This is a genomic window from Pseudomonas sp. RIT-PI-o, assembly GCF_001297215.1.
GTDB lineage: Bacteria > Pseudomonadota > Gammaproteobacteria > Pseudomonadales > Pseudomonadaceae > Aquipseudomonas > Aquipseudomonas moraviensis_A.
The window spans coordinates 1-55,717 of record NZ_LHPA01000037.1 but is presented as its reverse complement, the minus strand read 5'-3'; the positions used below and the strand labels follow the sequence as shown (position 1 = coordinate 55,717).

Annotated in this window: 54 protein-coding genes and 2 pseudogenes (1 of these 56 cut by a window edge); 27 read left to right on the top strand and 29 right to left on the bottom strand. The window is 60.2% G+C overall.

The genetic code is table 11. The features are described 5' to 3' along the window. The 3 genes and pseudogenes from AEQ63_RS29035 to AEQ63_RS21420 all read right to left on the bottom strand — a co-directional run. Positions 1-100, bottom strand: a pseudogene (locus tag AEQ63_RS29035) (uroporphyrinogen-III synthase) (its annotated part extends 647 nt beyond the left edge of the window); the annotation flags it as partial. Then, complete coding sequence (gene hemC / locus AEQ63_RS21425; RefSeq protein ID WP_042607106.1) at positions 97-1,038, bottom strand: hydroxymethylbilane synthase; 942 nt, start codon at positions 1,036-1,038, stop codon at positions 97-99. The gene hemC and the pseudogene AEQ63_RS29035, both read right to left, overlap by 4 nt. A 138-nt stretch (positions 1,039-1,176) precedes the next feature. Further along, positions 1,177-1,923, bottom strand: a complete 747-nt coding sequence (locus AEQ63_RS21420; RefSeq protein ID WP_042607107.1) for a LytR/AlgR family response regulator transcription factor — start codon at positions 1,921-1,923, stop codon at positions 1,177-1,179. Between the two features lie 469 nt (positions 1,924-2,392). Between AEQ63_RS21420 and argH the strand changes: the two are divergent. Next, positions 2,393-3,712: pseudogene (gene argH / locus AEQ63_RS27450) on the top strand (argininosuccinate lyase); the annotation flags it as partial. Between the two features lie 25 nt (positions 3,713-3,737). Here the strand turns inward: argH and AEQ63_RS21410 are convergent. Then, entirely contained in the window at positions 3,738-4,397 is a 660-nt protein-coding gene (locus tag AEQ63_RS21410; protein WP_064364661.1) for a glutathione S-transferase family protein, read from the bottom strand. A 123-nt stretch (positions 4,398-4,520) separates the two neighbouring features. Between AEQ63_RS21410 and AEQ63_RS21405 the strand changes: the two genes are divergently transcribed. From AEQ63_RS21405 to AEQ63_RS21395, 3 genes are all read left to right on the top strand, one after another. After that, positions 4,521-4,808 carry a hypothetical protein gene (locus AEQ63_RS21405; protein ID WP_064364660.1) on the top strand — a complete coding sequence of 96 codons (288 nt, stop codon included), beginning with the start codon at positions 4,521-4,523 and terminating at the stop codon, positions 4,806-4,808. A gap of 200 nt (positions 4,809-5,008) precedes the next feature. After that, the gene (locus AEQ63_RS21400; protein ID WP_003229392.1) at positions 5,009-5,254 is read left to right on the top strand and encodes a TIGR02647 family protein; all 246 of its coding nucleotides are present in this window, start codon (positions 5,009-5,011) and stop codon (positions 5,252-5,254) included. 181 nt (positions 5,255-5,435) lie between these two features. Then, positions 5,436-8,273, top strand: a complete 2,838-nt coding sequence (locus AEQ63_RS21395) for a class I adenylate cyclase (protein WP_064364659.1) — start codon at positions 5,436-5,438, stop codon at positions 8,271-8,273. A gap of 9 nt (positions 8,274-8,282) precedes the next feature. On the opposite strand, the gene rnk is transcribed toward AEQ63_RS21395, so the two are convergent. From rnk to cyaY, 3 genes are all read right to left on the bottom strand, one after another. Further along, positions 8,283-8,702: a nucleoside diphosphate kinase regulator gene (gene rnk / locus AEQ63_RS21390; RefSeq protein ID WP_042607112.1), complete on the bottom strand. Its 420-nt coding sequence runs from the start codon at positions 8,700-8,702 to the stop codon at positions 8,283-8,285. Positions 8,703-8,828: 126 nt separating this feature from the next. Further along, complete coding sequence (locus tag AEQ63_RS21385; RefSeq protein ID WP_064364658.1) at positions 8,829-9,053, bottom strand: DUF1289 domain-containing protein; 225 nt, start codon at positions 9,051-9,053, stop codon at positions 8,829-8,831. Positions 9,054-9,056: 3 nt separating this feature from the next. After that, positions 9,057-9,389 (bottom strand): iron donor protein CyaY, encoded by a 333-nt coding sequence (gene cyaY / locus AEQ63_RS21380; protein ID WP_041476930.1) that lies wholly within the window; start codon positions 9,387-9,389, stop codon positions 9,057-9,059. Positions 9,390-9,702: 313 nt separating this feature from the next. Between cyaY and lptM the strand changes: the two genes are divergently transcribed. Genes lptM through AEQ63_RS21355 form a run of 6 tightly spaced genes read left to right on the top strand, consistent with a single transcriptional unit; the run spans position 9,703 to position 14,309 of the window. After that, complete coding sequence (gene lptM, locus AEQ63_RS27445) at positions 9,703-9,873, top strand: LPS translocon maturation chaperone LptM (protein ID WP_016772589.1); 171 nt, start codon at positions 9,703-9,705, stop codon at positions 9,871-9,873. Positions 9,874-9,882: 9 nt separating this feature from the next. Beyond that, a complete protein-coding gene (gene lysA / locus AEQ63_RS21375; RefSeq protein ID WP_064364657.1) occupies positions 9,883-11,130 on the top strand; it encodes a diaminopimelate decarboxylase in 1,248 nt (415 codons plus the stop codon). Positions 11,131-11,133: 3 nt separating this feature from the next. Beyond that, positions 11,134-11,964: a diaminopimelate epimerase gene (dapF, locus tag AEQ63_RS21370; RefSeq protein ID WP_042607114.1), complete on the top strand. Its 831-nt coding sequence runs from the start codon at positions 11,134-11,136 to the stop codon at positions 11,962-11,964. Positions 11,965-11,977: 13 nt separating this feature from the next. Continuing rightward, a complete protein-coding gene (locus AEQ63_RS21365; RefSeq protein WP_042607115.1) occupies positions 11,978-12,703 on the top strand; it encodes a DUF484 family protein in 726 nt (241 codons plus the stop codon). Positions 12,704-12,705: 2 nt separating this feature from the next. Beyond that, on the top strand, positions 12,706-13,605 hold the full coding sequence (gene xerC / locus AEQ63_RS21360; RefSeq protein WP_039757393.1) for a tyrosine recombinase XerC: 900 nt from the start codon (positions 12,706-12,708) through the stop codon (positions 13,603-13,605). Further along, a complete protein-coding gene (locus AEQ63_RS21355) occupies positions 13,602-14,309 on the top strand; it encodes an HAD family hydrolase (protein ID WP_064364656.1) in 708 nt (235 codons plus the stop codon). Before xerC ends, AEQ63_RS21355 begins: the two co-directional genes overlap by 4 nt. A 185-nt stretch (positions 14,310-14,494) precedes the next feature. On the opposite strand, the gene sutA is transcribed toward AEQ63_RS21355, so the two are convergent. From sutA to glnK, 4 genes are all read right to left on the bottom strand, one after another. Further along, positions 14,495-14,821 (bottom strand): transcriptional regulator SutA, encoded by a 327-nt coding sequence (gene sutA / locus AEQ63_RS21350; RefSeq protein ID WP_016772583.1) that lies wholly within the window; start codon positions 14,819-14,821, stop codon positions 14,495-14,497. 101 nt (positions 14,822-14,922) lie between these two features. Continuing rightward, positions 14,923-15,348 carry a secondary thiamine-phosphate synthase enzyme YjbQ gene (locus tag AEQ63_RS21345; RefSeq protein ID WP_042607117.1) on the bottom strand — a complete coding sequence of 142 codons (426 nt, stop codon included), beginning with the start codon at positions 15,346-15,348 and terminating at the stop codon, positions 14,923-14,925. Positions 15,349-15,563: 215 nt separating this feature from the next. Beyond that, positions 15,564-16,901 (bottom strand): ammonium transporter, encoded by a 1,338-nt coding sequence (locus tag AEQ63_RS21340; RefSeq protein ID WP_041476939.1) that lies wholly within the window; start codon positions 16,899-16,901, stop codon positions 15,564-15,566. A 37-nt stretch (positions 16,902-16,938) separates the two neighbouring features. After that, positions 16,939-17,277: a P-II family nitrogen regulator gene (gene glnK, locus AEQ63_RS21335; protein WP_002555808.1), complete on the bottom strand. Its 339-nt coding sequence runs from the start codon at positions 17,275-17,277 to the stop codon at positions 16,939-16,941. 394 nt (positions 17,278-17,671) lie between these two features. Between glnK and AEQ63_RS21330 the strand changes: the two genes are divergently transcribed. Continuing rightward, on the top strand, positions 17,672-17,932 hold the full coding sequence (locus AEQ63_RS21330; protein ID WP_007920416.1) for an accessory factor UbiK family protein: 261 nt from the start codon (positions 17,672-17,674) through the stop codon (positions 17,930-17,932). Positions 17,933-18,184: 252 nt separating this feature from the next. Here the strand turns inward: AEQ63_RS21330 and AEQ63_RS21325 are convergent, their stop codons facing one another. After that, entirely contained in the window at positions 18,185-18,382 is a 198-nt protein-coding gene (locus tag AEQ63_RS21325; RefSeq protein WP_236705281.1) for a helix-turn-helix transcriptional regulator, read from the bottom strand. A 290-nt stretch (positions 18,383-18,672) separates the two neighbouring features. Between AEQ63_RS21325 and AEQ63_RS27435 the strand changes: the two genes are divergently transcribed. Further along, the gene (locus tag AEQ63_RS27435) at positions 18,673-19,170 is read left to right on the top strand and encodes a hypothetical protein (protein ID WP_236705280.1); all 498 of its coding nucleotides are present in this window, start codon (positions 18,673-18,675) and stop codon (positions 19,168-19,170) included. A 382-nt stretch (positions 19,171-19,552) separates the two neighbouring features. After that, the gene (locus AEQ63_RS21315; protein ID WP_064364654.1) at positions 19,553-21,046 is read left to right on the top strand and encodes a YifB family Mg chelatase-like AAA ATPase; all 1,494 of its coding nucleotides are present in this window, start codon (positions 19,553-19,555) and stop codon (positions 21,044-21,046) included. Here AEQ63_RS21315 and AEQ63_RS21310 read toward each other — a convergent pair. The 3 genes from AEQ63_RS21310 to AEQ63_RS21300 form a co-directional block, all read right to left on the bottom strand. Further along, on the bottom strand, positions 21,043-22,257 hold the full coding sequence (locus AEQ63_RS21310; protein WP_064364653.1) for an aldose 1-epimerase family protein: 1,215 nt from the start codon (positions 22,255-22,257) through the stop codon (positions 21,043-21,045). The genes AEQ63_RS21315 and AEQ63_RS21310 overlap by 4 nt on opposite strands. Positions 22,258-22,452: 195 nt before the next feature. After that, on the bottom strand, positions 22,453-24,429 hold the full coding sequence (locus AEQ63_RS21305) for a methyl-accepting chemotaxis protein (protein ID WP_042607122.1): 1,977 nt from the start codon (positions 24,427-24,429) through the stop codon (positions 22,453-22,455). A gap of 187 nt (positions 24,430-24,616) precedes the next feature. Continuing rightward, complete coding sequence (locus AEQ63_RS21300; protein ID WP_042607123.1) at positions 24,617-25,537, bottom strand: LysR substrate-binding domain-containing protein; 921 nt, start codon at positions 25,535-25,537, stop codon at positions 24,617-24,619. A gap of 159 nt (positions 25,538-25,696) precedes the next feature. On the opposite strand from AEQ63_RS21300, the gene AEQ63_RS21295 reads away from it, so the two are divergent. Further along, positions 25,697-27,091: a NorM family multidrug efflux MATE transporter gene (locus AEQ63_RS21295; protein WP_064364760.1), complete on the top strand. Its 1,395-nt coding sequence runs from the start codon at positions 25,697-25,699 to the stop codon at positions 27,089-27,091. Positions 27,092-27,199: 108 nt separating this feature from the next. Here AEQ63_RS21295 and AEQ63_RS21290 read toward each other — a convergent pair whose 3' ends face one another. Beyond that, on the bottom strand, positions 27,200-28,873 hold the full coding sequence (locus AEQ63_RS21290; RefSeq protein ID WP_042607124.1) for a putative bifunctional diguanylate cyclase/phosphodiesterase: 1,674 nt from the start codon (positions 28,871-28,873) through the stop codon (positions 27,200-27,202). Between the two features lie 272 nt (positions 28,874-29,145). Here AEQ63_RS21290 and rep point away from each other — a divergent pair, with 272 nt between their 5' ends. Both rep and AEQ63_RS21280 read left to right on the top strand, forming a co-directional pair. Then, positions 29,146-31,155, top strand: coding sequence for a DNA helicase Rep (gene rep, locus AEQ63_RS21285; RefSeq protein ID WP_016772574.1), 2,010 nt, complete (start codon positions 29,146-29,148; stop codon positions 31,153-31,155). Positions 31,156-31,212: 57 nt separating this feature from the next. After that, entirely contained in the window at positions 31,213-31,785 is a 573-nt protein-coding gene (locus tag AEQ63_RS21280; protein WP_042607125.1) for a xanthine phosphoribosyltransferase, read from the top strand. Between the two features lie 131 nt (positions 31,786-31,916). Here the strand turns inward: AEQ63_RS21280 and AEQ63_RS21275 are convergent, their stop codons facing one another. Next, positions 31,917-33,839, bottom strand: a complete 1,923-nt coding sequence (locus AEQ63_RS21275; RefSeq protein ID WP_064364652.1) for an acetyl-CoA hydrolase/transferase C-terminal domain-containing protein — start codon at positions 33,837-33,839, stop codon at positions 31,917-31,919. A gap of 299 nt (positions 33,840-34,138) precedes the next feature. Here AEQ63_RS21275 and AEQ63_RS28380 point away from each other — a divergent pair, with 299 nt between their 5' ends. Genes AEQ63_RS28380 through AEQ63_RS21265 form a run of 3 tightly spaced genes read left to right on the top strand, consistent with a single transcriptional unit; the run spans position 34,139 to position 36,614 of the window. Next, entirely contained in the window at positions 34,139-35,017 is an 879-nt protein-coding gene (locus AEQ63_RS28380; RefSeq protein WP_152972403.1) for an ABC transporter transmembrane domain-containing protein, read from the top strand. 3 nt (positions 35,018-35,020) lie between these two features. Then, on the top strand, positions 35,021-35,902 hold the full coding sequence (locus AEQ63_RS21270) for an ABC transporter ATP-binding protein (RefSeq protein ID WP_064364651.1): 882 nt from the start codon (positions 35,021-35,023) through the stop codon (positions 35,900-35,902). Then, positions 35,895-36,614, top strand: a complete 720-nt coding sequence (locus AEQ63_RS21265; RefSeq protein ID WP_082367948.1) for an AAA family ATPase — start codon at positions 35,895-35,897, stop codon at positions 36,612-36,614. Before AEQ63_RS21270 ends, AEQ63_RS21265 begins: the two co-directional genes overlap by 8 nt. A 53-nt stretch (positions 36,615-36,667) precedes the next feature. On the opposite strand, the gene AEQ63_RS21260 is transcribed toward AEQ63_RS21265, so the two are convergent. From AEQ63_RS21260 to dadA, 5 genes are all read right to left on the bottom strand, one after another. Continuing rightward, complete coding sequence (locus tag AEQ63_RS21260) at positions 36,668-37,081, bottom strand: c-type cytochrome (protein WP_042607130.1); 414 nt, start codon at positions 37,079-37,081, stop codon at positions 36,668-36,670. Between the two features lie 180 nt (positions 37,082-37,261). After that, positions 37,262-37,810 (bottom strand): cupin domain-containing protein, encoded by a 549-nt coding sequence (locus AEQ63_RS21255; RefSeq protein WP_016772566.1) that lies wholly within the window; start codon positions 37,808-37,810, stop codon positions 37,262-37,264. Between the two features lie 88 nt (positions 37,811-37,898). Further along, entirely contained in the window at positions 37,899-38,972 is a 1,074-nt protein-coding gene (gene alr / locus AEQ63_RS21250) for an alanine racemase (protein ID WP_042607131.1), read from the bottom strand. 93 nt (positions 38,973-39,065) lie between these two features. Continuing rightward, a complete protein-coding gene (locus AEQ63_RS21245; protein WP_042607132.1) occupies positions 39,066-39,419 on the bottom strand; it encodes a RidA family protein in 354 nt (117 codons plus the stop codon). Then, positions 39,391-40,695, bottom strand: a complete 1,305-nt coding sequence (gene dadA / locus AEQ63_RS21240; protein WP_042607133.1) for a D-amino acid dehydrogenase — start codon at positions 40,693-40,695, stop codon at positions 39,391-39,393. The genes AEQ63_RS21245 and dadA overlap by 29 nt, the downstream gene beginning before the upstream one ends. 153 nt (positions 40,696-40,848) lie before the next feature. Here dadA and AEQ63_RS21235 point away from each other — a divergent pair, with 153 nt between their 5' ends. Next, complete coding sequence (locus AEQ63_RS21235) at positions 40,849-41,337, top strand: Lrp/AsnC ligand binding domain-containing protein (RefSeq protein WP_010465173.1); 489 nt, start codon at positions 40,849-40,851, stop codon at positions 41,335-41,337. 118 nt (positions 41,338-41,455) lie between these two features. Here the strand turns inward: AEQ63_RS21235 and AEQ63_RS21230 are convergent, their stop codons facing one another. After that, entirely contained in the window at positions 41,456-41,809 is a 354-nt protein-coding gene (locus tag AEQ63_RS21230) for a YkgJ family cysteine cluster protein (protein ID WP_064364756.1), read from the bottom strand. 146 nt (positions 41,810-41,955) lie between these two features. Between AEQ63_RS21230 and AEQ63_RS21225 the strand changes: the two genes are divergently transcribed. Next, positions 41,956-43,266 carry an NAD(P)/FAD-dependent oxidoreductase gene (locus tag AEQ63_RS21225; RefSeq protein ID WP_064364650.1) on the top strand — a complete coding sequence of 437 codons (1,311 nt, stop codon included), beginning with the start codon at positions 41,956-41,958 and terminating at the stop codon, positions 43,264-43,266. A gap of 118 nt (positions 43,267-43,384) precedes the next feature. Here the strand turns inward: AEQ63_RS21225 and AEQ63_RS21220 are convergent, their stop codons facing one another. Next, complete coding sequence (locus AEQ63_RS21220) at positions 43,385-43,627, bottom strand: DUF1127 domain-containing protein (protein WP_064364649.1); 243 nt, start codon at positions 43,625-43,627, stop codon at positions 43,385-43,387. A gap of 175 nt (positions 43,628-43,802) precedes the next feature. On the opposite strand from AEQ63_RS21220, the gene AEQ63_RS21215 reads away from it, so the two are divergent. Both AEQ63_RS21215 and AEQ63_RS21210 read left to right on the top strand, forming a co-directional pair. Further along, entirely contained in the window at positions 43,803-45,224 is a 1,422-nt protein-coding gene (locus AEQ63_RS21215) for an aminotransferase-like domain-containing protein (protein ID WP_064364648.1), read from the top strand. A gap of 61 nt (positions 45,225-45,285) precedes the next feature. Beyond that, complete coding sequence (locus AEQ63_RS21210) at positions 45,286-46,854, top strand: phospholipase D family protein (RefSeq protein WP_064364647.1); 1,569 nt, start codon at positions 45,286-45,288, stop codon at positions 46,852-46,854. 119 nt (positions 46,855-46,973) lie between these two features. Here AEQ63_RS21210 and AEQ63_RS21205 read toward each other — a convergent pair whose 3' ends face one another. Continuing rightward, positions 46,974-48,119: an MFS transporter gene (locus AEQ63_RS21205; RefSeq protein WP_042607138.1), complete on the bottom strand. Its 1,146-nt coding sequence runs from the start codon at positions 48,117-48,119 to the stop codon at positions 46,974-46,976. A 184-nt stretch (positions 48,120-48,303) separates the two neighbouring features. Further along, positions 48,304-49,797 carry an aldehyde dehydrogenase gene (locus AEQ63_RS21200; RefSeq protein WP_064364646.1) on the bottom strand — a complete coding sequence of 498 codons (1,494 nt, stop codon included), beginning with the start codon at positions 49,795-49,797 and terminating at the stop codon, positions 48,304-48,306. Positions 49,798-50,033: 236 nt separating this feature from the next. Between AEQ63_RS21200 and AEQ63_RS21195 the strand changes: the two genes are divergently transcribed. Beyond that, positions 50,034-50,396, top strand: coding sequence for a cupin domain-containing protein (locus AEQ63_RS21195; RefSeq protein WP_042608123.1), 363 nt, complete (start codon positions 50,034-50,036; stop codon positions 50,394-50,396). Between the two features lie 177 nt (positions 50,397-50,573). Here the strand turns inward: AEQ63_RS21195 and rpmG are convergent, their stop codons facing one another. Both rpmG and rpmB read right to left on the bottom strand, forming a co-directional pair. Beyond that, positions 50,574-50,729, bottom strand: a complete 156-nt coding sequence (rpmG, locus tag AEQ63_RS21190; RefSeq protein ID WP_016772554.1) for a 50S ribosomal protein L33 — start codon at positions 50,727-50,729, stop codon at positions 50,574-50,576. A gap of 11 nt (positions 50,730-50,740) precedes the next feature. Beyond that, positions 50,741-50,974 (bottom strand): 50S ribosomal protein L28, encoded by a 234-nt coding sequence (gene rpmB / locus AEQ63_RS21185; protein ID WP_007920377.1) that lies wholly within the window; start codon positions 50,972-50,974, stop codon positions 50,741-50,743. A 446-nt stretch (positions 50,975-51,420) separates the two neighbouring features. On the opposite strand from rpmB, the gene AEQ63_RS21180 reads away from it, so the two are divergent. Next, positions 51,421-53,010 (top strand): ABC transporter substrate-binding protein, encoded by a 1,590-nt coding sequence (locus tag AEQ63_RS21180; protein WP_064364645.1) that lies wholly within the window; start codon positions 51,421-51,423, stop codon positions 53,008-53,010. A 77-nt stretch (positions 53,011-53,087) separates the two neighbouring features. On the opposite strand, the gene radC is transcribed toward AEQ63_RS21180, so the two are convergent. Further along, the gene (gene radC / locus AEQ63_RS21175; protein WP_042608121.1) at positions 53,088-53,762 is read right to left on the bottom strand and encodes a RadC family protein; all 675 of its coding nucleotides are present in this window, start codon (positions 53,760-53,762) and stop codon (positions 53,088-53,090) included. A gap of 133 nt (positions 53,763-53,895) precedes the next feature. Between radC and coaBC the strand changes: the two genes are divergently transcribed. Continuing rightward, complete coding sequence (coaBC, locus tag AEQ63_RS21170) at positions 53,896-55,104, top strand: bifunctional phosphopantothenoylcysteine decarboxylase/phosphopantothenate--cysteine ligase CoaBC (RefSeq protein WP_042608120.1); 1,209 nt, start codon at positions 53,896-53,898, stop codon at positions 55,102-55,104. Between the two features lie 5 nt (positions 55,105-55,109). Beyond that, complete coding sequence (gene dut / locus AEQ63_RS21165) at positions 55,110-55,565, top strand: dUTP diphosphatase (protein ID WP_042608119.1); 456 nt, start codon at positions 55,110-55,112, stop codon at positions 55,563-55,565. Positions 55,566-55,717: the final 152 nt, after the last annotated feature.

Here is a 55,717-nt window from a genome sequence, read left to right as displayed (position 1 = left end):
GCGGCAGGCAACTGCTGAAAATCCCGTGCCCGGCCAACTGTTCGGCGAGCGCCGCGCAGTCATCCGCAGGGCGCGTCAGCAACAGGCGCCAGGCCGTCACTCGTGACCCGCCTCGCCGTACACCGCTTTGAGAATGTCGTCAGCGCCCTGCTTGAGCAGGTCTTCAGCGACCTGCACGCCCAGGGTTTCGGCGTCAGCGCGTGGCGCGCGCGCTTCAGCACTGAGCAGCTTGCCGCCGCTTGGCTCACCAACCAGACCGCGCAACCACAACTGCTCGCCTTCGAGCACGGCGTAGCAGGCGATCGGCACCTGGCAGCCACCGTTGAGATGTTTGTTCAAGGCACGTTCGGCGTTCACCCGCGCAGCGGTATCGGCGTGATGCAAAGGCGCGAGCAAGGCGTGGATTTCATTATCGGCGCTGCGGCATTCGATGCCGACCGCGCCCTGGCCACCGGCCGGGAGACTGTCATCGACACTGATCGCCGAGGTGATGCGATCTTCGAAACCGAGGCGGATCAGGCCAGCCGCTGCGAGGATGATCGCGTCGTACTCGCCGGCGTCCAGCTTGGCCAGACGGGTGTTGACGTTGCCGCGCAGAAAACGGATCTGCAGATCCGGGCGACGCGCCAGCAATTGGGTCTGGCGACGCAGGCTCGATGTGCCGACAACGGCACCGGTCGGCAGCGCTTCAAGACTTGCGTAGGTGTTGGAGACGAATGCATCGCGCGGGTCTTCACGTTCGCAGATGCAGAACAGGCCCAGGCCTTGCGGGAAGTCCATCGGCACGTCTTTCATCGAATGCACGGCGATGTCGGCGTGGTTTTCCAGCAGCGCGGTTTCCAGTTCCTTGACGAACAGACCCTTGCCGCCGATCTTCGACAGTGGCGAGTCGAGCAGCTTGTCGCCGCGACTGACCATGGGCACCAGCGTCACCAGCAAGCCCGGGTGGGCCGCTTCAAGACGGGCTTTGACGTATTCGGCCTGCCAGAGGGCCAGCGCACTTTTACGGGTGGCGATGCGGATTTCGCGAGGGGACATGGAGCAATCCGTACTGAATAGATACGGCGGATAATAACAGCTCAGTCAATTCCACTTTGACCTGAATCAGAAAACGGCGTGGCCTCCCTGGCCTGCCATGCCGGGTAGAAGAAGTCGAAAGGCCCGGTGACGACCGGGTCAAAGCCCCTGCATCATCTTGCGCACGCCAGCGACATGCCGACGGCTGACAATCAGCGCATCGCCATTGAGGCCTTTGAGGAACAACTGGAAATGTCCCAGTGGTGTGCGCTGCAATCGCTCGATGCGATCGCGGGCGACCAGCGCATTGCGGTGGATACGCACGAAGCGTTCGCCGAATTCGTCTTCTAGGGCTTTGAGGGGTTCGTCGAGCAGCACCTCGCCGGCTTCGTGACGCAGGGTCACGTATTTGTGGTCGGCGATGAAGTAGACCACCTGATCCAGCGGAATCAGCTCGATGCCTTTGCGGGTGCGCGCGCTGATGTGGCTGCGTGGACCGCTGCCACTTTCGGCAGCGGGACGGGTCAGGGCCGAGAGTTGCGCCCGGTTGGGACGTTCAGCCCGCTTCAGGGCTTCATTCAAGTGTTCGGTTCGCACAGGTTTCACCACATAGCCCACGGCGCTGGCCTGCAGGGCTTCCACGGCAAATTCATCGGGACTGGTGCAAAACACCACGGCCGGCGGCGTCTCTCGTTCGCACAGTCGGGCAGCAACCTGCAGGCCGTCGAGGCCCGGCATGCGGATATCGAGCAGCACGATATCCGGCTTGTGGCTGTCGATCAGCGCTAACGCCTCCTCGCCATTCGTGGCACTGGGCTCCAGGACTGTGTAACCCTCGAGTTCGCTCACCATACGGCTTAGGCGCTCGCGAGCCAGGGGTTCGTCATCAACGATCAGGACATTCATATTGCGCTGGATTCCTGCGTGAGTCTCGCACAAGGATAGCGTAGACAGGTGTAGTGACCTGCGTCACCGCGATCCACGCTAAGACTAGCCCGAGCGCCAAAAAGTGCCGTACGTCGGCCAGCAATATTTGCCAGCGTCCGGGTCGTACCGCTCAGAGCCCACTGTTTCCTGCGTTTCTCACGGTGGTTGACTGATGGACAACTCACCCGCCCCCTCTTCTTATAGTCGGTGGCCAGACCTTTGCATGATCTGCGTATGTACCGACCCTTATGTCCACTGTAGACGTTCGTCGGAACGATATTGCTCAATCAAAAAATATCCTTTTGTAAATCCCTTACAGACAGCGCCTGCCACGCCTGACACCTGAGGAAAAAAACCTGTCGACCGGTGCCAGCGACAGGATTGGCAACCCTGTTATCATCCGCGCCAGCGTTTCACGCCATTTCTTCAAGCCGATACGAGCGAATTCATGAGCACTGACAAGACCAATCAGTCCTGGGGCGGCCGCTTCAGTGAACCCGTCGACGCCTTCGTCGCCCGCTTCACCGCCTCCGTCACTTTCGACCAGCGCCTGTATCGCCACGACATCATGGGCTCGATCGCCCACGCCACCATGCTGGCCAAGGTCGGCGTGCTGAGCGATGCCGAGCGCGACAGCATCATCGATGGCTTGAACACCATCCAGGGTGAAATCGAAGCCGGCCAGTTCGACTGGCGCGTCGACCTCGAAGACGTGCACATGAACATCGAAGCACGCCTGACCGACCGCATCGGCGTCACCGGTAAAAAGCTCCACACCGGGCGCAGCCGCAACGACCAGGTGGCCACCGATATCCGCCTGTGGCTGCGTGATGAAATCGACCTGATCCTCGCCGAGATCACCCGCCTGCAAAAAGGCCTGCTGGAGCAAGCCGAACGTGAAGCGGCGAGCATCATGCCCGGCTTCACCCACCTGCAAACTGCGCAGCCAGTGACCTTCGGGCACCACATGCTGGCCTGGTTCGAAATGCTCAGCCGCGACTACGAGCGCCTGGTCGACTGCCGCAAGCGCACCAACCGCATGCCACTGGGCAGCGCCGCGCTGGCCGGCACCACCTACCCGATCGATCGCGAATACACCGCGCAACTGCTCGGCTTCGACGCCGTCGGTGGCAACTCGCTGGATAACGTTTCCGATCGCGACTTCGCCATCGAATTCTGCTCGGCCGCGAGCATCGCGATGATGCACCTGTCGCGCTTCTCCGAAGAGCTGGTGCTGTGGACCAGCGCGCAGTTCCAGTTCATCGATCTGCCGGACCGCTTCTGCACCGGCAGCTCGATCATGCCGCAAAAGAAAAACCCCGACGTGCCAGAACTGGTGCGCGGCAAGACCGGCCGTGTGTTCGGCGCGCTGATGGGCCTGCTGACCCTGATGAAAGGCCAGCCGCTGGCGTACAACAAGGACAATCAGGAAGACAAGGAACCGCTGTTCGACGCCGCCGACACTCTGCGCGATTCGCTGCGCGCGTTTGCCGACATGATCCCGGCGATCAAGCCGAAACACGCGATCATGCGGGAAGCGGCGCTGCGCGGTTTCTCTACCGCGACCGATCTGGCGGACTACCTGGTGCGCCGTGGCCTGCCGTTCCGCGATTGCCACGAAATCGTTGGCCACGCGGTGAAATACGGCGTCGACACTGGCAAGGATCTGGCCGAGATGAGCCTGGAAGAACTGCGTCAGTTCAGCGACCAGATCGAGCAGGATGTGTTTGCCGTGCTGACCCTGGAAGGCTCGGTGAATGCTCGCGAAGGCTTCCTTCAGAGCGCTACAAAACTCACTTTCTGGCAGCCACCATCGCCAAAAACGCCGGCATCGCTGCATCCTTGTCGGCCGCAATCCTCTGCACATGCGGATTCTGCTCGAGCCGCTCCAGCAACGCTTTCGCCTGTGGCATCTCGGCCAGCAAATCGATTCCGAACAGTTTCTGCCCAACTGCACAGGCCAGCGGCACGCTGTAGAGGAAATACAAATCGGCAATGCTCAGGCTGTCACCCGCCACATAAGGGGCGAACTTGCCGTGACGCCCCAGCGCTGCGAAGCCCAGCAGCAATTCGGAGCGGGTCTTTTCCTTGATCGCCTCAGGCAAGGTCATGCCGAAAAACGCCTCGCCGTAACAGGCACGCCCCGGCAACTCGATGTACAACTCGATCTCCTTGGCAATCGCCAATACCTGCGCGCGTTCGAATGGATCGCTGGGCAGCAGCGGCGTGCCCTTCTGTGATTGTTCGAGGTATTCGAGGATGATCGCGGTTTCGTTGATGTAACCGGCGTCGACACCCAGCACCGGGACTTTGCCCCGTGGGCTGATGGCCAGTGATTGCGGAGTTTGTGTCGGGTAAAAAGTCACCTCTTCGAAGGGCAGACCTTTTTCCAGCAGCGCCAGTTTGACCATGTTGAAGTAGTTGCTGACAGCGAATCCGTAGAGCTTGAACATCACAGAGCCTCCAGGCCGTGCGGGGTGGGCAGTGCCTGTTTATAGATCGCGGCGGCGTTTCCCGCCAGCAGCATCACGCCGCTGAATGCGGGTAAACTGGCGCCTTTCCCTGAGGAGCCTGCCATGAGCGAGCCGACAGATATCGTCAACGATGACGACGAAGAAGCATTCACCGAAGCGACGCTGCTCGAAGCCATCGAGAACCAGATCGAAAGCGACAACCCGCCGGCGGCCAGGGCGACGTTGAACAAGCTGACTTTGGTCGGCATGGACCGTGAGGAGATCCTCAATCTGATGGCTCACGTGCTGGCTTTCGAGATTGACGCGATGCTTGATGAAGACCGCCCGTTCGACACCGAATGGTACGAAACGGCATTGCGCAAGCTGCCAGAGCTGCCACCGGAAAAATAATAAAATCAAAAGATCGCAGCCTTCGCCAGCTCCTGCACGGATCCCATGTAGGAGCTGGCGAAGGCTGCGATCTTTTTTATGCGGGCTACACTGGAATTCGCCTCAAGACAAAATCCCCTGATCTGCGCACTGGACATGCCGCACCAGCGGGTTCACCTTAGAGGCGCTGTCGTCCAATTCCTAGAAAGTCTGGAGTCCTTATGTCGCTTACCCCTGAGTTGGTTGCCGAACTGGAAGTCCTTGCACTCTTCAACCTGGACAGTTCCCAGGAAGGTCTGAAAATTCATCAGACCGCTGCCCCGAAACACATCGCTGCTGCCAAGCGCCTCTTCGAAAAAGAACTTACCGACCAGCCCGATGGCGGGTATCTGACCAGCCTCGGTCGCGATGCCGCGCAAAACGTGCAGACCGTACTGACGATTCTGAGAGAGCAGGAAACCGCCTGATTTTCCCTGACTTTGCCCACGGGAACTCCTGCCACGGGATTTCCGCGGGCCCGCCTGATCGCTGTCGATAAAAATCTGCCGTCAAAAAACAAATTCAGCTTAAACGTCCTGCTGCGCAGAGGCTAAACTGCGGCCATTCCGAGACCTCCACGTCCGAGCCTGCAAGCCGGTTTGAGCTGACATGACGCGCACCCACGAAATCCGCCCCGACCTGGACGAAGGCATCGACCGCAAGGTACTCAGCCAACTGCGCGCACGTTTTCTCAAACTCAACGAAGGGCGCCTCGGCCGTGCGCTTGAAGGCTTGTCGACGCGCCAGCAAAGCGTATTGACGCTGTTGCCGCTGTTCTTCCACGTCAATCATCCCTTGCTGCCCGGTTATGTCTCGGGGAGTACGCCGGCCGGATTGTCCAATTATGAGCCGGACGCCAACACGCTAGCTGAGGCGCAACGGCTGACCCGCTCGTTCTCCTACAAACCGCGTCACGGCAGCAATCCGCCGCGACCGATTCACGGTCTGTTCCTGATGGGCAGCCTCGGCACACTGGCCCAGGCCGATCAGAGCGATATGGACGTATGGGTCTGCCACGCACCTGATCTTAGCGACAGCGAACTCAGTGAACTGAGCAAGAAATGCCAGTTGCTCGAAACCTGGGCCGCGGGTCAGGGCGCCGAGGCACATTTCTTCCTGATCGACCCGGCGCGGTTCGTGAAAGGCGAACGAGACTCGCAGCTGAGTTCGGAAAACTGCGGCAGCACCCAGCACTATCTGCTGCTCGACGAGTTTTACCGCACCGCAATCTGGCTGGCCGGGCGCACGCCAATCTGGTGGCTGGTGCCGGTCTACGAAGAAACGGCCTACGACGCCTACACCCACACCCTACTGTCCAAACGCTTTATTCGCGCCGACGAGACGCTTGATCTGGGACCGATGGCGACCATTCCGCCCGGGGAATTCATCGGCGCCGGGTTGTGGCAGTTGTTCAAAGGCATCGAGTCGCCCTACAAGTCGGTGCTCAAACTGCTACTGACCGAGGTTTACGCCAGCGAACATCCGCAGGTGCAGTGCCTGAGCCTGCGCTTCAAGAAGGCCGTGTTCGCCAATCAGCTCGATCTCGATGAGCTGGACCCGTACATGGTCGTGTACCGGCGTATCGAGGAATACCTGATTGCCCGCAACGAGCCGGAACGGCTTGAGCTGGTGCGCCGTGCGCTGTACCTGAAGGTCAACCGCAAGCTTACCGGCAACAGCCGCAGCCAGGGCTGGCAACGCGCACTGCTCGAACGCCTGGCCGGCGAATGGCATTGGGATCAGCGACAACTGGCGCTGCTCGACAGTCGCAGTCAGTGGAAAGTGCGGCAGGTCAGCGCCGAGCGTCGCGCGTTGGTCAACGAACTCAATTACAGCTATCGCTTCCTGACCCAGTTCGCCCGCAGCGAACAGACCGTCAGCCTGATCAACAAGCGCGACCTCAATATCCTCGGCCGGCGCTTGTATGCGGCGTTCGAGCGCAAGGCCGACAAGGTCGAGTTCATCAATCCGGGCATCGCCCCGGACCTGGCCGAAGACACCCTGACCCTGGTGCAGTCACCGAACAAAAAGGAACCGGGGCAGACCCAATGGGGCCTGTACAACGGCAGCCTCACGGCGCTGGAGTGGGAGCACTTCGCGCCGATCAAGCGCAGTCGCGAACTGCTTGAACTGCTGACCTGGTGCCACCGCAACGGCGTGATCGACAGCAGCACGCGTCTGGCCCTGCATCCGGGCACCAGCGACTTGAGCGAGTTCGAGCTGTTCAACCTGCTTGGCAGCCTGCAGCAGTGCATCGCCCTGCCCTTGCCCACCGTGGCCGAAGAGCCCTTGCTGCGCGCCGCTGTGCCCAGCGAAGTGCTACTGCTGATCAACGTCGGCGTCGACCCGCTCAAGCATCACCGCGATCTGAACATCCTGATGACCACCGAGCGCACCGACTCGCTGAGCTATGCCGGCGTGCGCGAGAACCTCGTGCTGACCCTTGATCAGATCACGCTCAACAGCTGGAACGAAGTGCTGGTCAATCGTTTCGACGGCCCGCACGCGCTGCTCGATTGCCTGCGCGATTACCTCAATAATCTGCCGCGCGGCCTCGTGCAGCCGTCGCTGAAGGTGCGCTGCTTCTGCCACAACCGTGCGCAATTCATTGCGCGCCGCGTCGAGGAAATCGTCGACACCGCCCAGACCCTGTTGCTCAGCGACTTGAATCACCGCTACCTGATCCAGGTGCAGCAGCACTATCACGTGCTGGAGCTGGTGCCAGGTCAGGTCAACCATGTTGCCCTCGCCACCCTGCCGGCGCTGCTCGATTATCTGGGCGAGGAACAACCGCGCTACAGCCCGCTGCACCTGGACCCGATGGCACTCGAGGATCACGATCTCGCGCTGATTCTGCCGATGGGTCAGCCGGAGTGCATTCAGGTGTTCTACCGCATCAGCGAACAGCAGGCCGAGCTGTACGTGCTGGATGAATTCAATGCCTTGTGGCAACAGCAGTTGCCGTACCACGACGAGCAGAGTCTGCTGGTGCCGTTGCAGCGCTTTGTGCAATCGATCCAGTATCGCCGTGAAGCACGGCTGCCGATGGAAGGTGGCCCCGCGGGCAGTCCCGAAACCTTGTATTACCAGCTGTCAGGCCCGGGGCGATCGCGCAGAGTCGAAACCCGGCCGGCGCCGCAGACGCCAGCCAACAAACCGTTCTACGACGTGCAGGCGATCATTGGCAAAGCCGCGCACGGCGAAGTGCAGGTCACCCTGTATTGCAATCAGCGGGAATTCAGCGAGCTGGAGCATGGCGACCAGCTGTTCAGCGTGGTCGCCCGGGAGATCGTCGAGCAGCGCCGCGAGACCGAGCGCTATCGCTGCTACATCACCGACCTCGACCTGTCGGGTCTGCTCGGTGACGGGCACAGTTCAAGCAATCTGTATCTGCGCTACAAGGCGGACCTGGAGCGCTCTTTGAACGATGCGCTCGAACAGGTTTGAGGCAGGGATTTATTCGGGAAAAGCGCCGCCGTTGACCGGTTGCGATTCCACTTCCAGCAAGGTCAGCTTCAGCGACTTGCCACCCGGAGCCGGCCAATCGATGTGCTGGCCGACCTTCAGACCCAGCAGTGCACTGCCGACCGGGGCCAGAATGGAAATCTTGCCTTCGTCGGCGTTGGCGTCCCTGGGGTAGACCAGGGTCAGGTGGTAATCCTTGCCACTGCCTTCTTCGCGGCAATGCACACGGGAATTCATGGTCACGACATCGGCGGGCACTTCATCGTGGCCGACCACGGTATCGGCGCGGTCCAGCTCGGTTTGCAGCGCAATCACGCCCGGCGCAGCCTGGTCTTTGTCGCTCAGGCTGTCGATGAGGCGTTCCAGACGTTGCACGTCCAGACGGGTAAGGGTGATGGAAGGTGCGGTCATGATCCAGGCAGACTCCTTTCTTCTGCACAAAAAAAGCAAAACCCCGCCAAAAAAGACGGGGTTTTCACCGTGCCTCGGTGGTTTGAGGCGTCCGCGGACACTATCACAGCTCAAAAAATATACAAGTCACGCCCCGCTGGACTGCTTGCGCTGTGACGCCTGAGCGACGATCACCCGGCGCCGCTGATCATCCGCCGAGCGCCATTCGCGGATGTCTTCGACGTGGCGCGCGCAGCCGAGACAGACTTTCTGTTCGTCCAGTCGACAGACGCCTGTGCACGGCGAAGGCACCGCCGGACTGACGTTGCTGTAAAGCGGTTTCGGCGGGCGGACAGGCGCTGCATCAGTCACGAATCACAGACCTTCGAAATCGAATTCAGCGCCAGCCTGCTGCTTGACGAGGCGCTGAAGCATTTCGCCGAGCTGCTCTTCGCTCTTGTCACACATCCAGCGCTCGCTTTCTTCGTCGTAGTCGAAGTGGAAGCCCCCGGACACCGCCGCCAGCCACAGCTGTCGCAAGGGTTCCTGGCGGCTGAAAATCAGCTGGCTGCCGTTTTCGAATTTGACCGTCAGCACGCCGGCCGAGCTTTCCAGATCGATGTCCAGATCGCTTTCGTCAAATATGTCTTCCAGTTTTTCCTGGGTTTCATCGACCAGATCGTGGAAACGGGCTTCGGACAAACTCATTGCGGCAACCTCAAAAATGTCTGATCAGGCTCAAGCGCCGAAAGATACGGACGCTGCCGGCCGATTGCAAAGTTTAACGACCAAGCACCTGTCGCCCATTCAACACCGCCCCTGTGGGAGCGAGCCTGCTCGCGAAAGCGGTGTGTCAGGCAACGAACGTATCGAATGTTACAACCTCTTCGCGAGCAGGCTCGCGCCCACAGGGATGATGCGCTTCTCAGGAGCCCCGCCGGACGGGAACCCCCTCGCATAGGCAAGCTGCCGGGTGGCCGGTATACTCCGGCGCAATTAACGCATTTTCAAGGATTTCGCCATGAAGCGCCTGATCTCTTCCCTTGCTGCGCTCGTCGCGGTTGCCTGCCTGGTATCGGCCTGTGGTCAGAAAGGCCCGCTGTACCTGCCCGACGACGATCAGGACCCGGCCGAACAAGCCCAGTCTTCGCAAAAGCAGCCATCCAAGGCTCACAAGCACGACGTTTACTAAGGGATCGCCATGGACGCTTTTAACTACCGTGGCGGGGAGTTGTTCGCGGAAGGTGTGGCGCTGTCCGCCATCGCCGACCGCTTCGGCACGCCCACTTACGTTTACTCGCGCGCACACATCCAAGCGCAATATCTGGCCTACGCCGATGCGCTGGCTGGCATGCCGCATCTGGTCTGCTTCGCGGTCAAAGCCAACTCCAACCTCGGTGTCCTGAATGTCCTGGCCCGTCTCGGCGCCGGTTTCGACATCGTTTCCCGCGGCGAGCTGGAACGCGTACTGGCCGCTGGCGGCAGCGCCGACAAGATCGTCTTCTCCGGCGTCGGCAAGACCCGTGACGACATGCGTCGTGCCCTCGAAGTCGGGGTGCACTGCTTCAACGTCGAATCCACCGACGAGCTCGAGCGTCTTCAGCTGGTCGCAGCCGAGCTGGGTGTTCGCGCCCCGGTTTCGTTGCGGGTGAACCCGGACGTCGATGCCGGCACCCACCCGTACATTTCCACCGGTCTCAAAGAGAACAAGTTCGGCATCGCCATTGCCGACGCCGAAGACGTGTACGTGCGCGCCGCGCATCTGCCGAACCTGGAAGTGGTCGGTGTCGACTGCCACATCGGTTCGCAACTGACCACCCTGCCGCCGTTCATCGACGCCCTGGATCGCCTGCTGGATCTGGTCGATCGCTTGGGCGATTGCGGCATTCATCTGCGCCACATCGATCTCGGTGGCGGCCTGGGTGTGCGTTATCGCGATGAAGAGCCGCCGCTGGCTGCCGACTACATCAAGGCCGTGCGCGAGCGTCTGAACGGGCGTGATCTGGCGCTGGTGTTCGAGCCGGGCCGCTTCATCGTCGCCAATGGCGGCGTGCTGCTGACCCAGGTTGAGTACCTCAAGCATACCGAGCACAAGGATTTCGCCATCGTCGACGCGGCGATGAACGACCTGATCCGTCCGGCGCTGTACCAGGCGTGGATGGACGTCACGGCGGTGAAACCGCGCGACAGCGCTGCACGCAAGTACGACATCGTCGGCCCGATCTGCGAAACCGGCGACTTCCTCGCCAAGGACCGTGAACTGGCGCTGGAAGAAGGCGACTTGCTGGCGGTGCATTCGGCCGGTGCCTACGGTTTCGTCATGAGCTCCAACTACAACACCCGCGGCCGTGCCGCTGAAGTGCTGGTGGATGGTGATCAGGTTTTTGAAGTGCGTCGCCGCGAAACCGTGGCCGAGCTGTTTGCCGGCGAAAGCCTGCTGCCGGAGTAACCCATGCTGCTGCGTTTTACCAAAATGCACGGCCTGGGCAACGACTTCATGGTCCTCGACCTGGTCAGCCAGCACGCGCACATTCAGCCCAAACACGCCAAGCAATGGGGCGACCGCCACACCGGTATCGGTTTCGACCAGTTGCTGATCGTCGAAGCGCCGAGCAACCCGGACGTGGACTTTCGCTACCGGATCTTCAACTCCGACGGTTCGGAAGTGGAGCAATGCGGCAACGGTGCGCGCTGCTTCGCGCGCTTCGTGCTCGACAAGCGTCTGACCGCCAAGCGGCAGATCCGCGTCGAGACAAAGGGCGGGATCATCGAACTGGACGTACGTAACGACGGCCAGATCGGCGTGAACATGGGCGCGCCGCGCCTGGTGCCGGCGGACATTCCATTCCAGGCGCCAGCCCAGGCCAGCAGCTATCAGCTGGACGTCGATGGCACCACGGTCGAACTGGCCGCTGTGTCGATGGGCAATCCCCATGCGGTCATTCGCGTGGATGACATCAACAGCGCACCGGTGCATGAACTGGGGCCGAAGGTCGAACACCATCCGCGCTTCCCGGCGCGGGTCAATGTCGGTTTCCTTCAGGTCATCGACCGCCACCGCGCGCAACTGCGCGTGTGGGAGCGCGGCGCCGGGGAAACCCAGGCCTGTGGCACCGGCGCCTGTGCGGCGGCGGTGGCGGCTATCAGTCAGGGGTGGATGGATTCGCCGCTGTTGATCGACCTGCCCGGTGGGCGTCTGTCCATCGAGTGGGCCGGCCCGGGCGAACCGGTATTGATGACCGGTCCGGCAGTGCGTGTCTACGAAGGACAAGTGCGTCTTTGAGCGAGCAGAAATCATGACCGACAAGCCCCAGGTACCCGCCCGACCAGCCGACGAATCAGCGTCCGAGAGCCTTGAGGCAGCCGCGGTTGCCGCCTACCTTGAGGCTCACCCGGACTTCTTCGTCGAGCACGAAGAGCTGCTGCCGTCACTGCGCATTCCGCACCGACGTGGCGACACCGTGTCGCTGGTCGAGCGGCAGATGACAATCCTGCGCGACCGCAACATCGAAATGCGCCATCGCCTTTCACATCTGATGGACGTGGCTCGTGACAACGATCGCCTGTTCGAAAAAACCCGGCGCCTGATCCTCGCGCTGATGGACGCGTCGACTCTGGAAGACGTGGTGATCAGTGTAGAAGACAGCCTGCGTCAGGACTTCCAGGTGCCTTTTGTCAGCCTGATCCTGCTCGGCGACAACCCGGCCCCGGTCGGCCGCTGGGTAACCCACGCCGATGCGCAAACCGCGATCGGCGGCCTGCTCACCGAAGGCAAAAGCGTCAGCGGCAGCCTGCGTGAACATGAGCTGGATTTCCTCTTCGGCGAAGAACAGCGCCAGCAGATCGGCTCGACCGCCGTGGTTGCCGTCAGCCATCAGGGCATCCACGGCATCCTGGCCATCGCCAGCCGTGATCCGCAGCACTACAAGAGTTCGGTCGGCACCCTGTTCCTCAGCTACATCGCCGAGGTCATGGGCCGCGTGCTGCCACGGGTCAACAGCTCGCTGCGCTCGGTACGCTGAGCATGGAACGACAACTGGACGCTTACTGCGAACATCTGCGCAGTGAGCGACAGGTGTCGCCGCACACCCTGTCGGCTTATCGCCGCGACCTCGATAAAGTCCTCGGCTGGTGCATCAAGCAGAACATCGGCAGCTGGGCTGCGCTGGACATCCAGCGCCTGCGCAGCCTGATCGCCCGCTTGCATGCGCAAGGCCAGTCCTCGCGCAGCCTCGCCCGCCTGCTCTCGGCAGTGCGTGGGCTCTATCACTATCTGAATCGCGAAGGCTTGTGCGACCACGACCCGGCCACCGGTCTGGCCCCACCGAAAGGCGAACGGCGCCTGCCGAAAACCCTCGACACCGATCGCGCCCTGCAACTGCTGGAAGGTGCGGTCGAGGACGATTTTCTTGCCCGGCGCGATCAGGCGATTCTGGAGCTGTTCTATTCATCGGGCCTGCGCCTGTCCGAGCTGACCGGACTCAATCTCGATCAGCTCGACCTCGCCGACGGCATGGTTCAGGTGCTGGGCAAGGGCAGCAAGACCCGTCTGCTGCCTGTGGGTAAAAAGGCCCGTGAAGCCCTTGAACAATGGCTGCCGCTACGCGCCATGACCAATCCTGCCGACGATGCGGTTTTTGTCAGCCAGCAAGGCCGACGCCTTGGCCCGCGTGCAATTCAGGTGCGGGTCAAACTCGCTGGCGAGCGCGAACTGGGGCAGAACCTGCATCCGCACATGCTCAGGCACTCGTTCGCCAGCCATTTGCTGGAGTCTTCCCAGGACCTGCGCGCGGTGCAGGAATTGCTCGGTCACTCCGATATCAAGACCACGCAGATCTACACCCATTTGGACTTCCAGCACCTGGCGGCGGTCTACGACAGCGCCCATCCCCGGGCCAAACGCATGAAAGGCGATGATTCATGAGCATTCAGTTGATCACCTTCGACCTCGACGACACCCTGTGGGACACCGCTCCGGTGATTGCCAGCGCCGAAACCGTGTTGCGCGAATGGCTGAGCGAACATGCGTCGAATCTGGGCGCGGTACCGGTGGAACACTTGTGGTCGATTCGCGAGCGAGTACTGGCGGGCGAGCCGGGGCTCAAGCACCGCATCAGTGCGTTGCGCAGGCGCGTGTTGTTTCATGCTCTGGAAGAAGCCGGGTACGGCCACGGCGAGGCGTCGGATCTGGCCGACAAGGCTTTCGAAGTGTTTTTGCATGCGCGGCATCAGATCGAAGTGTTCCCGGAAGTCGAGCCGCTGCTGGAGTTGCTCGCCAATCGCTATGCCCTCGGCGTCGTCACCAATGGCAACGCCGATGTACGCCGGTTGGGGCTGGCGGACTACTTCAGGTTCGCCTTGTGCGCCGAAGACATCGGCATCGCCAAGCCGGATGCACGGCTGTTTCATGAAGCCCTGCAACGCGGGGGCGTGAGTGCCGAAGCAGCGGTGCATGTCGGCGATCATCCCGGCGATGACATCGCCGGGGCGCAGCAGGCGGGCTTGCGCGCGGTGTGGTTCAACCCGACGGGCAAGGTCTGGGAAGCGGAGCGCTTGCCGGATGCAGAGATCCGCAGCCTCACGGAATTGCCAGCGGTAATCGCCCGCTGGAATGCTCCCTCGAAATGACACAGATCCCCTGTAGGAGTGAGCCTGCTCGCGATAGCGGAGTGTCATTCAATTAGATGTATCTGATACACCGCTATCGCGAGCAGGCTCACTCCTACAGGGGATTCTGGTGGCTGCTCCATTCATGTCAGGCATGAAAAAGCCCGCAGCGACGGCGGGCTTTTTCAGCAAGCGAGCGACGCGCCTCAGATAGGGCGGCTGCCGTACTTGTTGTCCGGCTTCTTGGGCGGATCGGCGACCACGTTGGCCTCCACTTCCTGAACCTTGCCGCCGCGTGCAAGGAATTCTTCCATGGCCTTGGCCAGGGCGTCACGCTCCTTGTTCTTGGCTTCGATGCTCGGCAACTCGTCGACCGATACCGCAGCCTTGGCTTTGCCTTTGGCAGCCGGGGCCGGCGTGTCGTCACCACCATCGTCCTCGGCAACGTCTTCCGCTGCCGCTTCCAGGCCTTCCTCGGCCTCGTCTTCGTCGCCTACTTCGAGGTCGTCGTTTTCCAGATCATCGTCGCTCATGTTCTACCTCATGACTTGCCAAAAGCAGATTAGTTATAGACCAGCTTTGGCGACTGTCGAAGCCGCCGTTGAAAAATCTTCCACCGCTGCCGTGCAGCGGCTCATGCCTGCTCACCGTGCAAGGTGGCGAGGACTTTACGGGCACCGCCATGATCACGGTGCTCGCCCAGATAAATGCCCTGCCAGGTACCCAGTGCCAGCCGCCCTGCCGCAACCGGCAGACTGACCTGGCAACCCAGCACGCTGGCCTTGAAGTGCGCCGGGAGATCATCCGGGCCTTCGTCGTTGTGCTCGAAGCCGTCTGTTCCTTGTGGGATCAGGCGATTGAAAAATCGTTCGAAGTCGCGGCGGACTGCCGGATCGGCGTTCTCGTTGATGGTCAACGACGCCGACGTGTGCTGCAGCCACAAATGCAACAGACCGACCCGACAGGTCTTGAGTTCAGGCAAGCCTGCGAGCAACTCGTCGGTTACCAGATGAAAGCCCCGGGGCCTTGCCCGCAGGGTTATCAGAGTCTGTTGCCACATACAGTTCTCCGCTCGTTCGGGGCGCATTCTAGCGTGCTCTGAAAAAAAACAAAGGCCCTAATATTCCTGCAGCGATGTAAGCGATTGCCCGCAGAAAAAGCCTCGTCGTAAAGACGACCAAAGCCGTAAGAAAAATCCTTTCAGCCGCTCCTTGAATGACAAATCCCGGACAAAAAAATGCCCGGCGAACCGGGCAATTTTTTCAGTGCGCGTACTTACAGGTTGTAGCCGCGTTCGTTGTGTTGTGCCAGATCGAGGCCGACCGACTCTTCTTCCTCGGTGACACGCAGACCCATGACGGCATCCAGCACCTTGAGGATGATGAAGGTGACGATCGCGGTGTAGATCACGGTGAAGCCGACGCCCTTGATCTGAATCCAGACCTGCGCGCCAATGTCAGTCACGGTGCCGAAGCCGCCCAGTGCCGGTGCTGCGAAAACGCCGGTGAGGATCGCGCCGAGGATACCGCCGATACCATGCACGCCGAAGGCATCCAGGGAATCGTCATAGCCGAGTTTGCGCTTCAGGGTGGTGGCGCAGAAGAAGCACACCACGCCTGCGGCCAGACCGATCACCAGTGCCCCCATCGGGCCCACGGTGCCAGCCGCCGGTGTAATCGCAACCAGACCGGCGACCACACCCGAGGCGATGCCCAGTGCGCTTGGCTTGCCGTGGGTGACCCACTCGGCAAACATCCAGCCCAGTGCCGCAGCAGCGGTGGCAATCTGGGTAACCAGCATCGCCATGCCGGCGGTGCCGTTGGCAGCTGCAGCGGAGCCGGCGTTGAAGCCGAACCAGCCGACCCACAGCATCGCCGCGCCCATCAGCGTGTAACCGAGATTGTGCGGGGCCATCGGTGTGGTCGGGAAACCTTTGCGCTTGCCCAGTACCAGGCACGCTACCAGACCGGCGATACCGGCGTTGATGTGCACCACGGTGCCGCCAGCGAAGTCGAGTACGCCCCAGTCCCACATCAGGCCGCCGTTACCGGACCAGACCATGTGCGCGATCGGTGCATAAACCAGAGTGAACCAGATGCCCATGAAGATCAGCATCGCGGAGAACTTCATGCGCTCGGCGAACGCACCGACGATCAGCGCCGGGGTGATGATCGCGAAGGTCATCTGGAAGGTGATGAACACCGCCTCAGGGAACAGCGCCGCCGGGCCGGTGATGCTCGAAGGCGTGACACCGGCGAGGAACGCCTTGCCCATGCCGCCGAAGAACGAATTGAAGTTGACGACGCCCTGCTCCATGCCGGTGGTGTCGAAGGCAATGCTGTAGCCATAAATGACCCACAGGATGCTGATCAGACCGGTAATGGCGAAGCACTGCATCAGCACGGAAAGAATGTTTTTCGAGCGAACCATGCCGCCGTAGAACAGCGCCAGGCCGGGAATGGTCATGAACAGCACGAGGGCTGTGGAGGTGAGCATCCAGGCGGTGTCGCCGGAATTGAGGACTGGCGCTGCCACTTCGTCTGCCGCCATGGCGATGCCGGGCATTACGATGGACAACAGGGCGCCTAGCCCTGCGAATTTACGCAGAGTCATATTGTTTTCTCCTGGGGCGTTGGGTTTGTGGCGGCGCTTAGATCGCGTCGGTATCGGTTTCGCCGGTACGGATGCGGATCGCCTGTTCCAGATTGACCACGAAGATCTTGCCGTCACCGATCTTGCCGGTGTTGGCCGCCTTGGTTATCGCCTCGATAACCCGATCCAGATCCTTGTCGTCGATGGCCACGTCGATTTTCACCTTGGGCAGAAAATCGACCACATATTCCGCGCCGCGATACAGCTCGGTGTGACCCTTCTGCCGGCCGAAGCCTTTGACTTCAGTGACGGTAATGCCCTGCACGCCGATTTCGGACAGCGACTCGCGCACGTCGTCCAACTTGAACGGCTTGATGATGGCAGTGACTAGCTTCATGAAACTCTCTCCCGAATTGGTGGACTTGCCCCAGGAAAACAAACCCGTCTCAAGTCTAAGCGCAGTGCCTGGCTTTGTAACGCATCGTTGACGCCAGCTAACCGCATCAGACGAAACTCCCCGCTTCGTCTGCCGCACTGCATTCGTCACAGCGACTGCATCAGTGCATGGGTCGAGGGTGACTAAGCAGAAACCTTGCCAGCTCGGCAAAAGCCCAGCATTTCAACCGTTTGGCCTCGGTTACGCACACTCGCGCAGTAAAGCGTTTACCGATACGCACAACAACGGTGCGCCACCGTCCGTCCCCCTGCGCGAAAAGCGTGCATCCGAGCAACGGGATTGACTATAGACACTGCGTGATACACTGCCGGCCATTGTTTCCAGGACATTCCCCATGCTCGCGCCCAAAGACTTCCTCGACGCCCTGAGCGGCACCGCCTCCCGCCTGTTCAGCGGCGACACGCCACTTCCGAAAGCCGAAATCGAAAGCCAGTTCAAAATGCTGCTGCAAAGTGCCTTCAGCAAACTCGATCTGGTCAGCCGCGAAGAATTCGATAGTCAGATGGTTGTGCTGGCGCGTACTCGTGCCCGCCTCGAAAGCCTCGAAGCCAAGGTTGCCGAGATGGAAGCGAAGCTGACACCGCCCGCTGAATAATCCGCGCCACCTGTAGGAGCTGCCGAAGGCTGCGATCTTTTGATCTCCAGCCCTTCAACCATCCCGGCAACGTCCTACAACCTGCACCACCGCCGTCCGATTGCGCCGAAAAGCCCAGGTTTCAACTAGATCGAAAACGCCCAGCCGTGGATACGGTCACACGATGCGCCGCAGATGATGGTGGAGCGGGAACAGACCAAGCGCCCAATGACGGGGCCTTGGTGGAAAAGGGCTTCGCGGATGCTGCAATCGCTATAAGCCCGCATGCCTGAGCTGGGCCCTGCGCAAATCGTAAGTCGACTGAAGACTCATCCAGAACTCAGGCGTAGTGTTGAGATGAATGGCAAGGCTGATTGCCAGATCGGCGCAGATCCTGAGCTGGCATTTCACAAGCTTTTCGATCTCACTTTCGGGCCAGTTCGTGGGCATGGCCAGATCCATGACAGTCATGCCCAACGGCTCCATGAATTCCTTACTCAGAACCTCGCCCGATGAGTCGGGCGCATACCCCTGCGGTCCATTGTTCGCCTCCAGAGGCTGCGTTGAGTGACCAAACTGGAGCATCCGATTCAGGAAAACAAGACCATCAAAACCGTTTGGCCGGCGTCCTACAACTAATAGGGCATAACCCTACGAGAATCAGCGTCTGCGCCTGATTCCGTGAGTTCTTGGCTGTGATTAGGCTGGTGGCTTTCGCCTGCGCTGGTCGATCCTATTCGTCGAGTTCCAGGCGATACACATTGATCGCCAGACACTCTGGTTCTGGATCCCTCTTATCTCATTTGCTCAAGCTCAAAGAAAACACGCTGGTTCAGCATCCAGATGGTGGTTACATCTTTGGCACGATCCCCGATATGCCAAAATTCGGCTTGCCAGGCGGGAAGATTTATCTGCGGGTAGGTATTCACCGTCGAGCGAATAGTGGTTTTGGCGTAGTGCACATTTGGGAAGCCCATAGTGCCGATTTGCTCAAGCATGGTTGCAAGACTGCCGATGGGGTAGCCGCGATTGTTGCAAAAATGATCGTCCCGGGGGCACAAATCTATTGTGAGTTCAAAGAACAGCGATGTGGAAACAGGGTCGCGGTACTGAGGACATCTATGGGAACACTGATTCTTGAACCGCGACACGAGCGCGCCACAGGATTTGGTTACTTCGTGGTGACTTGGTACCCGCAAAAACGTGCACATGGCACGTTAGTGGGGCAGATACCACGAGCACCACCAAATCAGAAATAAAAAAAGGCGTCCGATGGACGCCTTTTAAGTATTTTTTGAGGAGTAGTCGCAGCGATTCTTTAGCTCCTGGCTTTACGGCCTTGGGTTCAGAATCCGACAGGCTAGCCCGTCGTCACTACTTCAGAGAAACCAGCTTTCTCTGCTGCCAAAAATGCGGGGGAGCTTTTGCTGGTGCCCAGTCCCGACGAATGCGCAGTTGCAGTCCTCGAACGGGATGATCCGTCAATGCCAGTCGAGAGTCAACGGTCCAATTCAGCCAAGCAATGACAGCCCATCGGGTCTTGATACGTCTTGTAAACCTCTATTTCAGCACTGAAACCCGGCTCAACTACCCTTCAAAAACCCGCAGGAAGCGGACCCCGATTCAGCTCAAGGAACGACCATGTCCCTCTCCATCGTCCACAGTCGCGCCCAGATTGGCGTGGATGCTCCCGCCGTCACTGTCGAAGTTCATCTGGCAAACGGTCTGCCCTCCCTGACCATGGTCGGACTGCCCGAGGCGGCGGTGAAGGAGAGCAAGGATCGAGTACGCAGTGCGATCATCAACTCCGGGCTGCAGTTTCCGGCGCGGCGGATCACTTTGAATCTGGCGCCGGCGGATCTGCCCAAGGATGGCGGGCGCTTCGATCTGGCGATTGCCTTGGGGATCTTGTCGGCCAGTGTGCAAGTGCCGTGTCTGACGCTGGACGATGTGGAATGTCTGGGTGAATTGGCATTGTCCGGTGCGGTGCGGCCGGTGCGTGGCGTGCTGCCGGCGGCGCTGGCGGCGCGCAAGGCCGGGCGGGCGCTGGTGGTGCCGCGAGCGAATGCCGAGGAGGCATGTCTGGCGTCGGGGTTGAAGGTGTATGCGGTTGATCATCTGCTGGAAGCGGTGGCGCATTTCAATGGGCATACGCCGGTCGAACCTTACGTTTCCGACGGATTGATGCATGCCGCCAAGCCCTATCCCGACCTTAACGAGGTGCAAGGGCAAACAGCCGCCAAACGCGCGCTGCTGATTGCCGCAGCGGGGGCGCACAATTTGTTGTTCAGCGGGCCTCCAGGAACCGGCAAGACGCTGCTGGCCAGTCGTCTGCCGGGGTTGCTGCCGCCGCTTTCCGAGTGCGAAGCGCTGGAAGTGGCAGCGATTCAATCGGTCGCCAGCGGTGTGCCTCTGACTCACTGGCCGCAGCGTCCCTTCCGGCAACCGCACCATTCGGCTTCCGGACCGGCACTGGTCGGTGGCAGTTCAAAACCGCAACCCGGTGAAATCACCCTGGCTCATCACGGCGTGCTGTTTCTCGATGAATTGCCGGAGTTTGATCGCAAGGTTCTCGAGGTGCTCCGCGAGCCCTTGGAGTCCGGGCATATCGTCATCGCCCGCGCCAAGGATCGCGTGCGTTTCCCGGCGCGCTTTCAGCTGGTGGCAGCGATGAATCCGTGTCCCTGTGGATATCTTGGCGAACCGAGCGGCAAATGCTCGTGCACACCGGACATGGTGCAGCGCTATCGCAACAAATTGTCGGGGCCGCTGCTGGATCGTATCGATCTGCACCTGACCGTGGCGCGTGAAGCGACAGCATTGAATCCGGCAGCCAAGCTCGGGGAGGACAGCGCCAGCGCTGCGGCGTTGGTGGCTGAAGCGCGGGAGCGCCAGCAAAAACGCCAAGGCTGCGCCAATGCGTTTCTCGATCTGCCGGGGTTGAAGCGTCACTGCAAGTTATCCACAGCCGATGAGAGATGGCTGGAAGGGGCCTGCGAGCGACTGATCCTGTCGCTGCGCTCGGCGCATCGCCTGCTCAAGGTCGCGCGCACACTGGCGGATCTTGAGCAGGCCGATGCGATTACCCGCGAGCATCTGGCGGAGGCACTGCAATACCGGCCGGCGACACCTTAATGCTCAGTCAGATCAACCAGCGGCGTCTGGCGCACTTCGGTGTCGCGCCCGGCCTGAATATCGGTCACACGCTTCAGGGCGTTATCCACCGCAGCTTTATCGGCCAGCAGGCTATAGCTGATCTGGAACTGTTTGTATTCTTTCGGCGCAATGGTCGGCACCAGATTCAGCGGCCGCTGATAGCGACGGTTATAGGAAAAACTCGTCCCAGGCTCCAGCCCGGTGACGTAGCCCTGCCCTTGGGTGTCGGTGTTTTTCCACAGCGAGAACACTGGCAACTGCTGGGTATTGAAGCCAACCGCAACGCCGAGGCTACCGGCCTTGTTGTGCAGCACGGTCAGGGTATCGCCCTTGGCGTCCGCATATGGCACAACGTTGTAGACCGTTTCGTCGTAGTCCCTGGTCGGTGCGCGGTACGTCTGCCAGTCGGGCAGATCACCCTTGGCCTTGTCGTTGAACGGCGATACCTGCTTCACCGGCGCAGCAAACTTCGCGCCCTGCTCAAGAAACGGCGTACTGAAATTGCTGTGATACAGCGCCTGATATTCCTTCGCATAGTCGCCGTTATTGGTCAGGGTATCGTTGAGGACGAAGCTTGCGCTGCCAGGTTCGGTGACCAGTTCGGTCGCTACCGAGAAATCGACTTTCTTGAATGCCTGCTCTTTCAGCTCGCCACGCAGCGTGATGGCATACGGCGGTTTTTCATCGATGTGCAGAGTGACGGTGCTGGCCGGGATATTGGCGGCGCGACCGTGCAGGGTCAGCAGTTCACCGTTGTCCATGCCGGGATGGCCAACCCACTCGTAACCGCAACGGGTGACCAGTTCATTGAAGCCTTCCAGCCAGCCCAGGCCACCGCGGCCGTTGAGCTCGATGAACGCCGGGTTGACCACGTCCTTGACCGGCGAATCCCAGCCCATGCGCACGTCGCCCACCGAGGCTTGCAACACGTTCATGCCACGGGTCGGCACCACCGAAAGCTTCATCGTGCCGTTATCGATATCGACGATGCTGACGCCCTCCTGACGACCGCCGTGCAGGGTGCGCAGGGTCACGGAAAACGGCTTGGTGGTTTTTACACCGAGCTGTTCACTGGTGATCGTCCAGTTTTTTGCCGGAGTGTTGGCGTCGAGCAGGACATAGTCCCAGGCCATGGCGTGGGAAGCGGCAGAGAATGCGCCGAGAGCGACGAGGAGTTTGAGCGGAGTCATGGCAGCAGCCTTTATTGGAGTTGTGCCATTTTTATAGCGCTGCGGAAACGTTTCAGCAAGTGCAAAGAAGCTGTTGGAGAAAAGCATTCGCGAGCAGGCTCGCTCCCACAGGGACATCGGGCTTTCACAACATTTGTGAGTCACACCGAAAACTGTGGGAGCGAGCCTGCTCGCGATGGCAATTTCAAAGACACATCAACGGAAGCGATCAACCTCGGATCGCAGATCCGCCGCCAGTTTCTCCAGCTCTTTAGCGGTGATGGCCAGGTTGGAAACCACCTCACGCTGCTCACTGTTGGCCATGGCAATGCTCTGCAGATTGCTGCTCAGCAACGTCGCGGTGCTGCTTTGCTCCTGAGTGGCGGTGGTGATAGCAGCAAACTGCTGGCCTGCCGAACGGCTCTGCTCATCGATCCGTGCCAGTGCCGAGGCGACATTGGCGTTACGCGACAGGCCTTCCTGCATCAGCACATTGCCCTGCTCCATGGTGCTGATCGCGTTGCCGGTCTCCTGCTGGATGCTGTGAATCATGCTGGAGATTTCGTCGGTGGCCTGACGGGTACGCGAGGCGAGGCTGCGCACTTCGTCCGCCACCACGGCAAACCCGCGGCCCTGTTCACCGGCACGGGCGGCTTCGATCGCAGCGTTGAGCGCCAACAGGTTGGTCTGCTCGGCGATCGAAGTGATCACGCCAACAATGCCGCCGATTTCCTGGGAGCGCTGGCCGAGGGTGTTGATCACCGTGGCGGTGCTGTTCAGCGCACCGGCAATCTGCTCCAGCGACGACGACGCTTCTTCCATCGAGCTGCGACCAATCTGTGTTTGCTGGGCGTTTTCCTGTGCCAGGCGCTGAGTCGCGCCCATGTTGTCAGCGATGTTCAGCGACGTCGCACTGAACTCTTCCACCGCGCCGGCCATGCTGGTGATTTCGCCCGACTGCTGCTCCATGCCTTCATAAGCACCACCGGACAAACCGGACAATGCCTGCGCGCGACTGTTGACCTCTTCCGAGGCGCGGCGGATGTGCTCGACCATGGTCGACAGCGCCTGGCTCATCTGGTTGAACGCGCGGGACAGCTGACCGATTTCGTCGTGGCTCGATACGTTCAGACGCACGCTCAGATCACCGGCACCCAAGGCCTCGGCCTGACGCACCAGATCGCCCAGTGGCGCAAGCTTGCTGCGCAACAGCCAGACCACGGAACCGACCGCGAGCAACATCGCCAGCAGGCTGCCGATCGCCAGTTGTGTACCGACGCTCCAGGTCACCGCGCGGATCTCGGCTTTCGGCATGCTCGCGACCACCGACCACGGGCCACCTTCAAACGGCACGGCGATGCTGTAGAAGTCTTCTCCCTTGTCGCTCCAGAACTCGCCCTTGCCCGGGGTTTTCACCAGGTTATTGATGGTCGGCACGGCTTGATCCAGCGCTTCTACGCCAGCAATCGGCACCAGCCATTTGTTCTGCTCGTCGAGCAGGGCCAGCGAGCCGGTCTGGCCGATGCGGAAGCGCTTGAGATTGGCGAACTGCGCGTTCTGCGCGTCGGTGTAGTCGAAGCCGACGTACAGCACGGCGATGATCTTGCCGCCCGCGTCGCGCACCGGGGTGTACTGCGACATGTAGTAGCGCTCGAACAACAGCGAGCGGCCGACATAACTCTGCCCCGCCATCAATTTTGCGTAGGCCGGGTTGGCATGATCGAGCACGGTGCCGATGGCACGGGTGCCGTCCTGCTTGCTGACGTTGGTGCTGACGCGAATGAAGTCTTCGCCGCTGCGCACGAATACCGTGGCCACGCCGGCGGTCATCTGCTTGAACTCGTCAACTTCCTTGAAGTTGTTGTTCAGCACCTCGTTGCCCAGGTGCAGGCCCGGGGTCTGCACGCCGGCCACGGTCACTGGCTGATCGGGGTGCACACTCAGGCCACTGCCGAAGCGTTTTTCGAACAGACCGCTCAAGCGCAGGGTGCTTTCGCGCAGCGTACCGTGGAAGGTACTCAGTTGATCGGCCAGCAGCCGGGCCTCACTGGCCAGATGCTCTTCACGGGTGGCGAGGTTGGCGGAATCCAGCGAACGCAAGGCGAACACCGTACTGCCGCTGATGACTATCGCCAGTATTACAGCGAGGGCAAGGCCCAACTGCGAGGCGATCCGAGCACGAGGTTGAGACATGAACAGCTCCTGGCCGAGCCACCGAATCCTCCTTGATCGCGGTAATTGCCCGGAAAATATTCTAATAATGGGGGTAGCGCGAAACCGGCACGACGGTTCCACATGCTCGTAGTCGGCGGTAAAACCGAATACTTGAGCGCATTGCGTGGGTATGGCGCAGTGGTGGCATTGTGCCGGCTCAAACGTCTCAGCTCAAGCGTGTCACTGCCGGGAGCTGCATGGCGCGGACTTCGCTCTGAAGAAAGTCACTGAGGCGGCGCAAACGTTCACCTCCCGGACGGGTTCTTGGCCACACCAGGTAATAATCAAGACCACTGGCGACCGCTGTCGGCCACGGCAGACTCAAGCGCCCTTGCGCGACGTCTTCGGCAACCATCAGCAAATCACCCATGGACACACCGTAGCCGCGCGCCGCCGCGATCATGCCCAGTTCGAGGGTGTCGAACACCTGACCGCCCTTGAGCGAGACCTGATCGGATAACCCCATGCGCTCCAGCCAACTGCGCCAGTCTCGGCGATCCGGGGTCGGATGCAACAGTTCGGCGCTGCCCAGGCGCGCCACGTCCCAGGGCTGATCATTGAGAAGGTTCGGCGCGCCAACCGGGATCAATTCCTCGGGAAACAGCAGGCTCGCCTCCCAGTCCGGCGGGAAATGCCCGTCGCTGAGCAACACGGCGCAATCGAACGGCTCATTGTTGAAATCCACCGAATCGATGTCCATCCACGCGCTCGTCAGTTGCACCTCATTGCCCGGCTGCAAGTGGCGGAAGCGGCTCAGCCGCGCCAGCAACCAACGCATGGTCAGGGTTGATGGTGCCTTCATGCGCAGGATGTCGTCCTCGGCGCGCAAGGTGTTGCAGGCGCGCTCGAGGGCGGCAAAGCCTTCGCGGATACCGGGCAACAGCAGCCGGGCCGATTCGGTCAGCTGCAAGTTGCGGCCGCTGCGATGAAACAGCCGGCAGGCGAAATGTTCTTCAAGGGTACGCATGTGCCGACTGACCGCGCTCTGGGTAATCGACAATTCTTCCGCCGCGCGGGTGAACGAGCTGTGTCGCGCTGCCGCTTCGAATGCACGCAGGGCATACAGGGGCGGAAGGCGTCGGGACATACACAAAGCTCCAGTAGCGGGATGCAGCCGGTTCGGCCGAGACGTTTCAGGATGAGTATTAATCATGCCACCCATCCTTTTTATCCCTTTGTGCAACGCCTGCCAAGCGCCGAGAATCGACGCTCTTCTGTTCCCTTTGATATTTGGGTGGTGATGACCATGCGGCATCCTGTGCGTACCGAACTCTGGGCCATTCTGCGGCTGGCGGGGCCGCTGATTGCTTCGCAGTTGGCGCACATGCTGATGGTGCTGACCGACACCCTGATGATGGCGCGCTTGAGTCCAGAAGCGCTGGCCGGTGGCGGCCTCGGTGCGGCCAGCTATTCGTTCGTGTCGATTTTCTGCATCGGCGTGATTGCAGCGGTCGGCACACTGGTGGCGATCCGTCAGGGCGCCGGCGACATCATCGGTGCCGCGCGCCTGACACAGGCCGGACTGTGGCTGGCCTGGCTGATGGCGCTCGGCGCCGGGCTGCTGTTGTGGAACCTCAAACCCGTGTTGCTGCTGTTTGGCCAGACCGAAACCAACGTCAACGCCGCCGGGCAATTCCTCATCGCCCTGCCCTTCGCCTTGCCCGGTTATCTGAGCTTCATGGCCCTGCGCGGCTTTACCAGTGCAATTGGTCGGGCGACACCAGTGATGGTGATCAGCCTCGCCGGCACGGTGGCCAACTTCCTGCTCAACTACGCGCTGATCACCGGCATGTTCGGCCTGCCGCACCTGGGTCTGACCGGCATCGGTCTGGTCACGGCGATTGTCGCCAACTGCATGGCACTGGCGCTGGCCTGGCACATTCGCCGGCATCCGGCCTATGACGCTTATCCGTTGCGCGTCGGTCTGTCGCGGCCGAACCGGCAATACCTGAAAGAACTCTGGCGCCTGGGCCTGCCGATTGGCGGCACCTATGCGGTGGAGGTCGGGTTGTTCGCTTTCGCTGCACTGTGCATGGGCACCATGGGCAGCACGCAAATGGGCGCGCACCAAATCGCTCTGCAGATCGTTTCTGTGGCGTTCATGGTTCCGGCCGGGATGTCCTATGCCATCACCATGCGCGTCGGCCAGCACTATGGCGCCGGGCAACTGGTTGATGCGCGGATGTCCGGCCGTGTCGGCATTGCCTTCGGCGCGGTAGTGATGCTCGGCTTTGCCCTGGTGTTCTGGCTGTGGCCGAACCAGTTGGTCGGCCTGTTCCTCGACCATAACGACCCGGCGTTTGCCGAGGTGATCCGTCTGGCGGTGAGCCTGCTGGCAGTAGCGGCGTGGTTCGAGTTGTTCGACGGCACGCAGACGATTGCCATGGGCTGTATCCGCGGGCTCAAGGATGCCAAGACCACCTTCCTGGTCGGCCTGGCTTGCTATTGGCTGATCGGTGCGCCGGCGGCGTGGTGGATGGCTTTCCACCTCAATTGGGGGCCGACCGGTGTCTGGTGGGGACTGGCGCTGGGGTTGGCGTGCGCGGCAGTGAGCCTGACGCTGGGGTTTGAATGGAAGATGCAGCGGATGATTCGGCGCGAGCCGCAAGCTCAAGGTTTTAACATCCCCCAGGCCGAATGAGGTCCTCTGTAGGAGTGAGCCTGCTCGCGATTGCGGTATATCAGTCAATGCAAATGTTGACTGTTGAAAAGCTATCGCGAGCAGGCTCACTCCTACAGGGGGTGGTGATCAGCCGACGATTTCCAGAGCCGGCTGCTGGCTCGATCCCGACGTCAGGTATTCCACCAGCTCCTCCAGCGGCAACGGCCGGCTGATCAGATAACCCTGCACCTGATCGCAACCGAACCCGCGCAACAAGTCCAACTGCTCCGGCGTCTCGACCCCTTCGGCAACCACTTCCAGGTGCAGGTTGTGCGCGAGGTTGATCATCGCGTGCACCAGTTTGCGGTTCTCTTCGCGCTGTTCCATGCCGCCGACAAAACTCTTGTCGATCTTCAGCAAAGTGATCGGCAGGCTGTTGAGGTGCACGAACGAAGAAAAACCGGTGCCGAAATCGTCCAGCGAGAAGCGCACGCCGAGGCGGCCGAGCGCGTCCATGGTCTGCTTGACCAGATCGCTGCGCCGCATCACCGCGGTTTCGGTCAGTTCGAATTCCAGCCACTGTGCTTCCACGCCACGCTCGGCAATCAGACGACTGAGCGTCGGCAGCAACTGGCTGTCCTGAAACTGCCGGAACGACAGGTTGATCGCCATGTGCAGCGGCGGCAGACCCTGCTCGCGCAAAGCCTGCATATCCCGCAGTGCCCGGGCAATCACCCAGTAACCCAGCGGCACGATCAATCCGCTTTGTTCGGCCAGTGGCACGAATTCGCTCGGCGGCAGCAGACCGCGTTCCCCATGGCGCCAGCGCACCAGCGCTTCGAGGCCGACGATCTGGCCATCCTCAAGATTCAGGCGTGGCTGGTAATGCAGCTCCAGCTCGTCGCGGCGCAGGGCTCGGCGCAGTTCGCTTTCGAGGTCAGCCATGCTCCGCGCATTGCGGTTGATGCGCTCGTTGAAGATATGAAAGGTGCAGCCCTGCGTGCTCTTGGCCTGCTGCATGGCGATGTGTGCGTGCCACATCAATGGATCGGCACCGCCGTTGGCGCGGGCGTGGGCGATGCCGAGGCTGGAGCCGATCAGCAGGCTCTCACCGTCGACCCAATAAGGTTCGGCCAACGCCTCGGTAATGCGCTCGGCCATCCACTCGGCGCGTTGCGGCGCGCGGCGGGTGTCGATCAGCAAAGCAAATTCATCACTGCCCAGCCGCGCCAGTTGATCACCGGCCTCCAACTGACTTTTCAGGCGCGCGACGACTTGCAGGATCAGACGATCGCCAGCCTGATGACCAAGAGCATCATTGGCATGGCGGAAGTTATCGAGATCGAGATGGCCAAGGGCGAGGCCGCGACCGTCGCCTTCGGCAAGACGTGCGGTGAGCAGCGTCTGGAAACCCTGGCGATTGGCGATGCCGGTCAGCGGATCCTGTTCGGCGAGGCGCTGCAGGGTATTTTCCAGCACGCCGCGCTCGCGAACATGGCGCAGACAACGCTGGAGCATGCCGGCGTCGAGGGCGTCGAAGACCAGCCAGTCGCTGACCCCGACCGGCGCGGTGGCCGGTTCATGCTCCAGCAGCAGAACGGTCGGCAGGCTGCAGCGCCCGGGCGCCGGCTGCAATGCCGGCAGGGTCAGCAGCACCGCGTGGCGGTTGTCCTCGAACAGGCGGCTGACCGAATCCCAGTTCGGCGCGCTGATCAGCACCGCCGCGCTCCCCATCGGAGCCAGACACTCACGCAACAACGCTGTCCACGCTGGCTCTTCGGCCAGTAGCAGCAAACGCAAGGGTTCGACAGGCGTAGACAAGCTGACTCCCTAGACTCTGCAATGATGTAGGCGGGGCATTATGCCGGTGTGCTGAACAATGACCAATGCGTTGTCCGATGACAACGGCAGTGAAAGGTTATTTTGTGTCACGAATGAGAACATTAGCCGCAAAATCCCCACGTATCCTGCGTGAAAGTAACAAAACCGGCAAATCTGAATCGCGTGTTGCGTCACAAGTCGGACAGAGCAGCACAAATCGCTGAGCCTGTTAAAATGCCGGCCCATTTCGTCAACGACTCCCGAATTTTCGTATGTCCCGACTCAATCCCCGGCAGCAAGAAGCCGTGAACTACGTCGGCGGCCCTCTATTGGTGCTCGCCGGTGCTGGCTCCGGCAAGACCAGCGTGATCACGCGCAAGATCGCGCACCTGATCCAGAACTGCGGCATCCGCGCCCAGTACATCGTCGCCATGACCTTTACCAACAAGGCCGCGCGCGAAATGAAAGAGCGGGTCGGCACCCTGTTGCGTGCCGGCGAAGGTCGCGGCCTGACCGTCTGCACCTTCCACAACCTGGGCCTGAACATCATCCGCAAGGAGCATGCGCGACTGGGCTACAAACCCGGTTTCTCGATCTTCGACGAGACCGACGTCAAAGCCCTGATGACCGACATCATGCAGAAGGAATACGCAGGCGACGACGGCGTCGACGAGATCAAGAACATGATCGGCGCCTGGAAAAACGACCTGATCCTGCCTGCCCAGGCCCTGGAAAACGCGCGCAATCCCAAAGAGCAGACCGCCGCCATCGTCTACACCCACTATCAGCGCACGCTCAAGGCGTTCAACGCGGTGGACTTCGACGACCTGATCCTGCTGCCGGTAAAGCTTTTCGAAGAACACGCCGACATTCTCGAAAAGTGGCAGAACAAGGTGCGTTACCTGCTCGTCGACGAATACCAGGACACCAACGCCAGTCAGTATCTGTTGGTGAAGATGCTCATCGGCAAGCGCAACCAGTTCACCGTGGTGGGCGACGATGACCAGTCGATCTATGCCTGGCGTGGCGCGCGCCCGGAAAACCTGATGCTGCTCAAGGACGACTATCCGTCCTTGAAAGTGGTCATGCTCGAACAGAACTACCGTTCAACCAGCCGCATCCTGCGCTGCGCCAACGTGCTGATCTCGAACAACCCGCACGAATTCGAAAAACAGCTGTGGAGCGAGATGGGCCACGGCGACGAGATCCGCGTGATCCGCTGCCGCAACGAGGACGCCGAAGCCGAGCGCGTGGCCATGGAAATCCTCAGCCTGCATCTGCGCACGGACCGCCCGTACAGCGATTTCGCGATTCTCTATCGCGGTAACTATCAGGCCAAGCTGATCGAATTGAAGCTGCAACACCACCAGGTGCCGTATCGCCTGAGCGGCGGCAACAGCTTCTTCGGCCGTCAGGAAGTGAAGGACCTGATGGCCTACTTCCGCCTGATCGTAAATCCGGATGACGACAACGCCTTCCTGCGCGTGATCAACGTGCCGCGCCGCGAGATCGGTTCGACCACCCTGGAAAAACTCGGCAACTACGCCACCGAACGCAAAATCTCGATGTACGCCGCCACCGACGAAATTGGCCTGGGTGAACATCTCGACAGCCGCTTCACCGATCGCCTGGCGCGCTTCAAGCGCTTCATGGACAAGGTCCGCGAGCAGTGCGCCGGCGAAGATCCGATTTCGGCGCTGCGCAGCATGGTCATGGACATCGACTACGAGAACTGGCTGCGCACCAACAGCTCCAGCGACAAGGCTGCGGACTACCGCATGGGCAACGTCTGGTTCCTGATCGAGGCGTTGAAAAACACCCTGGAGAAGGACGAAGACGGCGAAATGACCGTCGAGGACGCCATCGGCAAACTGGTGCTGCGCGACATGCTCGAGCGCCAGCAGGAAGAGGAGGACGGTGCCGAAGGTGTGCAGATGATGACGCTGCACGCATCCAAAGGGCTGGAATTTCCCTACGTGTTCATCATGGGCATGGAAGAGGAAATCCTCCCGCACCGCTCCAGCATCGAAGCCGACACCATCGAAGAAGAACGTCGCCTGGCCTATGTGGGCATCACCCGTGCCCGCCAGACCCTGGCGTTCACCTTTGCCGCCAAGCGCAAGCAGTACGGCGAAATCATCGACTGCGCGCCGAGCCGCTTCCTGGATGAACTGCCGCCGGACGATCTGGCCTGGGAAGGCAACGACGACACCCCGACTGAAGTCAAAGCCGTGCGCGGAAATAGCGCATTAGCCGATATACGCGCGATGTTAAAGCGCTAGAATCGACTACTTTTTAATCTACCTTCGGCGCCCATCGCGCCAACAGAGGAAGCTGTTGTGGAAGCACTGCACAAAAAAATCCGCGAAGAAGGCATCGTGCTTTCCGATCAGGTCCTGAAAGTCGACGCCTTTCTGAACCACCAGATCGACCCGGCACTGATGAAGCTGATCGGTGACGAATTCGCCGCGCTGTTCAAGGACTCGGGGATTACCAAGATCGTCACCATCGAAGCTTCGGGCATCGCCCCAGCGATCATGACCGGTCTGAACCTCGGCGTGCCGGTGATCTTCGCCCGCAAGCAACAGTCGCTGACCCTGACTGAAAACCTGCTGTCGGCGACCGTGTACTCGTTCACCAAAAAGACCGAAAGCACCGTGGCCATCTCCCCGCGCCACCTGACCAGCAGCGACCGCGTGCTGATCATCGACGACTTCCTCGCCAACGGTAAGGCCTCGCAAGCGCTGATCTCGATCATCAAACAGGCCGGCGCCACCGTTGCCGGTCTGGGCATCGTCATCGAGAAGTCGTTCCAGGGCGGCCGCGCCGAACTGGACTCGCAGGGCTACCGCGTCGAGTCGCTGGCCCGGGTGAAATCGCTGAAGGATGGCGTCGTTACCTTCATCGAGTAACCAGCAGCACCGAGTTACCCCTGTGGGAGCGAGCCTGCTCGCGAATGCATTGTGTCAGTCACCCTGTTGAGGGAATGACACACCGCTTTCGCGAGCAGGCTCGCTCCCACAGCGGCTTCTGGGGTGGGCAGTTATTGCGTGGTGGCTTTCAGACCAGTGAGGAGCAGGCGCTGGAAAAGGTCTTCCTTCAACCCCTCCGGATTCGTCAGCTGCATCCGCTCAAGATGCTCCGGGAACGTTGAGGCCTCCGGCGCATCCAGCGCTGCCTTGCCCAGTTCCAGAATCTCGCTCAGCTTGAACTTGCTCTTCAGCCAGTTCAGCGCGCGCAACAGATCCCGTTCGATCGCGGTGAAATCACAACCTAGCGGGTACTCCGGAAACAGGTTCGGGTGCCGCGCGGCAATCGCCTGCAAGCGTTGCGGTGTGTTGTCGGCAAACCGTGGATCAATACGGAAATCCTTCGGCAGCTTGCCGACGTTCTGCGCCTGTTCGATGAGCCCTGGCTGAAAACGTGAGTCGCTGATGTTGAGCAGCGCTTCGATCACTGCCGCGTCGGATTTGCCGCGCAGGTCGGCGATGCCGTACTCGGTGACGACGATGTCGCGCAGATGCCGCGGAATCGTGCAGTGGCCGTATTCCCAGACGATGTTGGAACTGACCTCGCCGGCGGACTCGCGCCAGCTGCGCAGAATCAGAATCGACCGCGCATCGTGCAACGCGTGTCCCTGCGCCACGAAGTTGTACTGCCCGCCGACCCCACTGAGCACCCGTCCGTCTTCCAATTGATCCGCGACACCCGCACCCAGCAACGTCATGTTGAACACGGTGTTGATGAAGCGCGCATCAAGGCGCTGCAGACGTTTGAGTTCTTCCTGCCCATACAGCTCGTTGATGTAGCTGATGCGGGTCATGTTGAATTCAAGCAACCTGCTTTGCGGCAACTCGCGCAGCCGTTCATAGAAGCTGCGCGGGCCGAGGAAGAAACCGCCGTGCACGCAGATGCCGTCAGGTTGTGCCGCTTCGTCGAGGGTGCCGGCGTTGGCCTGTTCCTGCGTCGGCACATCGGGATAGACCTTGCGCCGAACGATCCCGGCATCTGCCAGCACCAGCAGACCGTTGACGAACATCTCGCTGCAACCATAAAGGCCTTTGGCAAAGGGCGCGGTGCCGCCCTCGCGCTGGATCAATTGCGCCCATTGGCTGAGGTTGATGTCATCGAGCAACGCCTGATAGCCGGCGTTATCGGCCTGCCGAGCGAGTAACGCAGCAGTCAACGCATCACCCATCGAACCGATACCAATCTGCAGCGTTCCGCCGTCGCGCACCAACGTACTGGCGTGCAAGCCAATGAAATGATCCTGGAAGCCCACCGGCATATTCGGCGTGGAAAACAGCGTGCTGCTGTCCTTCTCGTCGATCAGCAGATCGAAAGTGTCGATGTCGACTTCAGCATCGCCGGGCATGTACGGCAGATCCGTATGCACCTGGCCGACCAGCACAATGGTCTCCCCCGCCTCGCGGCGCTTGGCGATCATCGGCAACAGGTCAAGGGTGATGTCCGGGTTGCAACTCAGGCTCAGCCGATCGGGATGTTCGCTGTTGCTGGCGAGCAACTGCGCCACCAGGTTCAGGCCTGCTGCGTTGATGTCGCGGGCGGCATGACTGTAATTGCTGCTGACGTAATCCTGCTGCGCCGGCGCGCTGTTGAGCAGGCTGCCGGGCTGCATGAAGAACTGCTGGATACGGATGTTGGCGGGCAGGCTGTCGCGCTGCAGATCGGCGAGGAAATCGAACTCCGGATAATCACCGAACACCCGCTCGACGAAGGGCTCGATAAAGCGCTTCTGCAAGCCATCGCCCAGATTCGGCCGACCGAGGCACAGGGCGGTGTAGATCGTCAGCTGCCGCTCGGGCAGGCCCTTGATGCGCCGGTACAGCGCGTTGACGAAGTGATTCGGCTTGCCCAGCCCCAGCGGCAGGCCCATGTGGATGTGCGCCGGCAAGCGCACCAGTACGTCGTCCACCGCCTGTTCGATCGAACACAACTGCACCATCTGAAGCCTCCCGCCCGTTCCGTTGATAGGGGTAGACCGAGATTGACGGGGAATTACTTCCGAGGGAAGGCGATTGACGCAAAAAAGGGCCGAAGTTTCGACAGGAGGCGGATCGCGTCTGCTGAGCCAGTAAGACGAATCACCTCACAAAACGGGCAACTATTTTCCTACATTGTTTGTAATTCAATCACGCAAAGTTACCGGACGCGTCCGAATTGTACTTATTTCATACACAGCTAACATGGATACATGATTCAAACGTCCTTTAAAAAATCTGGCATCGGAAGCACTTAGCCCTAATGAAAAGCAACCTGGTACTATGCTGCTTTGGTGTAGGCATTGCGACTCTAACAAGCGCATCACCCTATTTGATTGGCAACTCAATCAATCTGTTTTTGGGAGGCGACAGCTTGTACTTATACACCCTCGCCGGCGCTGCGTTCTTTCTTATTGCCACTCCCCCATTCAAGCTGGCAGCCAACATTTATCTACAAAAAACCGCGTCCAAAACAAGATGTATTCTGAAGAAGGCAATTCTGAATCACCTACTTGGCGGAAGCTTCGGGCATACGCAAAAACCAGGCCAGTGGATCGAACTGGTTGATGGCGACGTCGATGGTTCGATGTATCTGTATCACTCGCTATATTTTGATATTTCGTTGAACTGCAGCATCATTTCCGTTGCGCTTTTCATAACCGCCTTCTACCACCCGCTTTTGGCGCTCGCGCCACTTAGCGGTCTCCTCTATGCTTTAGTTGTATATCTTGCTACTCGAAGAGCCAGTAGGTCCTTATATGATGAGTATGTACAGCATAACACCGTAACAATCGGTGCTATCTGTGAGCATTTATATAATGCAAAACCTTATACAAACAGGGCCAAGCTAGATATAAAAAACATCGAACGCCTCGCTTTTCGCTCAAGCCTCAAAGCATCGACTTTCGAATCAATTTCATGCTCATGTTATCCGGTGGCGATAGTGGTTCTATTATTAGTTTCGGCCCATCTGCTAAGCGCCGGAAATTTCAATATAGGTGCCATTTTTGCCTCAGCCATCTATCTTGAGCGTGTGCTGAGTCCTGCGGCGTCGCTGATATCCATCTACTACTCAAGCAGAGAGGCATCTTACAGACGTAGTCGGATTCGCGGCTATGGACTACAGCACGAGAGGCATTGATCCATGCTTATATGCCTGCAAAAAAATCTGACGGTTTTTGTTCTTTCGGTGATTTGCCTCACGTTAGCAGCCGCATGTCAATTGTTGATACCATCAGTCGTCGCCAAAAGCCTGACGGCTCTCACCACCGGTGCGATTAGCACTGAGGCTTATTTCGTCCTTATCGCTATTTTTTTAACCAAGCTTTCAACGCAGACTCTGGGCAACTCCTTCGCGACGCTCATGGAAGCGAGATCTCGTTTTGTGCTTATCAGATTCATTGTGCATGATGAGCGGCCCTCTCCATTATGTTCTCGGGTGACAATGATTAAAGAAGATGCTGAGAAAATTGCTTCGGTCATTCATGACGCAATTCATCTCATCGGCTCTTGCATTTTGACATTGTCCGCTGCCTTTATTCTGCTTAGGGAAAACATCTACTTCTTCCTGCCCATCGCTTCAACTATTGTATTGACTTGTGTGCAATTGAGATTTGCCAAGCCTGTAATCCAGCGGCTATATGCAGCAGAAATGTCGAAGGAAGATTTGTACAAGGAATCGCTTATTAACGCGTTTAAAATTTCCAGCGACGGCGAGCAAAGTAAAATGCAACTCATCAGAAGCTTTGGATATTTAAAGGGCACAGTACGAGCACGCTACAAATATCAGAAAGCAAGCGCGATCCAATCCTTCTGGCCGGAAATGGCCATCTCGACCGGGACGGTCTCGGTCATTTTTTTCAGCGCCGCTGCCACCCCGGAATTATTTGGCGAGCGTCTTATTGCCTGTCTCGGTTATATCGGAATCTTTACCATGGCCAGCACGAGCTCGATAAGACTCGGGATAGCGATGATCGGCGTGAAGGTTTCAATCGACAGAATCTTCAGAGGGCATCGATATGAATGATCTGTTTATCCAACAAATACGCCTGAAGCCAGACCTTACGGCGGCTGACCTCCTGCATGACCTCTTTCCGCTTGAATTCAGCAGCTCAATAACTGTGTTTATCGGAGAAAATGGCTCTGGAAAATCCACTTTACTTGAAGCTATTGCCATCAAGTTGGGTTGCAATCCAGAAGGCGGTGGCAGAAATTTCAATTTCTCGACCGAGAACACCCATTCGAAACTGCATGAAACCCTGACGCTCTCAAAAGGCTACCGAAGGGAGAAGGACGTTTTTTTCTACAGAGCAGAAACCTTCTACAACTTGAGCACTACGATTCGCAAGCTCGATGCAGAGCCGAGCTTTGATCCTGAAATCAAGACCTATTACGGTGGCGTGGATTTGCATTGCATGTCGCACGGTGAAGCAATGGAGGCGCTCTTCCACCACCGATTCAAAGCCCAGGGACTGTATGTGCTCGACGAGCCGGAAGCATCGTTATCCCCGTTGAGGCAATTGGTGTTTATCGACCGGATAATGGAGCTGTCGCGCGGCGGCGCGCAATTCATCATCGCGACTCACTCTCCCCTCATCATGTCGATCCCGGGCTGTGATCTGAGGCAGATATCCGCAGGGCGTTGCGAGCAAATAGCTGTCGAAGATACTGATGCTTATGCCGTCTACAAAGCCGTGCTCAATTCTGCCGGCGCCTACATCACGAAAAACATGCAGTGACATTGCAGGCACAAAAAAACCGTCCGAAGACGGTTTTTCGTTGAGAGCGTCGCTTACAGACCGGACATCTCTTTGATCGCACCTTTGAGCTCTTCATCGGAGCAATCGGCGCAGGTGCCTTTTGGCGGCATGGCGTTGATGCCGGTGATGGCCTTGGCAAGGATGCCGTCCAGACCACCCTGATGATCGGCCCGCTCCTTCCAGGCTGCCTTGTCGCCGATCTTCGGCGCGCCGAGCAGGCCCGTGCCGTGGCAAGCGTTGCAATGCTTGGCGATCACGTCTTTAGGTGCCTTCGCCCCGCCTCCGCCGCCTGCGGTCGCAGCCACTTCCATACCCTTGCATTCCTGCCCTTGAACACACACCTGGCCGACGGGCTCGATGCGTTTGGCGATGTCGTCATTCGTCGCAGCTTGAGCGCTGACAGCCCAGAGGGCCAGTACGGTTGCTGGTGCAGCCAGCATTTTCATAATTAGGTTCACGCGTTCACCCTCAATGGTGGCTATTCACGCCTGCGGCCACGGTTCGCAGGCGGCGCAAGTATAGCGGCTAGGCCGCTGTACTGAAACAACCCCATGGTTAGAGGGGTCTTGTTGCGCATCGGAAGAACGGTCCGGGTGCCTTCGCCGTAATGGTCTGGCGCCTCTTGCTTAGAAATTCGCCGGCGTCGCTGCGCTGATTAGTCGCGCCGGTACGTCGAACGGATTACGGAAACGATGCGGCTTGGTACTTTCAAAATAGTAGCTGTCGCCAGCTTCGAGGATAAAAGTTTCCAGACCCACCACCAGCTCCAGGCGACCTTCCACCAGAATCCCGGTTTCCTCGCCTTCATGGGTGAGCATTTCTTCGCCAGTGTCGGCGCCCGGCGGGTAGATTTCGTTGAGGAAGGCGATGGCGCGGCTGGGGTGGGCGCGGCCGACCAGTTTCATGGTCACGGCGCCGTCGGAGATGTCGATCAGCTCGTTGGCCTTGTAGACGATCTGGGTCGGTTGGTCCTGCAGGATCTCTTCGGAAAAGAACTCGACCATGGACATGGGAATGCCGCCGAGCACCTTTCTCAGCGAACTGATCGAAGGACTGACACTGTTCTTTTCGATCATCGAAATGGTGCTGTTGGTGACGCCCGCGCGTTTGGCGAGTTCACGCTGGGAAAGCCCTTTGAGCTTGCGGATCGATTGCAGTCGTTCACCGACGTCCAAGGCGGGAGCCTCCTGATGTTGTAAGAATATTGAGCGTTATCATGGCGACAGCGTTCAGTATTTACAACACTTGGCCCCCGTAGCGGCGTCAACCCTCGGAATAGAGCCTCGGCACCCGACGCAGGTTGCAGAATATCTGGTAAGGGATGGTGTCGGCCCACTTCGCCACCTCGCTGGCGAGGATGTTCTTGCCCCACAACTCGACGTCGGAACCGAGGCCGGCTTCCGGCACATCGGTCAGGTCGATGCAGAGCATGTCCATCGACACGCGCCCCAGCAGGCGGCTGCGTTTGCCGGCCACCAGCACCGGCGTGCCGGTCGGCGCCTGACGCGGGTAGCCGTCAGCGTAACCCATGGCGACCACGCCGATGCGCATGGGTTTGTCGGTGATGAACCTGGCGCCATAGCCAATCGGTTCGCCGGCCGGCAGTTCACGCACGCTGATGACTTTCGATGCGAGGGTCATCACCGGTTGCAGGCGCTCGGCCACTGCGTTGGCTTCTTCGAACGGGGTCGCGCCGTAGAGCATGATGCCCGGGCGTACCCAATCGCTTTTGATTTCTGGCCAGCCGAGCACGGCTGGTGAGTTGCGCAGGCTGACTTCCGCCGCCAAACCCTGACGCGCCGCTTCGAACACTGCCACCTGCTCGGCACTGCTCTGCGCGTGCAATTCATCGGCGCGGGCGAAGTGGCTCATCAGCACGATTTTCGCGACTTTGCCGCTGGCCAGCAGACGCTGGTATGCCGCTGGGTAATCTTTCGGATGCAGGCCGACCCGGTGCATGCCGGAGTCGAGCTTGAGCCACACCGTGATGGGTTTGCTCAGCGCCGCCTGCTCGATCGCTTCGAGCTGCCACAGCGAATGCACCACGCACCAGAAATCATGCTCGACGATCAACGCCAGCTCGTCTGCTTCGAAGAAGCCTTCCAGCAGCAGTACCGGCGCGCGAATCCCGGCAGCGCGCAACTCCAGTGCCTCTTCGATGCACGCCACGGCAAAACCGTCCGCCTCGGCTGCCAGTGCCTGGGCGCAACGCACCGCGCCATGGCCGTAGGCGTCCGCCTTGATCACCGCAAGCGCTTTGGCGCCAGTCACTTCGCGGGCAATTCGGTAGTTGTGGCGCAGGGCTTGAAGATCGATCAGGGCACGGGCAGGACGCATGGCGGCAGACTTCTGGGCGGTCATGGAAAGAAAAACCGGCGCTGACTGACGGCGTGAACCGCCAACAGCGCCGGGAGAGGGATCTCGGAAAAGTTATGGCAGCGCGGCGACGATGGAGATCTCCACCAGTATGCTCGGCTTGGCCATCTTCGCTTCGACAGTGGCGCGGGCGGGCGCGGCGCCTTTCGGCAGCCACTGGTCCCACACTGCGTTCATGCCGGCAAAGTGGGCGTCGATGTCGTTCAGGTAGATCGTCGCCGACAACAGATGCTGCTTGTCCGTCCCGGCCAGATCGAGCAGGCGCTCGATATTGGCGAGCACGTCGCGGGTCTGCTGTTCAATTCCGGCGTCGAAGTCGTCGCCGACCTGCCCGGCCAGATACACGATGCCGTTGTGGCTGACGATCTGACTCATGCGCTCATTGGTGAGCTGGCGCTGGATTGACATGTTTTGCGGACTCCTGGGTCTGGTTGCCGTAACGGGAAATATCGAGGCCTTCGGCGCTGATCTGGGGCTTTTTCTTCGCCATCAGGTCGGCGAGCAAACGGCCGGAACCGCAAGCCATGGTCCAGCCGAGCGTACCGTGACCGGTGTTGAGGAACAGATTCTTGAATGGCGTAGCACCAACGATCGGCGTGCCGTCCGGCGTGGTCGGGCGCAGGCCGGTCCAGAAACTCGCCTCGGCCAGATTGCCGCCCTGAGGATAAAGGTCGTTGACGATCATCTCCAGGGTTTCGCGTCGACGCGGGTTGAGCGACAGGTCGAAACCGGCGATCTCGGCCATGCCACCGACGCGGATGCGGTTGTCGAAACGGGTGATCGCGACCTTGTAGGTCTCGTCGAGAATGGTTGAAGTCGGCGCCATCGCCGGATCGGTGATCGGCACCGTCAGCGAGTAGCCCTTGAGCGGATACACCGGAGCCTTGATGCCCAGCGGCTTGAGCAGTTGCGGCGAGTAGCTGCCGAGTGCCAGCACGTAGCGGTCGGCGGTTTCCAGCTTGCCGTCGATCCACACGCCGTTGATGCGATCACCGGCGTAGTCGAGCTTCTGGATGTCCTGGCCGAAACGGAATTCCACGCCGAGCTTGCGCGCCATTTCGGCGAGACGGGTGGTGAAGATCTGGCAGTCGCCGGTCTGGTCGTTGGGCAAACGCAGCGCGCCGGCGAGAATGTCGGTGACGCCTGCCAGAGCCGGCTCGACGCGGGCAATGCCGGCGCGATCGAGGAGTTCAAACGGCACGCCGGATTCTTTCAGCACGGCGATGTCCTTGGCGGCGTTATCCAGCTGCGCCTGAGTCCGGAACAACTGGGTAGTGCCGAGGCTGCGACCTTCGTACGCAATGCCGGTTTCGGCGCGCAACTCATCGAGGCAGTCACGGCTGTACTCGGACAGACGCACCATGCGCTCCTTGTTCACCGCGTAACGGCTGGCGGTGCAGTTGCGCAGCATTTGCGCCATCCACAGGTACTGATCGATGTCGGCGGTGGCCTTGATCGCCAATGGCGCGTGGCGCTGAAGCAGCCACTTGATCGCCTTGAGCGGCACGCCCGGCGCAGCCCACGGCGAGGCGTAACCCGGCGAGACCTGGCCGGCGTTGGCGAAACTGGTTTCCATGGCCGCAGCAGGCTGCCGGTCCACCACCACCACTTCGAACCCGGCGCGGGCCAGATAGTAAGCACTGGCGGTACCGATAACGCCGCTACCCAAGACCATGACGCGCATTTTCAATCCCTCATCGCGGCTTTTCGCCGAACTGTTTGTTAGAGCAATGATGAGCGCAGTGTAAAAAAGAAATGCCAGTGCTTTTCACTATATAAGCGCCTATATTTGGCGACAATTCTCGGCAAAAACCCTTTTCACGGAGGCGCATCCCCTATGCGTACCAACACTCAGACCAAACGTGAGCTGGACAAGATCGACCGCAATATCCTGCGAATCCTGCAGGCGGACGGGCGGATTTCCTTTACCGAACTGGGGGAAAAGGTCGGCCTCTCGACCACGCCATGCACCGAGCGGGTGCGGCGCCTGGAGCGCGAAGGAATCATCATGGGCTACAACGCCCGGCTCAATCCGCAGCATTTGAAGGGTAGCCTGCTGGTGTTTGTCGAGATCAGCCTCGATTACAAATCCGGCGACACTTTCGAGGAGTTCCGCCGCGCGGTGCTGAAGCTGCCCCATGTGCTGGAGTGTCATTTGGTCTCAGGGGATTTTGACTATCTGGTGAAGGCGCGGATTTCCGAGATGGCCTCCTACCGCAAGCTGCTGGGCGACATTCTGTTGAAGCTGCCGCATGTGCGCGAATCGAAGAGTTACATCGTCATGGAAGAGGTGAAAGAGAGCCTGTGCCTGCCGATTCCGGATTGACCTTTTCGGTGCCCGACCCGGCCCTATCGCGAGCAGGCTCACTCCTACACTTGCAATGCGTACCCCTGTAGGAGTGAGCCTGCTCGCGATGGCGTCAACTCGGTTCCGAGTGAACGCGTTAAACCAGCACCTGCCGATTCGCCGCCATGTATTCGAATATCTGCTTCTCCACCCGCGGATGAATCAACTCCACCGGTCGCCGCTCGTTGGGGCACGGCAAGGTTTTGGTGGTGCCGAACAATCGGCAGATCAGCGGTCGCTCTTCATACACCGTGCAGCCATTCGGCCCCAGGTGCACACAGTTGAGTGCTTCCAGCGCTGCGTCCTGCTCGGCGCGGCTCTTGCGCGGCAGTCGTGCCATCTCTTCGGGCGAAGTGGTCACCGGCCCGCAGCAGTCGTGGCAGCCCGGCACGCATTCGAACGTCGGGATCTGCTGACGCAGGGCGCGGATTTTCTGGCTGTTGCAGCTCATCGAAACGGTGACCAAAGTGGCGGGACAACGATTGTGCCGCAAAAGCGCGGATCCAGACACCGCAGACCGACCGATGTTGCCCGCCTTCAGCCGCGCAGCTTATGCTCCGTCAAATTTTCTCGACACTCAGCCGTTGGATGATGCCCATGACCGCCCGCGCCCAGACCACCGCGAGCCAGCCCCACGTTGCCTCTTATTACGCCGCCAGCAGCTTGCCGCAGCCCGACCATCCTGTGCTGCAAGGCGACGTGGCGGCTGACGTCTGCGTGGTCGGCGGCGGCTTTTCCGGGTTGAACACGGCACTGGAACTGGCTGAGCGCGGCCTCAGCGTAGTGTTGCTGGAAGCGCACAGGATCGGTTGGGGCGCCAGCGGTCGCAACGGCGGGCAGTTGATTCGCGGCGTCGGTCACGGCCTCGATCAGTTCGCCAATGTCATCGGGGCCGACGGCGTGCGCGAGATGAAGCTCATGGGCCTGGAAGCAGTGGAAATCGTCCGCCAGCGCGTCGAGCGTTTCGGCATTGCCTGCGACCTGACCTGGGGCTACTGCGACCTTGCCAACAAGCCTTCCGATCTCGACGGTTTTGCCGAAGACGCCGAAGAACTGCGCAGCCTCGGTTATCGCTACGAAACCCGCCTGTTAAAAGCCAGTGAAATGCACATAGTGGTCGGCTCCAAGCGCTACGTGGGCGGCTTGATCGACATGGGTTCCGGGCATCTGCACCCGCTGAATCTGGCGCTGGGCGAAGCGGCTGCGGCGCAGCAACTGGGCGTTCAGCTGTTCGAGCGTTCGGCGGTGACGCGCATCGATTACGGCCCCGAAGTGAAAGTGCACACGGCGCAGGGCTCGGTGCGGGCGAAGACTCTGGTGCTGGGCTGCAATGCTTATCTCAACGACTTGAATCCGCAACTGAGCGGAAAGGTTCTGCCCGCCGGCAGCTACATCATCGCCACAGAGCCGCTGAGCGAAGAGCAGGCGCATGACCTGCTGCCGCAGAACATGGCGGTCTGCGATCAACGAGTAGCGCTGGATTACTATCGGCTCTCGGCGGATCGACGCTTGCTGTTCGGTGGTGCCTGCCATTATTCAGGACGTGATCCGAAAGACATCGGCGCTTATATGCAGCCGAAGATGCTTGAAGTGTTCCCGCAACTGGCCGGGGTGAAAATTGACTATCAATGGGGCGGGATGATCGGCATCGGCGCCAACCGCTTGCCGCAGATCGGCCGGCTCGCCGATCAACCGAACGTGTATTACGCCCAGGCTTATTCCGGTCATGGGGTGAATGCCACACACCTGGCCGGCAAGCTGCTGGCCGAGGCGATCAGCGGGCAGCATGGCGGTGGCTTTGATCTGTTCGCCAAGGTGCCGCACATCACCTTCCCCGGTGGCAAGCATTTGCGCTCGCCGCTGTTGGCGCTGGGAATGTTGTGGCATCGGCTTAAAGAGTTGGTCTGACAGAGTTGCGGTGGCTTTAAGGGCCCTATCGCGAGCAGGCTCACTCCTACAGTTGAAATGAGTTTCCCCTGTAGGAGTGAGCCTGCTCGCGATGAGGCCCGCAAGAACGATACAGATCTCAGATCCGCCAGAACGGCTTCAACCCCTCCTCCCGCGCCTGCTCACGGGTCAGCCCGATATCCTTGAGCTGATCCGCCGTCAGCGCCAGCAACGCCTTGCGCGTGTGCAGACGCTGCCAGAACAGACCCCAGCGACTCAGGCCGGACGGCGCGTTACGCAGCTGATTGCGCGCGTTGTCCTTCTGCCCTGCCGCCAGTTCCTGACTGTGTAACGTCAGCCGCACATCGCTCAAGCCGTTCATTTTCGTTGCTCCTGTTTACTTGGGTAGCCAGAGATTCCATGATGCGCGGGCCGGCAAAACCATTACAGACTCAACGAACCTGTATTAACTCCATACAGATTTGCCGATTCGCTGACTGAATGATCGTTTTCTGCCGCATCTGTACTGGTTTTCATCACTGCACACCGAGACCACCATGACTCTGTATGTAAACCTCGCCGAATTGCTCGGCACCCGCATCGAACAGGGTTTCTATCGCCCCGGTGATCGCTTGCCGTCAGTGCGCGCACTGAGTGTTGAACACGGAGTCAGTCTGAGCACGGTGCAGCAGGCCTATCGCGTGCTCGAAGACAGCGGTCTGGCCACGCCAAAACCCAAGTCCGGCTATTTCGTGCCCGTTGGCCGCGAACTGCCGGAATTGCCGGCAATCGGCCGCCCGGCGCAACGGCCGGTGGAGATTTCGCAGTGGGATCAGGTGCTGGAATTGATCCGCGCCGTACCGCGCAAAGACGTTGTGCAGTTGGGCCGCGGCATGCCCGATGTCGGCTCGCCGACCATGAAACCATTGCTGCGTGGACTGGCACGGATCAGTCGGCGGCAGGACATGCCCGGTCTGTATTACGACAACATCCACGGCAACCTCGAACTGCGCGAACAGATCGCACGCCTGATGCTTGATTCCGGCTGTCAGTTGAGCGCCAGCGATCTGGTGATCACCACTGGCTGCCACGAAGCGCTGTCCACCAGCATCCACGCGATCTGCGAGCCGGGCGACATCGTCGCGGTGGACTCACCGAGCTTCCACGGCGCCATGCAGACCCTCAAAGGCCTGGGCATGAAAGCCCTGGAAATCCCCACCGACCCGCTCACCGGCATCAGCCTCGACGCGCTTGAACTGGCCTTGGAACAGTGGCCGATCAAAGCCATTCAGCTCACGCCCAACTGCAACAACCCCCTCGGCTACGTCATGCCCGAGTCGCGCAAGCGCGCCCTGTTGACGCTGGCCCAGCGTTTCGACGTGGCGATCATCGAAGACGATGTGTATGGCGAACTGGCCTACACCTACCCGCGCCCACGTACGATCAAATCCTTCGATGAAGACGGCCGCGTGTTGCTCTGCAGCTCGTTCTCCAAGACTCTGGCGCCGGGGCTGCGCATCGGCTGGGTGGCACCGGGCCGGTATCTGGAGCGGGTGCTGCACATGAAATACATCAGCACCGGATCCACCGCGCCACAACCGCAGATCGCCATTGCCGAATTCATCAAGGCCGGCCATTTCGAGCCGCACCTGCGGCGCATGCGCATGCAGTACCAGCGCAATCGTGACGCGATGATCGACTGGGTGACCCGCTACTTCCCCGCCGGCACTCGCGCCAGTCGCCCGCAGGGCAGCTTCATGCTCTGGGTGGAGCTGCCGGACGGTTTCGACACGCTGAAACTGAATCGCGCGCTGCACGATCAGGGTGTACAGATTGCCGTCGGCAGCATCTTTTCCGCCTCGGGCAAATACCGCAATTGTCTGCGGATGAACTACGCTGCCAAACCAACAGCGCAGATCGAAGAGGCGGTGCGCAAGGTCGGTGCCGCGGCAATCAAATTACTCGCTGAGACCGACTGACCTTTTTTGTCAGCCCGGCGTCCAAAATGCCGACCTCAACCGCCAACCGGAACGATCCTACGTGAGCTTCAGACAGCCCCTACTCGCTTTACTGATACTCGCCTCGTTCCTCAGCGGCTGCGCCAGCCTTGATGTACCGCGCGAACCGAGCCAGGCCCTGCCGGCGTCGGAATCGAGTTTCGGCCGCTCGATCCAGGCGCAGGCCGCGCCCTACAAGGGGCAGTCCGGGTTTCGCCTGCTCTCCGACAGCGGCGAGGCATTTACTGCCAGGGCCGAGCTGATTCGTCACGCCCAGGTCAGCCTCGATTTGCAGTACTACATCGTCCACGACGGCATCAGCACGCGGATGCTGGTGGAGGAAGTGCTCAAGGCTGCCGACCGTGGCGTGCGTGTGCGCATCCTGCTCGATGACACCACCAGCGACGGCCTCGACCAGATCATCGCCACCCTGGCGGCGCATCCGCAGATTCAGATTCGCTTGTTCAATCCGTTGCACCTGGGACGCAGCACCGGCGTCACGCGTGCGGCCGGGCGACTGTTCAATCTGTCTGTGCAGCATCGGCGCATGCACAACAAGTTGTGGCTGGCGGACAACAGCGCGGCCATCGTCGGCGGGCGCAATCTGGGCGACGAGTATTTCGACGCCGAACCCAACCTGAATTTCACCGACATCGACATGCTCAGCATCGGCCCGGTGGCCGAGCAGCTCGGGCACAGTTTCGATCAGTACTGGAACAGTGCGCTGAGCAAGCCGATCGACGAATTCCTCTCCAGCCAGCCGACCGCCGCCGACCTGGAGAACACGCGCACGCGCCTGGAAGAGTCGCTGGAAGAAACCCGCAGGCAGAACCACGCGCTGTATCAGCAGTTGATGAAGTTCACCACCGACCCGCGCATGGACATCTGGCGCAAAGAGCTGATCTGGGCCTGGAACCAGGCGTTGTGGGATGCGCCGAGCAAGGTTCTGTCCAAGGGCGAACCTGATCCGCACCTGCTGCTGACCACACAACTGGCGCCGGAACTGACCGGTGTCAGCAAAGAGCTGATCATGATTTCTGCGTATTTCGTGCCGGGTCAGCCGGGGCTGGTCTACCTGACCGGGCGCGCCGATGCCGGGGTCTCCGTGAGCCTGTTGACCAATTCGCTGGAGGCCACCGACGTGCCAGCGGTGCATGGCGGCTACGCGCCCTATCGCAAGGCGTTGCTGGAACACGGGGTGAAACTCTATGAACTGCGGCGCCAGCCTGGGGATAACTATGGCAGCGGTCCGCGAGTGTTCTACAGCCGCTCGTATCGCGGCTCGGATTCCAGCCTGCACAGCAAGGCGATGATTTTCGATCGGCGCAAATCGTTTATCGGCTCGTTCAATTTCGACCCGCGCTCGGTGCTGTGGAACACCGAAGTCGGCATTCTGGTCGACAGCCCGGAACTGGCCGAGCACGTCCGCGCACTGGCGCTGCAAGGCATGGCGCCAACCCTGAGTTATCAGGCGAAGCTTGAGGACGGCAAGGTCGTCTGGGTCACGGAGGACAACGGTCAGATGCATACTCTGACCAAGGAACCGGGGAGCTGGTGGCGGCGTTTCAACTCGTGGTTCAGCACCAGCGTCGGCCTGGAGCGGATGCTGTAAGTCCGTCTGTTGGTGACCCCTTGTGGGAGCGAGCCTGCTCGCAAAAACGGTTTCACATCCAGAAATGAGCTGACCGGTGCACCGCTTTCGCGAGCAGGCTCGCTCCCACAGGAGTGCGCTCAGGCAGCTTCTGCCGTTGTGCCAAATGCCCCCTGGCGCAACAACAAAAGCACCAATCCAAACGCGCCCGCCGCCATCAACAGCGGCAATGCATGCCCATTGATCCACTGACTGCCTGCCCCCGCCGCCAACGGCCCGACCAGACAACCGACACCCCACAACTGCGCGATATGCGCATTGGCGCGCACCAGCGCATCGTCACGGTAACGCTCGCCAATCAGGATCAGCGACAGGGTAAACAAGCCGCCGGCACTGGCACCGAACAGCACCCACAGCGGCCAGATCAGCAGCGTGTCGAGCAACACTGGAATGGCCAGACTCGACAGCATCAACACCACCGCGCACCCGGCAAACAGCGTGCGCCGCGACAGATAATCGGCCAATGCGCCGATCGGCAATTGCAGCAGTGCATCGCCGACCACCACGGTGCTGACCATGGCCAAGGCGATTTCGGCGGTGAACCCCTGTTGCAGGCAGTACACCGGCAGCAACGTCAGGATCATCGCCTCGAACGCGGCGAACAACGACACTGCCCAGGCAATCGCCGGCAACTCCCGGGCAAAGCCCCACAGATCGCCAAATGTCACGCTGTTGGCCTCACTGCTCGGCGCGCCGCTGCGACCCAAGAGCAGGAAGGGCGAGACCGTCAGCAGACCCACCCCGACCCAAAAACCGTAATCATGCTCGGTGCCCAGCGCGCCCAGCAGCAATGGACCGGACAGCTGGCTCAGCGCATAGCTGCTGCCATACAGCGCTACCAGACGCCCGCGCCACTTTTCGACAACCAGCTGATTGATCCAGCTCTCGCCAAGGATGAACACGATGGTCAGGATCACGCCGATCAGCAGCCGCAGCAGCAACCAGATCGGATAACTCGGCAGCAACGCCAGTAAACCGATCGACAATGCCCCGGCCCACAGGCACAGACGCATCAGGTTAGCGGTGCCGAAATACGCAGCGAGATGGCTGGAAATCTTCGCACCCAGCAGCACACCGATCGCCGGCATCGCCGCCATCACACCGATGGCGAATGAGCCGTAACCCCAGCCCTCCAGACGCAACGATACCAATGGCATGCTGACCCCCAGGGCCAGGCCGACACTCAAGACAGACGCCAACACGGCGAAATAGGTCGCCCACCGCATGTTCCACGCTCCTGTGGATATTTTTATGTGCACCACAAAACCAGTGTGGGAGCGAGCCTGCTCGCGAATAGGGTTTCACATTCAGCAGGTCTGCTGACTGATACACCGCTTTCGCGAGCTGGCTCGCTCCCACAGGGGATCTCTGTACGGTCGGAAGCCTGATCTACTCAGGCCCCTTAATGCATCACAGCTTGATCCACGTCGCCTTCAGCTCGGTGTACTTGTCGAAGGCGTGCAGCGATTTGTCGCGACCGTTGCCCGACTGTTTGAAGCCACCGAACGGCGCAGTCATGTCGCCGCCGTCGTACTGGTTGACCCACACACTACCGGCGCGCAGGGCCTTGGCGGTCAGGTGTGCCTTGGAGATGTCCTGGGTCCACACCGCTGCGGCCAGGCCGTATGGCGTGTCGTTGGCGATCTGGATGGCTTCTTCGGCGGTATCGAAAGCGATCACCGACAACACTGGGCCGAAGATCTCTTCCTGGGCAATCTTCATCGCATTGCTCACGCCGTCGAAAATGGTCGGCTCAACGTAAGTGCCACCGGTTTCCTGGAGGATGCGCTTGCCGCCGGCGACCAGTCTGGCGCCATCGCTGTGGCCGGATTCGATGTACGACAGCACGGTGTTCATCTGCTGGGTATCGACCAGCGCACCGACGTTGGTCGCCGGGTCCAGCGGATTGCCGGGTTTCCAGGTTTTCAGCGCCTCGATCACCATCGGCAGGAATTTGTCCTTGATCGAACGCTCGACCAGCAGACGCGAACCGGCGGTGCACACTTCGCCCTGGTTGAAAGCGATGGCGCTGGCGGCAGATTCGGCGGCGGCCTGCAGGTCCGGCGCATCGGCGAAGACGATATTCGGGCTCTTGCCGCCCGCTTCCAGCCAGACGCGTTTCATGTTCGATTCGCCGGCGTAGACCATCAGTTGCTTGGCGATCTTCGTCGAACCGGTGAACACCAGCGTGTCGACGTCATTGTGCAGGCCCAGCGCCTTGCCGACGGTATGACCATAGCCCGGCAGCACGTTAAGCACGCCTTTCGGAATACCGGCTTCAATGGCCAGTGCAGCGATACGGATGGCGGTCAGCGGCGATTTTTCCGACGGCTTGAGGATTACCGAGTTACCGGTCGACAACGCCGGCCCGAGTTTCCAGCAGGCCATCATCAACGGGAAATTCCACGGTACGATAGCGCCGACCACGCCTACCGGCTCGCGAGTCACCAGACCGAGTTGATCATGCGGGGTAGCGGCGACTTCGTCGTAGATCTTGTCGATCGCTTCGCCGCTCCAGCTCAGCGCCTGCGCCGCGCCTGGCACGTCGATATACAGCGAATCGCTGATCGGCTTGCCCATGTCGAGGGTTTCCAGCAGCGCCAGTTCTTCGGCGTGCTGTTTCAGCAGGCTGGCGAAGCGGATCATGGTGGCTTTGCGTTTGGTCGGCGCCAGGCGCGACCAGACACCGGAATTGAAAGTAGCGCGGGCGTTTTCTACGGCACGGTCGGCGTCGGCAGCGTCACAGCTGGCGATCTTGCCAAGCAGACGGCCATCGACCGGGCTGATGCATTCGAAGGTTTCGCCGGAGACGGCGTCGGTGTATTCGCCATTCAGGAAGGCGCGGCCTTCGATTTGCAGATCGCGGGCGCGTCGTTCCCAGTCGGCACGAGTCAGGGTTGTCATTCGGGTGTCCTCCTCTTATTGAATACAAGCACCGCAAGCGCTGCGGCGCTGTTCAAGAATCCTGCCCGGCCAGCCTGCACTTTCGGCCCAAGGCACCCGCCACCCTAAACCAGCGGCCGGGTTTGTTTCAATATATTTGACATAAGCTGGCCATACAGCCTTGCGGTGTTCATTTTAATAAACATAGACTTCGGCTCATTCCAGCCCACGCGTCGTCATTAGCGGAGAAAACAACAATGAACATCCACAACGTCGTCGACATCAGCCTCGCCAGCAGCGAAGCCGAGCGCTATCGCCCGGATCCGACGAAAGTGCTCAAGGGCGACCCTGAGCAGGCGGTGTTCCATCAATACGACAGCCCTTGTGGGCAAATGGGCGTGGGAGTGTGGGAAGGGGCGGTGGGTCAGTGGACGGTGAATTACACCGAGCATGAATACTGCGAAATCCTCCAGGGCGTATCGGTATTGCGTGACAGCGATGGCAATGCCAAGACCTTGCGGGTTGGCGACCGGTTTGTAATTCCGGCGGGGTTTCGTGGTACCTGGGAAGTGCTGGAGGCTTGCCGCAAGGTTTATGTGATCTTTGAACAGAAGGCTTGAGATGTTCGCTGCCTGATCTGGCCCTATCGCGAGCAGGCTCACTCCTACAGGACCGCATTCCACGTGTAGGAGTGAGCCTGCTCGCGATGAGGCCCCACCAGACACCGCCAAATCCGAGGCAACAAAAAAGGCCCGTATCGTGAGATACGGGCCTTTTTCGCAGTCAGGAAAAATCAATTACTTGATTTTGCCTTCCTTGTACATCACGTGCTTGCGAACAACCGGATCATATTTCTTGATCTCGATTTTGTCCGGGGTAGTACGCTTGTTCTTGTCGGTAGTGTAGAAGTGACCAGTACCGGCGCTCGAGATCAAACGAATCAATTCACGCATGATTAGCTCCCTTAAATCTTGCCATCGCGGCGAAGTTCGGCGAGCACGACAGTGATGCCACGCTTGTCGATGATACGCATGCCTTTGGCAGATACGCGCAGACGCACAAAACGTTTCTCTTCTTCAACCCAGAAGCGGTGATGCTGCAGGTTCGGCAGGAAACGACGACGGGTTTTGTTGTTTGCGTGGGAAATGTTATTCCCAGTCACCGGACCCTTACCGGTAACTTGACATACTCTCGACATGCCTCAGCCCTCTAAAACCACATGCCCAACCCGGCATGGGTTGGCCGCTTAATCTCTCAGTCATTTGGCGCCAGGCGCCGCGTTTCTTTAGAGGTCTTACCGGCTACACCTACAGTGAAGGAACCGGGCCCCTAGAAAAGAGCGCTGCTTTATACCAGAAAGACCGGGGTGCAACAACAATCGGTGTGCAATCAATCGGAAAAGGGGCGATTTTTTCCGCCTCAGGTGCCTTGAATAAAGGCCGCGACGAGTTTTGACCACTCGTCGCAGAATTCCCGCCCTACAGGCGATTCAGACTTTTCATCTCCCTGGCGGTGCCCGAAACCGCGCAAGACTGCGCCTGAAAATACAAAAAGGGGATAGTCATTTGCAATTCAGAGCTCTAGGGTAGGACTTTTCCAGACTGCACTTGCAGATGGGCCTTCGATCTGTAAAGGAAACCGACCATGCGCCTCGCTGCCCTACCCCTGTTGCTCGCCCCGCTCCTGCTGAGCCCCCTCGCCCAGGCCGCCGCTTTGAGCGTCTGTACCGAGGCCAGCCCTGAAGGGTTCGACGTGGTGCAGTACAACTCGCTGACTACCACCAACGCTTCGGCTGACGTACTGATGAACCGTCTGGTGGATTTCGACACCGCCAGTGGCAAGGTCATCCCGAGCCTGGCCGACAGCTGGGAAGTCAGCACTGATGGCCTGACGTATGTATTCAAGCTGCACCCGCAGGTGAAATTTCATACAACTGATTACTTCAAGCCCAGCCGCGAGCTGAGCGCTGAAGACGTCAAGTTCAGCTTCGACCGCATGCTCGACCCGGCCAACCCGTGGCACAAAGTCGCCCAAAGCGGCTTCCCCCATGCGCAGTCGATGCAACTGCCGACTCTGATCAAGAAGATCGACGCCCTCGACCCGCTCACCGTGCGATTCACTCTTGATCATCCGGATTCGACCTTCCTCGCCACCCTGAGCATGGGTTTCGCCTCGATCTATTCCGCCGAATATGCCGACAAGCTGATGAAGGCTGGCGCGACCGAGAAACTCAACAGCCAACCGATCGGCACTGGCCCGTTTGTGTTCAATCGCTTCCAGAAAGACGCGGCGATCCGCTACAAGGCCAACCCGGATTACTTCCGTGGCAAGTCTGCCGTCGACCCGCTGATCTTCGCCATCACGCCGGATGCCAACGTGCGCCTGCAAAAGCTGCGGCGCAATGAATGCCAGATCGCCCTGTCACCGAAACCATTGGACGTACAGGCCGCGCTGAAAGAACCAACACTGAAAGTCGAAAAGACTGACGCATTCATGACCGCCTTCGTGGGCATCAACAGCCAGCATCCGCCACTGGACAAGCCGGAAGTGCGCCAGGCGATCAACCTCGCTTTCGACAAGGCGAGCTACATCAAAGCCGTGTTCGAAGACACCGCCGAGGCGGCCAACGGCCCCTACCCGCCGAACACCTGGAGCTATGCGAAGAACCTGCCGGGCTATCCGCACGACGTGGCCAAAGCCAAGGCGCTGCTGGCCAAGGCCGGATTGAAGGATGGCTTCCAGACTACGATCTGGACGCGCCCATCGGGCAGCCTGCTCAACCCGAACCCGAGCCTCGGCGCGCAGATGCTGCAATCGGACCTGGCCGAGATCGGCATTCAGGCGGAGATCCGGGTGATCGAATGGGGCGAACTGATTCGCCGCGCCAAGGCCGGCGAACATGACCTGTTGTTCATGGGCTGGGCTGGCGATAACGGCGACCCGGACAACTTCCTCACCCCGCAGTTTTCCTGCGCAGCAGTGAAGTCCGGCACCAACTTTGCGCGGTACTGCAACGCCGATCTGGACAAGCTGATCAGTGCCGGCAAGACCACCAGCGAACAAGGCGTACGCACCAAGCTGTATGAACAGGCACAGGCGCAGATCCAGCAGCAGGCGTTGTGGCTGCCACTGGCGCACCCGACCGCCTACGCGCTGACCCGCAAGGACGTTCAGGGTTATTCCGTCAGCCCGTTCGGCCGGCAGGATTATTCAAAAATCAGCCTCAAGCCCTAAGCGGCAAGCGGCAAGCTAGAGCACTCCGCGCACGGCTCCAGCTTGCCGCTTGCAGCTAGAGGCTTGCCGCTGCTCTTTTACATCCAGCCACACTCCGCCATCGACAACGGCTCGCCGTCACCGACGATGAAGTGATCGAGCACCCGCACGTCAATCAACTCCAGGGTCTTCTGCAAGCGCTTGGTCAGCAGCCGATCCGCCTGGCTCGGGTCGGTGTTGCCGGACGGATGGTTGTGACACAGGATCACCGCCGCCGCGTTGTTGGCCAGCGCGCGTTTCACCACCTCCCGGGGATGCACGCTGGTGTTGTCGATCGAGCCGCGAAACAGCGCCTCGAAATTCAGCACCTGATGTTTTGAATCAAGAAACAGGCAGCCGAACACCTCGTGCGGTTCATGGCGCAGCATGGCCTTGAGGTAGTCGCGAACGACCTGAGGGTTTTCCAGCGCCGGTTTCTGCCGTGAACGCTCGGCCAGATGGCGCTTGCTCATTTCTTGCGCAGCTTGCAACTGGGCGAACTTGGCCGGGCCGAGGCCCATTTGTTTGCTGAATGCGTCCTGATCGGCCTCGAGCAGCAAACGCAGGCCGCCGAATTGCGTCAGCAGATGTCTGGCGAGGTCCACAGCGCTTTTCCCAGGCAGTCCGGTGCGCAGAAAAATCGCCAGTAACTCAGCGTCCGACAGACTCCCCGCTCCATGCTCCAACAACCTTTCCCGCGGGCGTTCCGCCGCCGGCCAATCGCGAATACTCATAGCACCTCCTTGTCTGTGGGCGCCGCTGTTCCGTAGCGGTCGCTGTGATATCGTAGCCCATCTTTTTGGCGGTCGATTCAACCCTGGGGAGGGGCATCGCGCCGCAGTCATCAACGAAATGAAAGGCAGACCTATGCAGCGGCTGTATCGGAAACGCATCGTTCTGGGCGTCGGCGGCGGCATTGCGGCCTACAAGAGCGCCGATCTGGTTCGCCGCCTGATCGACCAGGGTGCCGAAGTGCGCGTGGTCATGACCCACGGCGGCGCCGAATTCATTACCCCGCTGACCATGCAGGCCCTGTCCGGACACCCGGTTCACCTCGACTTGCTCGACCCCGCTGCCGAAGCCGCCATGGGCCATATCGAGCTGGCGAAATGGGCCGATCTGGTACTCATCGCGCCGGCCACCGCCGACCTGATCGCCCGTCTGGCCCAAGGCATTGCCAACGATCTGCTGACCACACTGGTGCTGGCCACCGACGCCGTAGTGGCCGTCGCGCCTGCGATGAATCAGGCAATGTGGCGCGACCCGGCGACCCAGGCCAACCTGCAACTGCTGGAAAGCCGTGGGCTGAAGACTTTCGGCCCGGCCTCGGGCAGTCAGGCCTGCGGCGACGTCGGCATGGGCCGCATGATGGAGGCCACCGATCTGGCGCTGCTTGCCGCCGACTGCTTCCAGCGCCTGGCGCTGACCGGCAAGCATGTGGTGATCACCGCCGGCCCGACCCAGGAAAACATCGACCCGGTGCGCTACATCACCAACCACAGCTCCGGCAAAATGGGTTTTGCCCTCGCCGAAGCCGCCGTGGAAGCCGGCGCCCGCGTCACCTTGATCAGCGGCCCGGTACACCTGCCGACGCCGGATCGCGTCACCCGTATCGATGTGGTCAGCGCCCGCGACATGCTCACCGCCTGCGAATCGGCCATGCCTTGCGACGTGTTCATCTCGTCGGCAGCGGTGGCGGACTACCGCCCTGAAGTCGTCGCGCCGCATAAACTCAAGAAAGATCCTGCGAGCGGTGACGGCTTCGTCCTGCAAATGGTGCGCAACCCGGACATCCTTGCCACCATCGCGACCCGCACCGACCGCCCGTTCAGTGTCGGCTTCGCCGCCGAAACCGAACACCTGCTCGACTACGCTGCACGCAAGCTGAAGGACAAGAATCTCGATCTGATCGTCGCCAACGACGTCGCCAACCCGAGCATCGGTTTCAACAGCGAAGAAAACGCCTGCAGCGTCATCGACCGTGAGCTGCACGCCACGGTTTTCGCCCAGACCAGCAAGAGCAAGATCGCTCGCCAACTGGTCACTTTTATCGCCGAACGTCTGAACCAGGTTTAATTTACATGCACGCTTTGCAAGCCAAGATCCTCGATCCACGCATCGGTACCGAGTTCCCGCTGCCGCAATACGCCACTCCGGGCTCCGCCGGCCTCGACCTGCGAGCCATGCTGGAACAGAACATCGTGATCAAACCGGGTGAAACCGTGCTGATCCCCACCGGCCTGTCGGTGTACATCGGCGACCCGAACCTCGCGGCATTGATCCTGCCGCGCTCGGGCATGGGCCACAAACACGGCATCGTTCTCGGCAACCTGGTCGGCCTGATCGACTCCGATTATCAGGGTCCGCTGATGGTCTCCTGCTGGAACCGCGGCCAGAGCGACTTCACCATGCCCGTCGGCGAGCGTCTGGCGCAACTGGTGCTGGTACCGGTGGTACAAGCGCATTTCGAAATGGTCGAGGAATTCGTCGAAACCGAACGCGGCACCGGCGGCTTCGGGCATACCGGCACCAAATAGCGCAAAGACACTATTGTGGCGAGGGGGGGTGGGTCCCCCCGGGCGGGCGCCCGGACCCCAAAACTTTTGGGGGCCCGCCCCCCACACGGGGGCGCGCTCCCCCGCCCCCAACATATGGGGTCGGGGGGGGGGGGGGTGGAGGCGCACACACA

Bases quoted from the DNA above. Each gene is read 5' to 3' on its own strand.
- hemC (WP_042607106.1), bottom strand. From the start codon at position 1,038: ATGTCCCCTCGCGAAATCCGCATCGCCACCCGTAAAAGTGCGCTGGCC.
- AEQ63_RS21420 (WP_042607107.1), bottom strand. From the start codon at position 1,923: ATGAATGTCCTGATCGTTGATGACGAACCCCTGGCTCGCGAGCGCCTA.
- AEQ63_RS21410 (WP_064364661.1), bottom strand. From the start codon at position 4,397: ATGTTCAAGCTCTACGGATTCGCTGTCAGCAACTACTTCAACATGGTC.
- AEQ63_RS21405 (WP_064364660.1), top strand. From the start codon at position 4,521: ATGAGCGAGCCGACAGATATCGTCAACGATGACGACGAAGAAGCATTC.
- AEQ63_RS21400 (WP_003229392.1), top strand. From the start codon at position 5,009: ATGTCGCTTACCCCTGAGTTGGTTGCCGAACTGGAAGTCCTTGCACTC.
- AEQ63_RS21395 (WP_064364659.1), top strand. From the start codon at position 5,436: ATGACGCGCACCCACGAAATCCGCCCCGACCTGGACGAAGGCATCGAC.
- rnk (WP_042607112.1), bottom strand. From the start codon at position 8,702: ATGACCGCACCTTCCATCACCCTTACCCGTCTGGACGTGCAACGTCTG.
- cyaY (WP_041476930.1), bottom strand. From the start codon at position 9,389: ATGAGTTTGTCCGAAGCCCGTTTCCACGATCTGGTCGATGAAACCCAG.
- lptM (WP_016772589.1), top strand. From the start codon at position 9,703: ATGAAGCGCCTGATCTCTTCCCTTGCTGCGCTCGTCGCGGTTGCCTGC.
- lysA (WP_064364657.1), top strand. From the start codon at position 9,883: ATGGACGCTTTTAACTACCGTGGCGGGGAGTTGTTCGCGGAAGGTGTG.
- dapF (WP_042607114.1), top strand. From the start codon at position 11,134: ATGCTGCTGCGTTTTACCAAAATGCACGGCCTGGGCAACGACTTCATG.
- AEQ63_RS21365 (WP_042607115.1), top strand. From the start codon at position 11,978: ATGACCGACAAGCCCCAGGTACCCGCCCGACCAGCCGACGAATCAGCG.
- xerC (WP_039757393.1), top strand. From the start codon at position 12,706: ATGGAACGACAACTGGACGCTTACTGCGAACATCTGCGCAGTGAGCGA.
- AEQ63_RS21355 (WP_064364656.1), top strand. From the start codon at position 13,602: ATGAGCATTCAGTTGATCACCTTCGACCTCGACGACACCCTGTGGGAC.
- sutA (WP_016772583.1), bottom strand. From the start codon at position 14,821: ATGAGCGACGATGATCTGGAAAACGACGACCTCGAAGTAGGCGACGAA.
- AEQ63_RS21345 (WP_042607117.1), bottom strand. From the start codon at position 15,348: ATGTGGCAACAGACTCTGATAACCCTGCGGGCAAGGCCCCGGGGCTTT.
- AEQ63_RS21340 (WP_041476939.1), bottom strand. From the start codon at position 16,901: ATGACTCTGCGTAAATTCGCAGGGCTAGGCGCCCTGTTGTCCATCGTA.
- glnK (WP_002555808.1), bottom strand. From the start codon at position 17,277: ATGAAGCTAGTCACTGCCATCATCAAGCCGTTCAAGTTGGACGACGTG.
- AEQ63_RS21330 (WP_007920416.1), top strand. From the start codon at position 17,672: ATGCTCGCGCCCAAAGACTTCCTCGACGCCCTGAGCGGCACCGCCTCC.
- AEQ63_RS21325 (WP_236705281.1), bottom strand. From the start codon at position 18,382: ATGACTGTCATGGATCTGGCCATGCCCACGAACTGGCCCGAAAGTGAG.
- AEQ63_RS21315 (WP_064364654.1), top strand. From the start codon at position 19,553: ATGTCCCTCTCCATCGTCCACAGTCGCGCCCAGATTGGCGTGGATGCT.
- AEQ63_RS21310 (WP_064364653.1), bottom strand. From the start codon at position 22,257: ATGACTCCGCTCAAACTCCTCGTCGCTCTCGGCGCATTCTCTGCCGCT.
- AEQ63_RS21305 (WP_042607122.1), bottom strand. From the start codon at position 24,429: ATGTCTCAACCTCGTGCTCGGATCGCCTCGCAGTTGGGCCTTGCCCTC.
- AEQ63_RS21300 (WP_042607123.1), bottom strand. From the start codon at position 25,537: ATGTCCCGACGCCTTCCGCCCCTGTATGCCCTGCGTGCATTCGAAGCG.
- AEQ63_RS21295 (WP_064364760.1), top strand. From the start codon at position 25,697: ATGCGGCATCCTGTGCGTACCGAACTCTGGGCCATTCTGCGGCTGGCG.
- rep (WP_016772574.1), top strand. From the start codon at position 29,146: ATGTCCCGACTCAATCCCCGGCAGCAAGAAGCCGTGAACTACGTCGGC.
- AEQ63_RS21275 (WP_064364652.1), bottom strand. From the start codon at position 33,839: ATGGTGCAGTTGTGTTCGATCGAACAGGCGGTGGACGACGTACTGGTG.
- AEQ63_RS28380 (WP_152972403.1), top strand. From the start codon at position 34,139: ATGAAAAGCAACCTGGTACTATGCTGCTTTGGTGTAGGCATTGCGACT.
- AEQ63_RS21270 (WP_064364651.1), top strand. From the start codon at position 35,021: ATGCTTATATGCCTGCAAAAAAATCTGACGGTTTTTGTTCTTTCGGTG.
- AEQ63_RS21265 (WP_082367948.1), top strand. From the start codon at position 35,895: ATGAATGATCTGTTTATCCAACAAATACGCCTGAAGCCAGACCTTACG.
- AEQ63_RS21260 (WP_042607130.1), bottom strand. From the start codon at position 37,081: ATGAAAATGCTGGCTGCACCAGCAACCGTACTGGCCCTCTGGGCTGTC.
- alr (WP_042607131.1), bottom strand. From the start codon at position 38,972: ATGCGTCCTGCCCGTGCCCTGATCGATCTTCAAGCCCTGCGCCACAAC.
- AEQ63_RS21245 (WP_042607132.1), bottom strand. From the start codon at position 39,419: ATGTCAATCCAGCGCCAGCTCACCAATGAGCGCATGAGTCAGATCGTC.
- dadA (WP_042607133.1), bottom strand. From the start codon at position 40,695: ATGCGCGTCATGGTCTTGGGTAGCGGCGTTATCGGTACCGCCAGTGCT.
- AEQ63_RS21235 (WP_010465173.1), top strand. From the start codon at position 40,849: ATGCGTACCAACACTCAGACCAAACGTGAGCTGGACAAGATCGACCGC.
- AEQ63_RS21230 (WP_064364756.1), bottom strand. From the start codon at position 41,809: ATGAGCTGCAACAGCCAGAAAATCCGCGCCCTGCGTCAGCAGATCCCG.
- AEQ63_RS21225 (WP_064364650.1), top strand. From the start codon at position 41,956: ATGACCGCCCGCGCCCAGACCACCGCGAGCCAGCCCCACGTTGCCTCT.
- AEQ63_RS21220 (WP_064364649.1), bottom strand. From the start codon at position 43,627: ATGAACGGCTTGAGCGATGTGCGGCTGACGTTACACAGTCAGGAACTG.
- AEQ63_RS21215 (WP_064364648.1), top strand. From the start codon at position 43,803: ATGACTCTGTATGTAAACCTCGCCGAATTGCTCGGCACCCGCATCGAA.
- AEQ63_RS21205 (WP_042607138.1), bottom strand. From the start codon at position 48,119: ATGCGGTGGGCGACCTATTTCGCCGTGTTGGCGTCTGTCTTGAGTGTC.
- AEQ63_RS21200 (WP_064364646.1), bottom strand. From the start codon at position 49,797: ATGACAACCCTGACTCGTGCCGACTGGGAACGACGCGCCCGCGATCTG.
- AEQ63_RS21195 (WP_042608123.1), top strand. From the start codon at position 50,034: ATGAACATCCACAACGTCGTCGACATCAGCCTCGCCAGCAGCGAAGCC.
- rpmG (WP_016772554.1), bottom strand. From the start codon at position 50,729: ATGCGTGAATTGATTCGTTTGATCTCGAGCGCCGGTACTGGTCACTTC.
- rpmB (WP_007920377.1), bottom strand. From the start codon at position 50,974: ATGTCGAGAGTATGTCAAGTTACCGGTAAGGGTCCGGTGACTGGGAAT.
- AEQ63_RS21180 (WP_064364645.1), top strand. From the start codon at position 51,421: ATGCGCCTCGCTGCCCTACCCCTGTTGCTCGCCCCGCTCCTGCTGAGC.
- radC (WP_042608121.1), bottom strand. From the start codon at position 53,762: ATGAGTATTCGCGATTGGCCGGCGGCGGAACGCCCGCGGGAAAGGTTG.
- coaBC (WP_042608120.1), top strand. From the start codon at position 53,896: ATGCAGCGGCTGTATCGGAAACGCATCGTTCTGGGCGTCGGCGGCGGC.
- dut (WP_042608119.1), top strand. From the start codon at position 55,110: ATGCACGCTTTGCAAGCCAAGATCCTCGATCCACGCATCGGTACCGAG.